Below are 57,671 nucleotides of genomic sequence, written 5' to 3' on the forward strand. Positions count from 1 at the left end.
ACGTCGACATTGATCAGCGCAGGCGCACAGGGCTGCACCAGTACTGCCCTATGCATCGCCTCGCCGCCTGAACTTTCAGTCGCGAAGCCGCAGCGTACGCGCCGCACGCTCCGCGCCCACCTGCATGGGGCTGCATAGGGCACCGGTGAGTGGGTCCCGAGAGCAGGCCCCGATGAACCCCGATCTTCGACATCAACCCGAACGCGAAAACGCTGGGCGGGCGTCTGTGCCCATGTGCACGAGACGCGCCGACCCCCGGAAATGTCTTCCCTCGAGGGGTGGTTCGGCTTCCGCACCGGATTCGCCGCCACCTACCGGTCGGACAATCGCCGAGCGTCGACCAGGTCATCGATGATCTGGAAGTCGCCGACGTTCTCGGTAAAGAGAGGCACTCCTTCCACCTGCGCGGTGGCCGCGATGGCGAGATCGATCTGGCGCCGTCTTGGGTTGCCACCCCGGCGGGCCACCGCGGCGGCTAGTTGGCCCCAGACCCGGGCAACCTCGACGCCTACAGGCAGCGGATCAAACGTTGCCTCGACCACCGCAAGTCGGGCGGTGCGGCGCGCCCGCTCGTCATCGTCGTCGCAAACGAGAACGCCGAAATGCAGTTCGGTGATCGAGACGACGCTGATAGCGGCCTCGACGTCGCCGGGTGGGGGGAGCTCACCTATGAGCACCGACGTATCTAGCAGCGCCCTCACGAAGCGAACGGGTCCACGACGCCTGCTGGCAGTCGCTCGAGGTCGGCATCGAACCCCCGCGGCGCCTTTCCCCGCCAGATCCCGGCGAGTGCGGCGCCGCTGACCCAGCGGCGGCGATGTGCCGGGCCGAGCTCGGCAACGGGACGACCAGCAACCGTCACGGTGAGGGTCTCTCCAGCCTCAACCCGACGGAGCACCTCGCCGACCTGGTTGCGCAGCTCCTTTTGTGCGATATCGCTCATGCGGACTATGGTAGCAGTTCTGCTACCATAGTCCGCTCGGGGGCGGCGGCCAGCGCCGAGAGTGTCATCGATGGGCTGTGAACTGGACTTTGACACCCGGCTGACTGCCGAGCTGGCCTCGATCAAGGGCGTACGCGGGGTGCCGGTGATCGACTGGGACCCGCGTGCGCCGCTCGGCCCTAAACTGGTTTCCTGTGGGGGCCGGGAATGCCATCCCGCCAAGGTCGTGAGCGAGCCCCTCGGTCACGCCACGCCGGGATTCACGATGGCCACCTACCGGCATGTGCTCCCGTGGCATGCAGGCCGACGTAGCACGGGTCTTTGCCGGACTCATCGCTTCGACCGGCTTCAACCCGGTAGAAGGGTCGGTAGAAGCCCTCGCTGCGCAGGGAAGTTGGGGCCAGACATAGCCGTTGAACTGGACTTATTAGTGGCGGGGGGAGGATTTGAACCTCCGACCTTCGGGTTATGAGCCCGACGAGCTACCAGACTGCTCCACCCCGCGTCGTGGTTCTCAGACTAGCACCCTGCCCGGGGGGCGCCGCCAGGGTCAGGGCAGCAGGCCGCCGCGCAGCGCCACGCCCTTGGGCAGGGTGGTGGAGGTCGAGGAGGCCGTCGTCGTGGACGTCGAGGACGAGCTCGAGGAGGAGCTCGAGCTCGAGCTCGACGAGGACGACGAGGACGAGCTGGCGCCCGAGGCCTGCTGGAGCTGCTGGAGCAGGTTCTGCAGCGTGGCGATGTCGGTCCCGTAGGCGGAGAAGTTCCCGGCCTTCAGGTCGCTCTGCGCCTGGGTGAACTCCTGGTTGGCCTGGCTGATCAGACTCTGCACGCGCTGGTTCACGGTGGGGGCCGGCCCCGTCGGCGTGGACCCCTGGTTCTGACCGGGAAGCGACACCTGGAACAGGTCCTGCAGCGCGGCCGACAGCGACGTGTCGAAGGCCACCTGGCTCTGTCCCTGGGGACCGCTGTAGACCACGATGAAGTAGTCGAGCTTGGGGAACGGGTTGCGCGACGACTCGACGTAGAACGGCCGGAAATAGAGGATGGAGTCGCCCACCGGCACGATCTGGAGCGTCCCCAGCTGCACGCTCGAGCCGTTCTGGTTCAGCAGGCTGATCTGCGACGAGATCTTCTGGAAGGCCGATATGTCGGCATCGACGAGGGCGGGCCCGTCGATGGGCGGCGTCTGGAACACCGACAGCTTGCCGTACTGCCCGGGATCGGACCCCGCCACCATGAAGGCGGACATCGTCTGGATCTGATCACCCTTGGATACCGGGACGAACGCGTCGACGAGGTTGAACGACTGAGAGCTCTGCCCCGGGACCTGGAACAGCTCGTACAGCGGGGACATGCGCGTCACCTGGCCGGTGGACACGGTCTGGCCCTGGGCGTTGGTGGTGAAGGTCGTCGGCAGCGCCTCGTTCGGCGACCCCGCGCCCGCGCTCTGCGACACGTTCCACGCGTTCGTGGCGTTGTAGAAGGCGAGCGGCTGGGTGATGTGGTACCGGCCGTAGGTGGCGGCCTGCACCGTCAGCAGGTCCTCGGGGTACCGGAGATGCGCCCGCAGGGCCGCGGGCATCTGCGACACCGGCTGGAACATGCCGGGGAACACCTTCTCCCACGTCTGGAGGATGGGGTCCTTGGTCTTGGTCAACCCGGTGGCGTCGTAGAAGTCCATCTTCCCGCTGTAGGCGTTCACGACGATCTTCACCGAGTTGCGGACGTAGTTGAGGTTCTGGTTCAGGCCGCTGTTGCTCGGCAGGGATTGCGTGTCGACGTTCTGCGAGTACGGGTAGTTGTCGCTGGTGGTGTAGGCGTCGAGGACCCAGTAGATCTGCCCGCCCGACAGCACCGGGTACGGGTCGGAGTCGAAGCTCAGGAACGGCGCGGCCTTCTGTGCCATCTGCGTGATGTCGCGCACGAACATGAGCCGAGAGTGGGTGGTGACCAGGTTGGAGACCAGGAGGTTGAAGTCCCCGAAGCGCACCGCGAAGGCCGCCTTCACCAGGAAGTTCTTCAGCTCCACTCCCCCGCTCCCGCTGTAGGTGGTCGGCACCGGGCTGTTGGAGGCGGCCTGGTAGTCGATCTCCGGCTGGCGGCTGTCACCGAGGACGTAGCTGGCGTCGCCGCCGTTGGGGTTGTTCAACCCGAAGTACACCCGGGGCTGCTCGATGGTGGGCGCGCCGGGCGCGGAGACGGGTGGGACCTGGGAGATGGAGAAGGCCGGCTGGTCGCCGTTCACGGCGTTGGAGGGCGCCAGGATCATGGCGTACCCGTGGGTGTACTGCAGATGGGTGTTCACCCACCCTTGCGAGGGCAGGTCGCTGTCGTTGATCTGCCGCACGCCCACGACCATCGGCACCAGCTTCCCGCCGATCGAGTAGCGGTCGACCCCCAACGTGTTGAAGGAGTAGTACGACTTGGTCGCCTGCAGCTTGGTGTAGGTGGGCCCCGTCAGGGTGGAGTCCCACAGCTGCACGTTGCCGAGAGTGGCCTGGTTGGCGACCACCTGGGCGGAGGTGAGGGTCTGCGTGGCGCTGAACGAGGACCGGCGCACGTTCTTGATGTCGAGCGCGGCCCGCGTGGCCACGATGTTGCGGGCGATGTAGGGGCGCTCGAGGGAGTTCTGCGCGGGGTTCACCTTCACGGTCTGGACGATCGCCGGGTAGATGGCGCCCACGACGACGGCGACGAACGCCCACAGCCCGACGCCGAGGACGGGCAGCGCCCAGCCGCGGCGGCGGATGTTGATGAGGAGGATCACCGCGGCGAGCAGGGAGATCCACATGAGCAGCGTGAGCGCCGGCATCCGGGCGTGCACGTCGGTGTACCCCGCACCCTGCACGTACCCGTTCTGCGACAGGTCGAGGTTGTAGCGGGCCAGCACGTACCCGCCGGCCTTGACCAGGGCCATGCAGGCCAGCAGGACCGAGACGTGCACCTTGACCTGGGGGGCGACGCTGGGGGCGCCGGCCTGCACCCGGATCCCGCCGTTCAGGTAGTGCGCGATCACGGTGATGACGGCCACCACCACCAGCGCGACGAAGGCCCAGCTCACCAGGAACGACAGGAACGGGAGCTTGAAGACGAAGAAGCCGACGTTCTTGTGGAACTGCGGGTCGGTGGCGTCGAAGGAGCCGCCGTTCATGAACAGCAGGTAGTTGCGCCACTGGCCGAGGACCCCCGAGGCCGCCAGGAGGGCGACGGCGAGCGAGACGAGGCTGCGCACCAGGCGGGCCCGCGGCGCCACCCGCTGCTGGTAGCGCCGGACGAGCTCGTCCTCCGGTCCCAGCGCGAGCTCGCTCGGCGCCAGACGGTCCACCACCGCCAGGTTCACCCACAGCACGACGAAGAAGATCGCCGCGAAGCCGAAGAACAGGCCCGCCTTCACTTCGAGCAGGCGCCGCCACACCCCACCGAGGTGCACCGACCCGAACCACAGGTAGTCCGTGTAGAAGATCGCGATGGTGCGCAGGGACGCCACCACGACGACGACCACGATGACGGCCACGATGAGCCACAGCCGCCCCCGCCGCACGGCACGGCGCGGCCGGCGCGGCAGATCCTGCGGGGTGCGCACGGGGCGGCAGCCTAGGCGTTCACGGGAGCGAGCAGGCACCGACACCCGGCGTGGGCCGGGGGATGGGGATGTCCGGTCGGGTAGTCCTCGCCGGCGGGCACCGGTCCCGCCAGCGCGTTGTCGTCGCAGTCCGGGCACTCGGTGACGTCGTCGTCGACGACCCACCGCAGCGCGTTGCCCGCGGGCACCGCGGCCAACGCGGCCCGCGCGAACGCCAGCACTGCCTGATCGCCTGCCAGGCGCTCGACGCGCGCACCCTTCCACTCCCGGAACGCGGCCCCCACCAGCTCGACCAGGGCGGCCTCGTCGCCAGCCTCCACGGCCGGACCGGCGCCGTCGAGGCGGCGACGCAGCGGGGCCACGATGGCGGTCGCCAGACCCGTGGCGACGTCGTCGACACCGGGTGCCTCGTCCGGCTTGCCCCCGGCGGACGTGGCGCCGGCCCGGGCGGCCTCGACGAGCTGGTCGACCGACGCCTTCACGTAGCGCTGGGCGTGCTCGTCCTCGGAGGGAAGCACCGAGGGGGCCCAGCCGCCCTTGGCCCGGAGGCGGTCGAGGATGTCGTTCTGGTCGTCCTGCAGGGCGCGCTTGAGCCGGCGCGCCAGGGTGGCCACCAGGGGGACGAGCACTTCGTCACGCTGGGCGATGACCGGGTCGGGTGGTTCGACCCCGTCCGCCGGTGGCGCCCCTTCGGCCCGCTCCTCCCCGGCGCCGCCCTGGTCCCCGGCGCCGCTCGGCCTTTCCTGCGGGGCCACCTCGGTGACGGCCGCGTGGCCCGCCGTGTCGGCCCTGCCCGCCGTGTCGGCCCGGGCCGCCGGTGCTGCCTTGGCCGTCGGTGCCAACCTGGCCGCCGGTGCTGCCGTGGCCGTCGGTGCCTGCGGCGCTTTGGCCGCGGGCGTCACGGACGGGGCGTGCGCCGCCGGCGGGGTCTGCCGGGCCGGCGCGGTCGGCGGCATGGGCGATGGCTCCGCCACCGACGCTGCGGCCGACGAGCCCGGCCGACCGGGAGCTGCGGCGGCGGGCTCCGACAGCGTCGATCCCACGGCGCCCAGAGGATCGGTGCCCAGCGCGCCCGGCGCGGCCTCCCCGGCGTGCTTGGTGTCGGCCTCGGCGCGCAGGCGGGCGAAGAGCTCTTCGATCGACTGCCGGCGCCCGTGCTCCGGCTCGTCGTCGGCGGGCCCGGACCCGCCCTCGGGCGCGACCGCCGTGTCGCCGCCGACACCGGTCGGGACCGGCTCGGCGAGCTCCTCCTGCGCGGCCTGGCGCCCGGCCGCCTCGGCCGCCAGGCGCGCCTCGTCCTCGGCGCGGAAGAGCTCGTCGGTGATCTGGTCGACGGCACTGCGCACGTCCCCGATCGTCTCCGCCAGTCGCTCACGGCCGGCCCGGAGCTGCTCGATCTGGCTGTGCAGGACGCGGCGCCGGCGCGTCAGGTCGGCGAGCACGCGCGCCCGCAGCTCCTGTGCCTCGTGCACCATGGCGCGGCACTCGGCGCGTGCCTGGTTGACGAGCGTCTCCGCCTCGAGCTTGGCCGCCTCGACCCGGGCGGTCGCCTCGTCCTGGGCACGGCGACGCAGCTCGGCGGCAGCTGCGTCGGCCTCGGCGGTCCGGTCGTGGGCGCTCTGCGCGGTCCGCCGCTCCAGCTGCTCGGCCTCTTCCTGCGCCTCGGCGCGCAGGCGCGTGGCGTCGTTCTCCGCCCTCGCCATCAGCTCGGCGGCGGCGTCGTGGGCCGAGCGCAGGACCCGCGCCGTCTCCAGCCCGAGCGCGGCGGTCAGCGTGGCCTCGTCGAGCACCGGATTGGCAGCCCTGTGGTCGGCCTCGGCCACGGCCCGCCGGAGCTCCTGCTCGCGGTCGGCCGACGCCGCCAGCTCCCGCGCCACGTGCTCGAGGAAGCTGCGCACCTCGGCGGGGTCGAACCCGCGTCGCGTCGTGCCAAAGGTGTGACGGGCGACCTCGTCGGGGTGGATCCGGGCGGTCGAGGAGATCGTGAGCCGGTCCTCTGCCATGGGCCAGAGCCTACGACGCGCCGTGCGCGCGCGGTGGCTGGCGTGACACGGGCGGGTGCCGGCCCGCCATCAGGTCCACGGCGACTGCTGCCAGTCGGTGGGCACGCTGTTGCCACCGGGACCCGGCGTCGGGCCGTGCGAGGCGGCCCCCAGCCTGCCGCCGAGGTGCTCGAGGTCCGAAAGGGCCTCGCTCAGGGACCCGACGGCGAAGACCTTCAGCTGGGAGCCGGCCACGGACCGGGCGAGCTTCAGCTCGGTGTCGCCCGGTGTCTTCGGGACGAGGAAGACGGTGGCGCCGGCGCTCTCGACGGCGGACGTCTTCTGCTTCACGCCGCCGACGTCCCCCACGGTGCCGTCGGGGCGGATCGTGCCCGTGGCGGCGACGTTCAGGCCGCCGGTGACGTTCCCGCCGCTGAGCGTGTTGACGATGCCCAGCGTGAATGCCAGCCCGGCCGACGGGCCGCCGATGTTGTCGGTGGAGATGCTCACCTTGAACGGGAAGTCGTACGCCGGCTGCGTGCCCATGGGCGACAGCAGCGACGCCTGGGGGTCCGTGGGGTCGCCGATGCCGATGAACGGCACCGTCTTGCCGGCGTCGACCCTCGACGCCAGCTTCACCGGGACGGCGCGACCCGGCGTGGGGTGGGCGATCGACCCCACGCGCACCGTGACCACGTCGCCGGGGCGGTGCGCACGGACCGCGTCGACGAGTGCCTGAGGGTTGGTCGTCGGCGTGCCGTCGATCGACGTCACCACGTCACCCACCTGCAGCGCCCGTGCCGCCGGGCTCCCCGGTGCGATCACGTAGATGGTGACGCCGACATCGTGTTCGGGGACCGAGTACCCGAGCTGGCGCAGGGCCACGGCCTCCGCAGTGAGCTGGGACTCGGCCATGTCGACGGTGCCCTGCGCGTTGAACTCGCTCAGGGGGAGGTTGCTCGTGAGGGCCCCCGTGGGCACCACGTCGTTCTTCGGGTCCGGGAACAGCTGCGTGTAGAAGTAGTTGATGTAGTGGAGGGTGTTCACGCCGACGTCGGTGAGGAAGAGCCGCCCGTGGTGCGGGTGCCCGAGGCCGGCGGGAACCGTGATCAGGGTGTCGACGGGCAGCGCGTCACCGGGGACGAGCTCGGTGTAGGGAGCCGTGACGAGCGACGCCACGATGACGAGGGCCGCCACGACGCCCACGACGACGCCCAGGGCGACCGGCCAGCGTCGGCGGCGGGTGCGGGGCGGCTCCAGGGCCGGCGGTAGCGTGAATTGGGAGGTTGACATGGCTGGAGGCGGTGCGGGGGATCACCAGCCTGCCATGCTTCGGCCCGGGGACCGGGGCGCCCCCGTCCGCGACGCCGTGATGGCGGGGCACCGCGGCGACCTCGCCACCGCCACTGAGCTCGCCCGCCATGCGGACCCGGCCGTGCGCGCCGCCGCGCTCGGTGCCTTGTGCCGCCTGGGGGCGCTCGATGCCCCGGCGTTGGCCGCGGCTGTCGCCGACGCCGACCCGGCGGTGCGCCGTCGCGCCTGCCTCCTCGCCGGCCGCCTCCTCGCCGCCGCTGCCGACGACGACACCGGCGAGGACGACACCGGCGACGACGACCACGAGAGGGCCGCGGCGACGGACCTCGTGGTGCTGCTCACCCGGACGCTGGGCACCGACGACGACCCTTCGGTGGTGGAGGTCGCCGCCTGGGCGCTCGGGGAGGCCGGTCCCCGGTGCGGGCCCGACGCCGTGCGCGCCCTCGAGCAGGTGGCGAGGACGAGCCCGGACGCGCTGTGCCGGGAGGCGGCCGTGGCCGCGCTGGGCGCCGTCGGCGACGCCGGCGCGCTCGACACGGTGCTCGGCGCGCTCGACGACAAGCCGGCGGTGCGCCGTCGGGCCGCGGTGGCCCTGGCCGCGTTCGACGACCCGCGCGTCGACGACGCCCTGCGCCGGTGCCTGGACGACCGGGACTGGCAGGTGCGCCAGGCGGCCGAGGACCTGCTGGGGCGGCCCTGACGCCACGCGCCGCGTGGGCGCGGGGGCGCCGTGGTGCGTTCAGGCGTCGGCGACGAACAGCTGGCGTAGGGTGTCGAACGACTCCAGGCAGTGCCCGGCGCCGAGCGCCACGCACTCCAGCGGGGTGTCGACGAGGTGGACGGGGACGGCCGTTTCGTTGGCCAGGCGGCGCGCCAGGCCACGCAGCAGCGCCCCGCCCCCGACGAGGTGGATGCCCTGGAAGATGATGTCCTGCGCCAATTCCGGCGGCGCCGCGCCGAGGCACTCCACCGCGGCGGCGATGATCTGGCGGATCTGGTCCTCCACGGCGCCGCGCAGTTCGGCCGGGGTCAGCACCACCGTCTTGGGCATGCCGGTCATCAGCTCGCGCCCGCGCACCTCGGCCTTCACCTCGTCGCTGTAGGGCGCCGCCGACCCGATCGCCAGCTTGATCTCCTCGGCGGTGCGCTCGCCGATGGCCACCCCGTGCTCGCGCCGCACGTAGGTCTGGATGGCGGCGTCGATGTCGAACCCGCCGCAGCGGATCGCCTCGGACGCCACCACGCCCCCGAGCGAGATGACGGCCGTCTCCGACGTCCCGCCGCCGACGTCGACCACCATGTTGCCGATCGGCTCGTGGATGGAGAGCCCCGCGCCGATCGCAGCGGCCATGGGCTGCTCGATGAGGTACGCGGCGGACGCGCCGGCCCGGTGGGTCGCCTCCTTCACCGCCCGGCGCTCCACCGACGTGATGGCCGACGGCACGCAGATCAGCACGCGCGGCTTGTTGATGCGGCTGACACCGCAGCGCTGGAGCAGGAGCCGGATCATGCGCTCGGTGATGTCGAAGTCGGTGATGGCACCCTGGCGCAGCGGGCGGACGGCCACGATGTAGCCCGGGGTCCGGCCGATCATCTGCCAGGCGTCCTGGCCCATGGCCAGGACCTCGTGGGTGCGCGTGTTGAGGGCGATCACGGTCGGCTCGTTCAGCACGATGCCCTTGCCCCGCGCGTAGACGAGCGTGTTGGCCGTGCCGAGGTCGATGGCGAGGTCCCTAGCCACGTCGCCCCGCTCGCACGCAGGCCATCGTACGGCCAACCGCCCCGGGCCGTGGCGGGTGGCGTCCCCGCCGCGGCGCGACGTCCCTTCGTGGGGGCCCGCAAGTATCCTCGGGCACGATGAACAGCGGGGGCTCGTTCACCGAGGGGGGCATCCCCGACGACCCTGACGGCCAGGACGACGAGGCCGCGGGCCTGCAGCGCGGCTGGATGCCGCCGGACGACCGCCTGTGGCGGCACCCGTCGGAGATCGCCCGCTTCGGGCCGCCGCGTCCGGTCTCCTCGCTCGTCGACCCCGCCGGCGGGGGCTGGCACCGCCGAAAGGTGCGGCGGGCCTCGCTGACCGCAGGCGTCGTCGGTGTCGCCGCCGTGGCCACGACGGTGGCCGTGGCGCTCTCTCTCGTCGACGCCCAGAGCTCCACGACCGCGCTGAAGGTGCAGGCGGGGGGCGGCGCCAGCGCGATCACAGTGGCCACGACATCTCTCACCACGTCCGTCATCGGCCACGACGTCATGCGGCTCGTGGCCTCGGTGCGCCCGTCCCTGGTGGGACTCGAGCCGCTGGCGGGCGGCGCCGCGGCGCGCATGACCGGTGTCGTCCTCCCGGGGGGGGCGCTGGTCGTGACGTCGGCGGTGGCGGTGGCCGGCGTGTCGCAGGTCGACGTCGTGACGTCCGACGGCCGGCGCCATCCCGGCAAGGTGGTGGGCTCCGATGCGCATTCGGGTGTGGCCGTGATCAGCACCGGTGGCGGCCTCGTCCCGGCGACGTTCGCCGACGAGGCGGTGCAGCCCGACGACCTCGCCGTCGTGGCCTGCCTGTGCTCCGGAGCCGTGGCGTCGAGCACGTCGCCCCCGGACGCGCCCGCGGCTGCCGGTGTGGGCATGGTCAAGGAGGTGGGCACCGACGTCACGCCGCAAGGCGGGTCGGACCTCGTGAACGCCATCGAGGCGGAGATGCCGCTCGGCCCGACGTCGTGGGGCGGCGTTCTCCTCGACGGTCACGGACGCGTGATCGGCATCCTGGACGGGCAGACCAATACGGCCGGTGACACGCTCGGCGTCTTCGTGCCCGCACCGTTGGCCGAGGGCGTGGCGACCGAGCTGGCGCAGGCGCACACCGTGGACCACGGGTGGCTCGGGGTCGTGTGCGGGGACGGGGGCTCCGCCGGGGCCACGGTGACGAAGATCCTGCCGGGGAGCCCGGCGGCGGCGGCCGGCCTCCACAGTGGCGACGTCGTGGTCGGGGTCGACACCCACGCCGTGAGCACCGTCGCCGACCTGCAGGAGCGCCTCTACACCGTGCCGCCGGGCACGACCGTGCAATTGGACGTGGAGCGCGGCACGGCGAGCGCCGAGGTGTCGGTCAAGCTGGCGGACGCTCCGGCGAGCTGACGCGCCGCCCGCCGCCGGAGCGGCGAGGTCGTCCGCCTACGATCCAGGGAGTGGCATTCCCGGGCTCCGGCGCGAGCGGCAACTTCTTCGAGCAGATCCTGGCCGACCTGCTCCAGCTGATGGGCGGCGCCGCCTCGGGCGGCGCCCGCGTCGACCTGGCCCGGACCCTGGCCCAGGGCGTGGCGACCGGCGGGGAGCCCGAGGGGAACGTCGACCCGGTCGACCGCATCCAATTCGAACAGCTGGCCCACGTGGCCGAGCTGCACGTGGCCGAGCTGACGGGCCTGCCGCTCACGCCCACGGGGGCGCCCGTCGAGGTCGCCGTCGTCGGCCCCGGGGCCTGGGCCTGGCAGACGGTGGAGGACTGGCGGTTCCTGCTCGACGCCATGACCGGCACTGCCGGCGACGACTCGGGGGGCGACGACTCCCCGGGCGGTGACCCCGGGAGCGGCGATGCGTCCGGCGGGGGCGCCGCTGCCGTGCCGGGGGAGGAGCGCGGGACGCCGCCGGGCCCGCCGGCATCGGCACCCGACGTGCCGGGGCTCGGCCTCGCCGACCTCGGGCGCCCCCTCGACGAACCCGAGGTACGACCCGCCGACCTCGTCGCCCGGTGGATGGCGACCATGGGGCCGATGCTCGCCGCCATGCAGCTCGGCTCGGCGGTCGGGCACCTGGCGCGCTCCACCATGGGCCCCTACGAGCTGCCCATCCCCCGCCCCGGGTCGCGCCTGCTGGTGGTGCCGGCCAACGCCACGCGCTTCGCCGAGGACTGGAGCCTCGCCCCCGACGAGGTGCGCCTGTGGGTCTGCCTGCGGGAGATGACCGTCCAGGCCGTGCTGTCGAGGCCGCACGTGGCGGCGCGGGTGCGCGAGCTCCTCGTGCGCGTCGTGCAGGGCATGGCGGCGGAGGCCGCTGGCCTCGTCGACCGCCTGCAGGACATCGACCCCTCCCAGCCCGACGCGCTGCAGGGCCTCATCGGCGACCCCACTTCCTTGATGAACCTCGAGCCCTCCCCCGCACGCCAACGGGCGTCCGACGATCTCATGGCCGTGGTGGCCGCCCTGCTCGGGTACGTGGAGCACGTCCTCGACCTGGCCGCCGCCCGGCTCCTCGGTGGGCGGGGCGCCATCGCCGAGGCCTGGCGGCGCCGGCAGGTGGACCGCGAGACGTCGGAGCGCGCCGCCGAGATGATGTTCGGCCTCGACCTCGGGCCCGCGCAGATCGACCGGGGAGCGGACTTCGTGCGGGGCGTGCGCGACCGCGCCGGTGACGACGGCCTGGCCCGGTTGTGGTCGGGGGCCCGGACCCTGCCGACGCCCTCCGAGGTGGACGCCCCCGGGCTGTGGCTCGAACGGATCAGCCTCGACGACGCCTGACCCTGTCGGCTGACGCCTGGCGCCTGACCTGACGGCCGCCTGACCTGGCGGGCTCTGGCGGGCTGGCGAGGTCAGGCGGGCGCAGCGGGAGCCGGAGCGGGCTCTTCCTCGGGCACGCCGAGGTCCCACTCGAGCTCCAGGTACTCCCGCTCGGCGTCGCGCACCACACGCTCGCGGTTGCGCCTGAATTGCGGGTCGTGCGGAGGGAGGAGCGTGAGGCGCGCCAGGGTGCGGTCCCGGAACGGCGAGATCACGGAATCCTCGCCGTAGGTGGACTGCACCTCCCAGTGGGGGGCGACAGGGCCCAGGTAGACGACGCGGACATGGCCTCGTGGGGGCTGGGGCTCCTCCTGCTCCTCGAATTCCTCGGCCACATCGCCTCCTTGGTGGGCGCCACACCGGTGATCGGGGGGAAAGACGGCGACCCCGGCGGCGGGCCCAGCCTAACGGGTGGCGGCCGCGCCCCTCTCCCGCCGTCCGACCCGGCTGCCGGCGCTCCCACCAGGGACTTGGGAGAAACCGAGGGAAAGTGTGCGGACTCACAGGTTTTCCCAAGGCGCGTTTGGGAACGTCTCGGGGGAACAGCTGGGACCGGCGGCGGGCTGCCGGGCGGGCCCGGCGTGAGGGATCCGGGCGCCACCCCCCGTAATCCATACGGGACGGCGTGACGGAAACACCTCGCTGGTAGTCTGAACCCCGGTATCGGAGGCGCAATGGACAGCGAATGGATGGGCCAGGGAAGGTGCAGGGAGATGGACCCTGCGTTGTTCTTCCCGAGCGACGGCATCGGTGTGCAGGCTGCCCAGCGCATCTGCTCCGAGTGCCCCGTGAAGGGCCCGTGCCTGGAGTACGCCCTCGACAATCGGGTGGACCACGGCGTCTGGGGCGGCACGTCCGAACGGGAGCGCCGCCGCATCCTCCGGCGTCGCCGCCTCTCGAGGCTCCAGGCCACCCACACCTGAGCCCCGCCATGCGGGTCGGGCCCCCGGGGTGACGCCGGCCGTGCTCGAGTGCGTGGTGAACGTCAGCGAGGGCCGGGACGCCGCGACCGTGGCCGCCGTGGGTGCGGCCGGCGGGGACTGCCTGCTCGACGTGCACAGCGATCCCGACCACAACCGGTCGGTCCTGACACTGGCCGGCCCCGCGGTCGAGGAGGCGGTGCGCGCCGTGGCCCGGGCGGCGCTCCTGCGGATCGACCTGCGGCACCACGACGGGGTCCACCCCCGACTCGGTGCGCTCGACGTGGTCCCCTTCGTCACCTTGGGACCCGACGGTGCCCCCCTGCCCCCGGGATCGGACCTCGCCCCCGCGTTGGCGGCCCGGAACCGGTTCGCGGCGTGGGCGGGTGAGGAGTTGGGCCTTCCGTGTTTCCTCTACGGCCCGGAGCGCACCCTGCCGGAGGTGCGGCGCACCGCCTTCCGCGGGTTGTCCCCCGACACCGGCCCGACGCGGCCGCACCCGAGCGCGGGGGCCTGCGCCGTCGGCGCGCGCCACGCCCTCGTGGCGTACAACCTGTGGCTCGCCACCCCCGACGTGTCGACGGCACGCGCCATCGCCGCCGCGCTACGGGGACCGGCGGTGCGGGCGCTCGGGCTGGCGCTGCCCGGGGCGGCACAGGTGTCGTGCAACCTCGTCGACCCGCTGCGGTTCGGCCCGGCCGACGCCTTCGACGCCGTGGAGCGACTGGCCCGGCAGGCCGGCACGCGCGTGGCACGCGCCGAGCTCGTCGGGTTGGCTCCGGCCGCCGTGGTGAACGGTGTGCCCGTGACGCGCCGGCGCACCCTGGACCTCGATCCCGAACGGACCGTCGAGGCTCGCCTGGCGCAGGTCAGCGCCCCCTGAGGGACGCGACCCGGAGGGCGCGCCCGGTGCGGGCGCGCCCTCTGGACGTCACGACGCCGAAGCGGTCGCCGCCGCGCGGCGGCTCATGGCACGGGCCCGGCGCAGACGCCGGCGCTCGCGCTCCGACAGGCCGCCCCAGATGCCGAACTTCTCGCCGTTGGCGAGCGCGTACTCGAGACAGTCCTCGCGCACCACGCAGCCCCGGCACACTTCCTTGGCCTCACGCGTGGACGCGCCACGCTCCGGGAAGAACAGGTCGGGGTCGACCCCCATGCAGTTGGCCCTCGACTGCCAGTCGCGGTCCTGGCGGCCGTACAACAGTGAAACGGCGTCCACCGGTACGCCTCCCCTCACCACCTAGTGGCATATATGTAGTTACAAGTGTGTCATCATGGTCGATCACCTCTGGGGGTGCAAGGGGCAATATCCGGCGGATGCAGGTGGTATTGCACGCAGCGTGACAGCGACGCCGTCACGCACCGGCACGCGGTGACGCGCACCGTGGCATGTCCGACGCGCTATGCCTCATTGTGAGTTCGCACACGCAGGCGCGTCGAACACTCGTTCCCCGAAAGGACGTCGAGCGGCGCGAACGTGCGCTACGCGCCGCGGCGCGTGGTCGAGTGTGTCGTGCGGCGGTGCTCGAGGAAGTCCACGAGCACGTAGTCGCCGAGCGTCTCGGGCGTGGTGAAGAACGCCCTCCCGCGGTTGAGCTTGGTCATCTGCTCGACGAACCCCTGCAGCGACCGGTTGGCGTCGAGCATGAAGGTGTTGATGGTGATGCCGGCACGCGTGCAGCGCACGACCTCCGCCAGGGTGACGCGCACCGTCTCGGCCGTGGGCGGGTAGTTGAAGTCCACGGTGAAGCCGCCGACGCCGTCGGGGATGATGTGGGCGGTGGGCTCGCCGTCGGTGATCATGATGATCTGCTTGGTCCCGGTCCGGTGCGCCAGCATGCGGCGGGCGAGCATGAGCCCGTGCTGCATGTTGGTGCCGTAGACGAAGTCCCACGACACCTCGGGGAGCTCCTGGGGCTTGATCTCGCGGGCCACCTCGGAGAAGCCGACGAGCCCGAGGAAGTCGCGGGGAAAGCGCGTGGAGATCAAGGTGTGCAGTGCGATGGCGACCTTCTTGGCGGCCAGGAAGTTGTCGCGCATCGGCATCGACAGCGACAGGTCGACCATGAGCACGGTGGATGCCCGCGTCATCTGCTCGGTCCGTGAGATCTCGAAGTCGCCGGGCTCGAGGCGCACCGGGGTGCCCGCGCCGGCGCGGCTCACGGCGTTGTGGACCGTGCGCTGGATGTCGAGGGTGAAGGGGTCGCCGAACTCGTAGGGCTTGGTCTGGCCCTCGGGCTCGTGGCCGGTGCCCACGAAGGTGTTGCGATGGCCGCCGAGGCGGTCCTTGGCGAGCTTCGAGAACAGGTCCGTGAGCGCCTGCTGGCCGATCTTGCGGATCCCGAGCGCGGTGAGCTCGTAGCGCCCCTCGCGCTGCTCGATGAGGCCGGCCGCCTCGAGCTCGCGCGCCAGGCGCGCCAGGCTGTCGAGGGACCGGGCGGCGTCCTCGCCGAGGTACTTCGTGACCTGGTCGAGGTCCACCTCCGCCAGGGCGCCGGGCGAGGTGGCCGAGCGCAGGAACTGCTCGAGCTGGTCCATCTCCCCCAGGCGCCGGGCGGCCGCGGCGGCGTCGGCGAGGCCCATGGGATCGGAGCCGCTGAAGCGGTAGCGCCGGCCCCACCCCGCGCCCGGCACGGCGCGCTGCAGGTTCTCCGACAGGCGGTCGACCTGCCAACGCAGGTCGAGGTCCTCGAACAGCGAGTCGGCCAGCGCCTGGAGCTGGGCGCGCTGCTCGGGCGACATGGAGTCGAGCGCCGCCTGGACCGCGGCCATCTGGGCGGCGAACTGCTCGAGGAGCTCGTCGAGGTTCTGGGGATTGCCCGGGAAGAAGTCGCCGAACCGGTCCATGAACGACTCGAACGACGGGTCGATCTCCTGGCCCTGCTCGCGCTGCTCGATCATGCGGTTCAGGGAGTCGAGCATCTGCCGGACGCGCTCGAGCTGCTCCGGGTCGGGATTCGCCATGGCGTCGGACATCTGGTCGAACCAGCTCTTCGTGATCTCCTCGCGCAGCTTGTCGAGGAGCTGCTCGAAGTGCTCGCGGGCCTCGGAGGAGACGAAGTCGTACTGCTGCAGGCCGCGCACCTTCCCGGCCAGGTCGGTGGGCAGCAGGTCGAGCTCGACACTGCGCTCGGCGACGACGTCGTCGGTGACCTGGCGGCGACGCTCGTCGCCCGACTCGCGGGCCTCGGACGCCAACGAGGTCAACCCGGCGCGCTCCTCGGCCACCACCTGGTCGAGCGCCTGGGCGATCTCGTGGAAGGCCCCGCCGAGGTCCCCGCGCTCGAGCTCCTCCTGGCGCTGCTGGCGCAGGCGCTCCATGAGCTCGCGCAGCCCCTGCACCTGCTCGCCGTCGGGGCGGCGGAACCCCGAGGTGAGCAGCCGGCGCAGGGCGGCGTCGGGGTCCCCGTGGTACAGCAGGTCGTCGGCGAGCTCGGCGAACAGCGAGTCGATGTCGTCTTCGAAGCCGCGCTGGGAGCCGTCCCAGCGTCGGTACTCCCAGTGGCGGGTCACGGCGCGGGCTCGGCCACGGCGCCGGCCGGGGCGCTCGTCATCCCCGGCCCCGGTAGGTCGCCTTGGTGCCGGCCGCCTCCTTGTTGAGCCGCTTGGTGAGGTGCAGGCCCTCCAGGATGAACTCGGCGGCGGACGCCACGGCGCCGGGTGTCTCGCTGCCGGCGAGGGCCAGGCAGGGCCCTTCGAGCGCGGGGACCTGCGCCAGCAGCTCGCCGTAGGCCGAGGCCGGGAGGTCGTCGCCGGCGTGCACCACCATGGCCTCGTCGAACGCGCTGACCACGGGGCCCAGCTGCTCGGTGGGGCAGCGGCGGCGGAAGACCGTGAGCACGGCGGCGGAGACGAGGCCTTGCAGGATGCGCTCCTCGCGCCCCTCCTCGAGGGCTTCGATCTCGATCTTGCCCTGGGTCGAGCTGATGAGCGCGCCGAGGTCGCTGATGCGGGGCACGGCGTCCGCCTCACCCAGGCGCAGGGCCCGCCGCACGGCGTTGGCCGCCAGGGTCTCGTAGTTCGAGATGCTGAGGCGCACCGACACCCCGGAGCGCTGGTTCACGTGCGGGCTCTGCCGGGCGAGCTGCGACAGCTCGGCGACGATCTCCGCCATGAAGTCGGGCACCTCCACCCGGGGGCCGTCGGCGGTGTGCACCGGCGGGCGCGCCTCCTGGTGGACGATGGCGAGCTCGGTGTCGGTGTCGGGCGGGTAATGGGTCCGGATCTGCGCCCCGAAGCGGTCCTTCAGGGGGGTGATGATCCGGCCGCGGTTGGTGTAGTCCTCGGGGTTGGCCGTGGCCACCAGGACGACGTCGAGCGGGAGCCGGACGGTGAACCCCCGGATCTGCACGTCGCGCTCCTCCAGCACGTTGAGCAGCCCCACCTGGATGCGCTCGGCCAGGTCGGGGAGCTCGTTGACGGCGAAGATGCCCCGGTTCGAGCGCGGCACGAGGCCGTAGTGCAGGGTGAGCTCGTCGGAGAGGTAGCGGCCCTCGGCCACCTTGATCGGGTCGACCTCCCCGATGAGGTCGGCGATGGAGGTGTCCGGCGTGGCGAGCTTCTCGGAGAACCGCAGCTCCCGGTGGACCCACGCCACGGGCGTGGCGTCGCCCTCGGCGGCCACGAGGTCACGGGCGTGGCGGGACACGGGCCGCGTGGGGTCGTCGCGGATCTCGGAGCCGGCCACCACGGGCAGCCACTCGTCGAGCAGCGCCGTGAGCGACCGGACGATGCGGGTCTTCGCCTGGCCCCGCTCGCCGAGGAGGATGACGTCGTGGCCGGCGAGGAGCGCGTTCTCCAGCTGGGGCAGCACCGTGTCCTCGAACCCGAGCACCCCCTCGACGAGGGGCTGCCCGGCGGCGATGCGGGCGGCGGCGTTGCGGCGGATCTCCTCGTGGACCGGGACCGACTCCCACCCCGAGGACCGCAGCTCGCCGAGCGTGGAGGGGAGGGTCGCGGGGGGGTCGGGGGGGATGGTGGCGCTCATGCGGCGAGCCTATGCCCGTGTGCGGCTGCGCTCGGCCGCGGGCTCCGGCCCGCCGGGCCGCCCGGCGGGCCACCCGAGACCCGGGCTTCTGGTGCGAAGCCACCCCGAGGTGGAAGGATGATGCACCGTCAGACCCCTGGCAGCGTCGCTCGGCCCCCCGGCCCGCGAGGACGGCCGGGGCCGGTGCGAAGTGGGAGGGTGGCCGCCGCGCGCCGATCGATGGGCAGGCGATCGATGAGAAGGAAGGCGGCGAGGGCGTGAGCAGCACACTGCAGGACCTGAAGCCCGTACCGGTCGAGCTCGGCGGCGTGCGGGGCGGGCCCGATGTCCGCACCCTGCGACGCGACCGCTGGTGGCGCAATCCCGCGGTCACCGTCGCCTTCCTCACCGTGATCGTGGTCTACGCCACGTGGGCCGTGTTCCAGAACGCCCACTACTACGTGGGCGCCGGGTCGCACCGGGACCTCATCTCGCCGCTCTACTCGCCGTGCATCGTCGGCAGCTGCGTGCCCGGCGCCGGCGGGAGCTTCACCCTCACGTGGTGGCGCATCTCGCCGGGCCTGCTGGCCCTGCTCATCCCGGGCGGGTTCCGGATGACCTGCTACTACTACCGCAAGGCCTACTACCGGGGCTTCTGGCAGTCCCCGCCGGCGTGCGGCGTCGCCGACGGCCACGCCCGGTACACCGGCGAGCGGCGCTTCCCGCTCGTGCTGCAGAACCTGCACCGCTACTTCTTCGTGCTGGCCCTGGTGTTCAACGTGATCCTGACGATCGACGCCGTCATGTCCTTCCGGCTGCCCGGCGACGGTGGCATCGGCATGAGCGTGGGCACCCTGGTGCTGTGCACCAACGCCGTCCTGCTGTGGCTGTACTCGGCGTCGTGCCATGCGTGTCGCCACCTGTGCGGCGGCCACGTGGACCAGTTCTCCAAGCACCCCGTGCGGTACCGGCTCTGGAAGCTCGTCACCCCCCTGAACGGGCGGCACATGCAGATCGCCTGGGCGAGCCTGGCGGTCGTGGCGCTGGCGGACCTCTACGTGCGCCTGGTGGCGAGCGGCGCGTTCCACGACCCCAAGATCTTCTGAGCGCCGGCGCGAAGGACACCCGAATGCCCGATCACGAGAACCACGACTACGACGTCGTCGTCGTCGGCGCCGGCGGTGCGGGCCTCCGGGCCGCCATCGAGGCGCGCGAGCTCGGCCAGCGCACGGCCCTGGTGTGCAAGTCGCTGCTCGGCAAGGCCCACACGGTCATGGCCGAAGGCGGCGCGGCGGCGGCCATGGGCAACGTCTGGCCCGAGGACAACTGGAAGGTCCACTTCCGCGACACCATGCGCGGCGGCAAGATGCTCAACAACTGGCGCATGGCGCAGCTCCACGCCCAGGAGGCGCCGGACCGGATCTACGAGCTCGAGCGCTGGGGGGCGCTGTTCGACCGCACCGGAGACGGTCGCATCCTGCAGCGGGACTTCGGTGGCCACCGCTACGCGCGCCTCGCCCACGTCGGGGACCGCACCGGCCTGGAGCTGATCAGAACACTGCAGCAGCGCGCCGTGACGCTCGGCATCGACGTGTTCATGGAGTGCAAGATCCTGCGCCTCCTGAAGGACGGCGACGGCACGGTGAGTGCGGCCGTCGGGTACTGGCGACCCACCGGCGAGATCGTCTCGTTCACCGCCAAGGCGTTCGTGCTGGCCACCGGGAGCATCGGCAAGTCGTGGCTCTACACCTCGAATTCCTGGGAGTCCACCGGCGACGGGCACGCCATGGCGGCGTGGGCGGGCGCCGACATGATCGACATGGAGTTCGTGCAGTTCCACCCCACCGGCATGGTCTGGCCGCTGTCAGTGCGGGGCATCCTCGTCACCGAGGGCGTGCGCGGCGACGGCGGCGTGCTGCGCAACACCGACGGCCGGCGCTTCATGTTCGACTACATCCCCGACATGTTCGCCGCCGAGACGGCCGACACCGAGGACGAGGCCGACCGCTGGTACGACGACCACACCAACAACCGCCGCCCGCCGGAGCTGCTGCCGCGTGACGAGGTCGCCCGGTCGATCAACTCCGAGGTGAAGGCGGGCCGGGGCGGCCCCCACGGCGGCGTGTTCCTGGACATCGCCACCCGCCGCAGCGCCGAGGACATCCGCCGGCGCCTCCCCTCGATGTATCACCAGTTCAAGGAGCTCGCCGGCGTCGACATCACCGCCCAGCCCATGGAAGTGGGCCCGACGTGCCACTACATGATGGGGGGCGTGCGCGTCGACGCCGACACCGAGCACTCCACGGTCCCAGGGCTCTTCGCCGCCGGCGAGGTGGCGGGCGGCATGCACGGCGCCAACCGCCTCGGGGGCAACTCGCTGTCGGACCTCCTCGTGTTCGGCCGGCGGGCGGGCATGGCCGCCGCCGAGTTCGCCCAGGGCCGCACGGGCTCGCCGACGGTGGACGCCGCCGAGGCGTCGGCGGTGGTCGCCGAGGCCGAGGCCCCCCTCGGGCGCGAAGGCGGGGAGAGCCCGTACGACGTCCACCAGTCGCTGCAAAAGACCATGCAGGACCTGGTGGGCATCATCCGGACCGAGCCCGAGCTCCGCCAGGCGCTCGACGCTCTCGACGTGCTGGAGGAGCGGGCCGGGAAGCTGTCGGTGTCGGGCGGCCGCGCCTACAACCCGGGGTGGAACCTCGCCACCGACCTGCCCTCCATGCTGACGGTGTCACGGCTCGTCACCTCGGGCGCGCTCGAGCGGCGCGAGAGCCGCGGCGGCCACACCCGCGAGGACTTCCCGGCCCCGGACGGCGAGCTCGGGCGGGTCAACCTGGTGCAGCGCATCGACGCCGACGCCCGGTACACGCTCACGCCCGAGCCGCTCGCCGACATGCCCGCCGAGCTGAAGCAGCTGTTCGAGGAGGAGCCCCACTGATGGCCGAGGTGACCATGCAGGTCTGGCGCGGCGACGACGGCGGCGGGCAGTTCGCCGAGTACGTCATGCCCGCCGTGGAGGGCGAGGTCGTCCTGGACGTGATCCACCGCATCCAGGCGGGCCCGGCGCCCGACCTCGCCTGCCGGTGGAACTGCAAGGCGGGCAAGTGCGGGTCGTGCTCGGCCGAGATCAACGGCCTGCCCAAGCTGATGTGCATGACCCGTATGGACCAGCTGCCCGAGGACGAGCCCGTGGTGGTGGCGCCCATGCGCACGTTCCCGGTCATCCGGGACCTCGTGACCGACGTGTCGTTCAACTACACGATGGCCCGGCAGGTGCCGCCGCTCAAGCCCCGGGCCCCGGAGCCCGACGGCACGTACCGGATGATGCAGATCGACATCGAGCGCGGGCAGGAGTTCCGCAAGTGCATCGAGTGCTTCATGTGCCAGGACGTGTGCCACGTCATCCGGGACCACGAGGACAACAAGGCCACCTACGCCGGGCCGCGGCTGTTCATCCGGTACATGGAGCTGGAGTCCCATCCCCTCGACACCGACGACCGGCGCGAGCTGCTGCGCCAGCGCATGGGCCTCGGCCTCTGCAACATCACCAAGTGCTGCACCGAGGTGTGCCCCGAGCACATCAAGATCACCGACAACGCCATCATCCCGCTGAAGGAGCGGGTCGTGGACGCGTCCTACGACCCGGTCGCCTGGCTCGGCCGCAAGATCCTCCGCCGCACGAAGCGCTCGGCGCTCGAGGCGGCGCTCGACGCACCCGCACAGCGCGAGCCGACACGCCTGGAGACCACGGCGCGCACCGGCAGCCTGGCGGCGTCGTCGACCCCCGCCCCCGTCCCCCCCCCGGTCGCCGACGGCAGCTCGGAGCGTGCCGTCGCCGGGGGAGACACCGGCACTGCCGTCTCCGACGGCGGCACCGGCCCCGGCACCTGAGCGCACCGGCGAGAGCTCGGCGTCCCCGGTGGTCCGGTTCCTCAGCCCGGAGTGGGTCGTCGCCTTCAACGAGGCCGTGGCCGGCGTCGAGGTGGCGCCCCCGGGTGACGACGCCGGCCTGGCGACGCGTGACGGTTCGTTCAGCATGGGCCAGGTCGTCACGGGGGGGCCCGGCGGTGAAGCCCGCACCACCCTCCGGGTGGGGGGCGGGCGGGTCGCCATGGAGGAGGGCGAGGCCGGCGACGCCGACGTCACCGTCCGGGTGGCGTGGGTCGACGCCGTGGCGCTGGCGGCCGGCGACCTCGTCCCGGGCGAGGCCATCGCCGCAGGTCGGGTGCGTGTCCGCGGGGACCTCTCGGTCCTGGCCGAGGCCCGGTCCGTGCTCCTCGCGCTCCAGCTGCACCTCGACGAATTGCGGAAGCGCACTGAGTACTGATTTCGCAATCGGAGTACAGTCGAACTCGAGGACGGCCCCGCGAGGGAGCCGGTGAGGGGAGGTTCCATGACCGTGCCCGGTGTGCTGGACGACCAGGCCCTCCGTCGCTACCGCGAGCTGCTCGACGCCGAGGACGCCGCATTCGACGAGCTGGAGCATGCCTACGAGGAGGGCGACCGCACCCACTTCGAGGCCGACCTGTCCGCCTGGCGCGAGTCCCTGGCACGGAAGCTGGCCTTCTTGCAGCGCCTGGGCATCGACGTCCCCCAGCCGTCGATCGCCCAGCCCGTCACGGTCTGATCCACCCCGGCGGCCTGCTGCCGCCCGGGGAGGGTGCTCAGCCCAGCAGGTCGCGCACCGCAGCGCGCTCGGACTCGAGTTCCTCGGTGGTCAGTGCGATCCGCCCCTGGGCGAAGTCGCTGTGCCCGAGCCCTTCCACCACGCCCCACGTCGAGCCGTCGGAGCGGATGGGGAACCCGAAGACGAGGCCCTCGGGGGTGGCGTACTGGCCGTTCGACACGACCGCCAGGGACACGCACTCCCCCGCCGGGGTGGGGTTCACGATGCTGCGCACGGAGTCGACCACGGCGTTGGCGGCCGACGCCGCCGACGAGGCCCCGCGGGCCTCGATGATCTTCGCCCCGCGCTGCTGGACCGTTGTGATGAACTCGCCCTGGAGCCACGCCGCGTCGTCGATGACGTCGGTGGCCGGCGTGCCGTCGATGCGGGCGTTCTCGAAGTCGGGGAACTGCGTCGAGGAGTGGTTGCCCCAGATCGCCATGCCCGTGACCGATGTCACCGGCACCCCCGCCTTGCGCGCCAGCAGGCTCTGCGCCCGGTTCTGGTCGAGGCGCGTCATGGCGAACCAGCGGTCGTCGGGCACCTCGGGCGCGTGCGCGCGGGCGATGAGGCAGTTGGTGTTGCACGGGTTCCCCACCACGAGGACGCGCACGTCGGAGGCGGCGTGGGCGGCGATGGCCTCGCCCTGGGGGCCGAAGATGCCGCCGTTGATGGTCAGGAGGTCGTTGCGCTCCATGCCCGCCTTGCGGGGGATCGACCCCACGAGCAGGGCCCACGACGTGCCGTCGAAGGCGGTCTTGGCGTCGGACGTGGGCTCGATGCCGGCGAGGAGGGGGAAGGCGCAGTCGTCGAGCTCCATGACCACGCCCTGGAGCGCGCCCAGGGCGGGCTCGATCTCGAGGAGGCGCAGCACCACGGGCTGGTCGGGGCCGAACATCTGGCCCGACGCGATGCGGAAGAGGAGCGAGTAGCCGATCTGCCCGGCGGCGCCGGTGACGGTGACGTGGACGGGAGTTCTCGACGGGGTCATGGGCCGAGGCTACCGGCGCCCGGCCGTGCCCGGCCAGGCCCGGAGAGGTCGCCGGCGCGGGCGCGTGGCGACGCCACGGCCGCTCGGACCGGGGTCAGAGGCGGTCGACGACGGCGGCCGCGAATTCCGAGCACTTGACCTCGGTGGCGCCCTGCATCAGGCGGGCGAAGTCGTACGTCACGATCTTGTCGGCGATGGTCGCCTCGAGGGCCCGCACGATGTCGGTGGCGGTGTCGGTCCAACCGAGGTGCTCGAACATGAGCACCCCCGAAAGGATCACCGATCCCGGGTTGACCTTGTCGAGCCCGGCGTACTTGGGCGCCGTGCCGTGCGTCGCCTCGAAGATCCCGTGCCCGGTCACGTAGTTGATGTTGCCCCCCGGCGCGATGCCGATGCCGCCGACCTGGGCGGCCAGCGCGTCCGACAGGTAGTCGCCGTTCAGGTTGGTCGTGGCGATCACGTCGAAGTCCTCGGGCCGGGTGAGCACCTGTTGGAGGGTGATGTCGGCGATGGCGTCCTTGACGAGGAGCTTGCCGCCCGGGTCCCCGCCGCAGTCGTCCCATCCCACGGCGACGTCGGAGAACTCGTCCCGGACGAGGTCGTAGCCCCAGTTCCGGAAGGCCCCCTCGGTGAACTTCTGGATGTTGCCCTTGTGCACGAGCGTCACCGACCGGCGGCCCGTGCGCAGGGCGTACTCGATGGCGGCGCGCACCAGGCGCTTGGAGCCCATCTCCGAGATCGGCTTGATCCCGATGCCCGAGTTGGGCCGGATCTCCCAGCCCAGCTCGTCGGCCAGGAAGGCGGCCAGGCGGTCGGCCTCGGGCGTGCCGGCCTGGACCTCGAGCCCGGCGTAGACGTCCTCGGTGTTCTCCCGGAAGATCACCATGTCGACCTTCTCGGGGTGGCGCACCGGGGACGGCACGCCGGTGAACCAGCGCACCGGGCGCAGGCACACGTAGAGGTCGAGGATCTGGCGCAGCGCCACGTTGAGGGACCGGATCCCCCCGCCGATGGGCGTCGTGAGAGGCCCCTTGATCCCGATGAGGTGGTCGCGGAACGCCGTCACCGTGTCGTCGGGGAGCCAGTCGCCGGTCTCCTTGAAGGCCTTCTCCCCCGCCAGGACCTCCTTCCAGGCGACGGACCGCCCGTGCTTGGCGGCGGCGGCGTCGAAGACCAGGCGCGACGCTGGCCAGATGTCGACGCCGGTGCCGTCGCCCTCGATGAAGGGGATGATGGGATCGTCGGGGACCTGAAGGGCGCCGTCGGGGCCCATGGTGATGCGCTGTGCCATTCCTGCGAGCCTACCGGGGGTGGTGTGCACCCCACGAAGGCGTGGACGTCTAGGCGTTCGCCGACAGCCCCAGCGCGGCGTAGATCTCGCGGGTCGCGCTCGACCGGTTGAGCGTGTAGAAGTGCAGGCCCGGCGCGCCCGCCGCCAGCAGCTTCTCGCACAGCTCGGTGGCCAGGCCCACGCCCGTGCGGCGCACCTCGGCGTCGCCGCCGCGGGCGTCCGCCTCCTCGAGGCGGGCCACGGCCCACGCCGGGACCGCCGCGCCCATCTGGGCCATGCGGGGCACCGAGCGCAGCGCCGTCACGGGCATGATGCCGGGCAGGACGGGCTTGTCCACGCCGCGCGCCGCGAGGTCGTCGACCAGGCCGACGTACTCCTCGGCTTCGAAGAAGAACTGCGTGACCGCGAAGTCGGCCAGCTGCAGCTTGGCGGCCAGCATGTCGCGGTCGCCGGCCATGTCCGGCGACGCCGGATGGCCGGCGGGGTGGGCGGCGACGCCGATCGAGAACCCGCCGATGGCCCGGGCGAGCTCGACGAGCTCGATGGCGTGGAGGAGCTCGCCGGGGCCCGCCGAGGGGTCGGTCGGGGGGTCGCCCCCGAGGGCCATCAGGTTCTCCACGCCCGCCTTGCGGAAGGAGACGAGGATCTCGGCCAGCTCGAGCCGGGTGTGGGCCACGCACACGAGGTGGGCCATCGGGGTCAGGGTGGTGGTCCGCAGCATGCCCGCCACCAGGTCGTGCGTGCGCTGGCGCGACTCGCGGCCCCCGCGGTAGGTCACCGACACGAACGACGGGGCCAGGGGCTCGAGCTCGCGCAGGGTGCGCACCAGGGTGGCCTGTTCCTCGTCGTTCTTCGGCGGGAAGAATTCGAAGGAGTAGGTGCGACCGGCGGCGAGCAGGTCCGAGATCAGGGCCATGACCAGGGAATCCTACCGGAGCACCTCGTGATCGACCCCGGACGAGGGGAATTCCCCGTCCTCGGGACCATCGCCCCTGCCGGGGAGGGGTGGGACCCGGCAGGATGACCAGGAGGGAGCCGAATGAAGGAGGACCGGGTGGGCGAGGGCAGCGACGAGCGCGGGCGGCGGGTGGTCGTGGGCGTGGACCGGTCCTCGGCCGCCCGGGCCGCTCTGGCCGTGGCGGTGGAGGAGGCCCGGTTGCGCCATGCCACCGTGCACTGCGTCCACGCCTGGCAGTTCCCCGCCGAGGCCGCCCTGAGCACGACCTCGGGAACGCCCGTGCCCGCCGCCGAGATGAAGCAATGGGCGGAGGAGGTGCTCGACGACGCGCTGACGGCGGTCGGCGTGGGTGACGACGTCCCGGTGGTCCGCGACGTGCGCATCGGGCCGGCGGCCGCTGTCCTCGGCGAGGCCAGCAAGGGCGCCGAGCTCCTCGTGGTGGGCACCCGGGGCCACAACCGGCTCACGGGACTGTTCCTGGGCTCGGTGAGCCAGTACCTGGTGGTCCACGCCCCCTGCCCGGTGCTCGTCGTCCACGGCCCGCGGTCGGCGACGGACGAAGCCGCGGCGACCGGCCCGGCCGGCGCACCGGGCGCACCGGGCGCACCGGGCGGCGCCGTCACGCCGGGGCCGCGGGGAGTGCTCGAGCCGATCCCCGAGGAGGAGTGCCTGGCCCTGCTGGCCGGCCAGGAGGTCGGTCGGCTCGTCGTCGTGCGCCAGGGCGTGCCGCTGGTGTTCCCCGTCAACTACACCCTCGACGGCCGGACGTTGGCGGCCCGGACCGACCCCGGCACCAAGCTCGACTGGGCCACGCTGGGTCACGTGGCCGTGGAGGTCGACGTCATCGACCCGGCCAGCCATGCGGGGTGGAGCGTGGTCGTCCGGGGCATCGGGCGCGACATCACCGACGGGGTCGACGAGTGGTCCGGGCGGGTGCGGGCCCGGGACCTCGAGCCGTGGGCCGACGGGGAGAAGGAGCACTGGATTGCGGTGGCCTCGCCCGAGATCTCCGGCCGCCGGATCCGCCCGGAGGCGTCGGCGCCCGGCGCGCCGCGCGGCGGCTAGCGCCGAACGGGCGGCGGCTAGCGCCGAACGGGCGGCGGCTGGCGCCGAACGGGCGACGGCCCGCGGCAGGCCAGGCCCATCATGGCCGGGCGGCGCGCTCGGCGGCGCGCACGGCGTTGCGCAGGAGCATGGCCCGGGTCATGGGCCCCACGCCGCCGATGCGGGGGGTGATCCACCCCGCCACCTCGGCGACGGACTCGTCGACGTCGGAGAGCAGGCGGCGCCCCTCCCACGAGGTGCCCGCCCCCACCACGGCCGCACCGGGCTTGACCATGTCGGGCGTGACCAGTCCGGCCGACCCCGCCGCCGCCACCACGACGTCGCCGCGCCGCACGTGCGGGGCGATGTCGGGCACGCCGGTGTGCACCACCGTGACCGCGGCGTTGCACCCCGGGCGTTTCAGGGCGAGGAGCAGCGCCAGCGGGCGGCCGATGGTGATGCCGCGCCCGATGACCACCACGTGGCGCCCCTCCACCGGCACGTCGTAGGCGTGGAGGAGCTCGAGGATGCCCGCCGGCGTGCACGGCAGCGGTCCCGGCGCGCCCATGACGAGCCGGCCGAGGTTCACCGGGTGCAGGCCGTCGACGTCCTTGGCGTCGTCCACGGCCAGCAGGGCGGCCTCCTCGTCGAGCCCGGCCGGCAGCGGCAGCTGCACGAGGTAGGCGTGGACGGCGGGATCGGCGTTGAAGCCGGCGATCACCGCCTCGAGCTCGGCCTGGCCGGCGTCGGCGGGGAGCTGCGCGTGCACGGAGGCGATGCCCACCTCCTTGCAGTCGGCGTGCTTGAGCGCCACGTAGCGGGCGCTGGCGGGGTCGTCGCCGACGAGGATGGTGCCGAGTCCCGGCCGCACGCCCCCGGCTCGGAGCGCCGCCACGCGCTCGGTGATCTCGGCCCGGATGCGTGCCGCCAGAGCCTCCCCGTCGAGGACCGTGGCCGTCACGGCGGCGCCCTCAGTGCCGGAAGTGGCGCTCACCGGTGAGCACCATGGCGATGCCGTGCTCGTCGGCCGCGGCCACCACCTCGCCGTCGCGGACGGACCCGCCCGGCTGCACCACGGCGGCCACGCCCGCGGCCGCCAGGACGTCGAGGCCGTCGCGGAACGGGAAGAAGGCGTCGCTGGCCGCCGCCCCGCCCCGGGCCCGGCCGGCGGCCTTGCCCACGGCGATCTGGGCCGCCTCGACACGGCTCTGCTGCCCGGCCCCCACCCCGAGCGCCTGCCCGTGGGCGGCTACCACGATGGCGTTCGACGACGTCCGGGCGCACACCCGCCACGCCAGCTCGATGTCGCGCCACTGGTCGTCGGTCGGAGCCGCCTTGGTGGGCACCTGCCAGTCGGAGCGGCCCGCCAGGAGGCGGTCGGCGTCCTGGACGAGGAAGCCCCCGCCGAGGCTGCGCAGCTCGAGGCCGCCGGCGGTGTGCGGGGGCGCCTCGAGCAGCCGGGTGGCCTTGCGCCGGGCCACCAGCGCCTCGACGGCACCCGGGTCGAACGCCGGGGCCACGATCACGTCGGCCTGGGGGCCCTCGGCCACGACGTGCGCCACCTCGGCCGTGCACGGGCCCCCCAGGGCCACCACGCCGCCGAAGGCTGACACCGGGTCGCACGCCAGGGCGAGCCGGTAGGCCTCGGCCAGCGTGGGGGCGACGGCCGCCCCGCAGGGGTTGGCGTGCTTGATGATCGCCACCGCCGCCGGTGCGCCCGCCCCCAGCTCGCCCACGAGGCGCCAGGCCGCGTCGGCGTCGAAGAGGTTCAGGTACGACAGCGCCGTGCCGCCGTGCTGGACGACCCCGTCCCACCACGTCGGGCGGCCCTGCACCCGGTAGCGGGCGCCGCGCTGGTGGGGGTTCTCGCCGTAGCGCAGCTCCCCGGCCCGTTCGAGCGCCAGGTGCAGCGTGGGCGGCAGCAGCTCGGCCTCGCCGCCGGGACCGCCGGCGTCGAACCACTCGACGATGGCGGCGTCGTAGGCGGCCGTGTGGGCGAAGCCGGCACGGGCCAGCCGCCTGCGGGTGTCGGCCGACAGCGAGCCGGCGGCCCGCAGCTCCTCGAGCACGACCGGGTAGTCGGCCGGGTCGACGACGACGCCCACGTGGGCGTGGTTCTTGGCCGCGGCCCGGACCATGGTGGGCCCGCCCACGTCGATCAGCCCGATCGACGGGTCGGAGGAGAACGGGTAGAGGTTGCACACGACCAGGTCGATGGGGTCGATCTGCTGCGCGGCCAGGTCGGCGAGGTGGGCGGGGTCGGACCGGTCGGCGAGGATGCCCCCGTGCACCTTGGGGTGCAGGGTCTTGACCCGGCCGCCGAGCATCTCGGGGGCACCGGTGTAGGCCGCCACCTCGACGTGGGCGATCCCGGCGTCGCCCAGGGCGGCGGCCGTCTTCCCGCTGGCGACGAGCTCCCACCCGAGGTCGGCGAGGCCCTGGGCCAGCTCGACGAGGCCGGTCTTGTCGTACACCGACAGCAGCGCCCTCACCGGCGGCCGTCCCTGTCCACGAGGTCCACGCTCCGACATTAGAGGCCGCGGCGGCAGCCGGTTGCCGCTCACGATCCCCGGGCCGGCACCGCGCGCCGAGCCCGGCGGGAGGTGGAAGGCAGATGCGGCTGCGGCTGCGGCTGCGGCTGCGGCTGCGGCTGCGCTACGGGAGCGCGGACCGCTGGGCGCGCGTCAGGGACGCGATGTAGTCCTTGACGACGCGCGGGTAGAGCTGTCGCTCGGATTGCTTGATCCGCTCGTGCAGGGTCTCGACCGTGTCTCCCGGCAGGACGGGCACCTCCTGCTGGGCCAGGGTCCGCCCGGCGTCGACCTCGACGGTGGCGAGGTGCACCGTGCACCCGGTGACGACGGCCCCGGCGGCGAGCGCCTCTTCCACCGCGTGCCACCCGGGGAATGCCGGCAGCAGGGCGGGGTGGGTGTTGAGGATCCGGTCCGGGAACGCCTCGTGGACAGGCGCGTCGAGCACCGTGCCGAAGCCGGCCATGGCCACGAGGTCGATACCGTGGGCCTCGAGGACCTCGGTGACCCGCCGCGTGAAGGCGAGGCGGTCGAAGGCCGCGCCGTACCCGCCGAACGACCGGCGGTCCACCACCTCGGCGTCGATGCCGGCGGCGGTGGCGATCTCCACGGCGCGACAGGGCCGGTCCGCCAGGACCAGCACCACCGGGACGCGGTCGGCGAGCATCGCCTCGAGGATGCTCCCGGTCCCGGACACGAGCACCGCGACGCGCACGGCGGTCACGCTACCAGCGGCGCCTGCGACCACCCACGGCGATCAACCGACGATCAGCCGACGATCAGCCGACGATCAGCCGAGGCTCTTGACGATCTCCACCATGCGCTCGCCGGCCTCGGTCGGGTTGAGCGCCACCGTGGCGCCGGCCTCCTCGAGCGCCGCCATCTTGGCCTGCGCGGTTCCCTGCGAGCCCGAGATGATGGCTCCGGCGTGGCCCATCTTGCGTCCCGGCGGCGCGGTGACCCCGGCGACGTAGCAGACGACGGGCTTGGACATCGACTCCTTGATGAAGGCCGCCGCCTCCTCCTCCGCCGAGCCGCCGATCTCCCCGATCATCATCACGGCACGGGTGTCGGGGTCGGCCTCGAAGGCCGACAGGCAGTCGATGAAGCTGGTGCCGGGCACGGGATCGCCGCCGATGCCGACACACGTGGTCTGCCCCACCTTCTGCTGGGACAGCTCGTGCAAGGCCTGGTAGGTGAGCGTCCCCGACCGGCTCACGATTCCGACCGGTCCGCCGGGCAGGGCGATGTCCCCGGAGGTGATGCCGATGTTGCACTTCCCCGGCGAGATCACGCCCGGGCAGTTCGGGCCGAGCAGCCTCGTGCCGGGGAAGTCTCGCCTCAGCGTGTTGAAGAACAGGGCCTCGTCCTGGGCGGGGATGCCCTCGGTGATGCACACGATGAAGCCGATGCCCGCGGCGGCGGCGTCGAGGATGGCCGCGGGGGCGCCCTTCGGCGGCACGACGACGAACGACGCGTCGGCGCCCGTGGCCGCCACGGCCTCGGCGACGGTGTCGAAGACGGGGATGCCGTCCACGTCGGTCCCGCCCTTGCCCGGGGTGACCCCGGCGACGACCCTGGTCCCGTAGTCGCGGTTGCGCAGGCCGTGGAACCGGCCCTGACTGCCGGTCAGGCCCTGCACCACCACCTTGGTGTTCTCGTCGACGAAGATGCTCACCGGTCTCCTCCTGCCAACGCGACGGCCCGGCGCGCCGCGCCGAGCATGGTTTCGTCCACGACCAGGCGGTCCGACACGTGCCCGGCGAGGATCTCGTGGCCCAGCTCGGCATTGGTGCCGTCGAGGCGCAGCACGATGGGCGAGCGCAGGTCGACGCGGCCGAGCGCCTCCACGATGCCGTTGGCCACCTCGTCGCACCGGGTGATGCCGCCGAAGATGTTCACGAAGATCGACCGGACGGCATCGTCGGTGTTGATCACCTCGAGGGCCGCCGCCATGACATCGGCGTTGGCGCCACCGCCGATGTCGAGGAAGTTGGCGGCGCTGCCGCCCACCTGGTTCACGACGTCCAGCGTGCTCATCGCCAGCCCGGCGCCGTTGGCGATGATGCCCACGGACCCCGACAGGCCGATGTAGTTGAGGCCCTTCTCCTTGGCGAGCAGCTCGCGCTCGTCGAACGTCTCGGTCCCGGCGAACTCGTCCCACTCGGGATGCCGGAAGGCGGCGTTGTCGTCGAGGGTGACCTTGGCGTCGAGGGCGTGGACCCGGCCGTCGGTGGTGAGGATCAGCGGGTTGATCTCGGCCAGGTCGCAGTCGCCGTCGACGTAGCACCGGTAGAGGTTGCCGAGCAGCTCGGCGGCCTGGGCCCGGGCCTCGGGGTGCAGGCCCGCCTCCTCCACGAGCCGCGCCGCCGCCGCCGCCGGCAGCCCGTCGACGGGGTCCACGTGCAGCCGGGCAATGGCGCCGGGGTCGGTGGCGGCCACCTCCTCGATGTCCACGCCGCCCTTGGCCGACACCATGCACAGGTGGAGCTTGGCGGCGCGGTCGAGCGTGAAGCTGGCGTAGTACTCGTGGGAGATGTCCGACGCGTGCTCGACCCACAGCCGGTGCACGACGTGGCCGCGGATGTCGAGGCCGAGAATGGCCGCCGCGTGGGTGCGCACCTCGTCGGCGTCGGCGGCCAGCTTGATCCCGCCGGCTTTGCCACGCCCGCCCACCTTCACCTGTGCCTTCACCACGACGGGGTAGCCGGCGAGCTCGGCCTGCGCCACCGCCTCGTCCACGGTGTCGGCCACGCCACCGGGCGACGTGGGGATGCCGTAGCGGGCGAAGTACTGCTTGCCCTGGTACTCGTAGAGATCCACCGAAGCTCCTTCTCTCCTCCGACCTCAGGTCGGCCCTGTCCCCGACAACCGGTCGGTTTCTGCGCCGGCTCCACACCGGCGTCTCCTCACGGCACCGCGCTCCCGCGGCCGCCGTGGCGTGGGCGGCACCGATCCGACCGAGGCGGGCCCGTGCCTCCGACGGCGCCCGCCTGGCGCCGCCCACACCCGTGTCGCAGGTGGGACGGCGGGGCCCGGTGCGAGGCCTCAGCCCCCGGCGGTGGCCTCCTCCCGCCGGTCGAGGGTGTCGCCCAGCCAGTGCACCATGGTGTCGAGCGACGCCCCCGGCGTGAACACCTCGGCCACACCCATCTCCTTGAGCGTCGGGATGTCGCCGTCGGGGATGATCCCCCCCACGATGACGAGCACGTCGTCGAGGCCGTTGGCCCGCAGGCCCTCGAGCACCCGGGGCACCAGGGTCAGGTGCGCGCCCGACAGCAGCGACAGGCCGACGGCGTCGGCGTCCTCCTGGATCACGGCCTGGACCACCTGCTCGGGGGTCTGGTGCAGCCCGGTGTAGATCACCTCGAACCCGGCGTCACGCAGGGCGCGGGCGATGACCTTGGCACCTCGGTCGTGGCCGTCGAGGCCCGGCTTGGCCACGACGACCCGGTAAGGACGCTTCATCGGCCACCGAGTGTAGGCACCTTCCCCTGACGGGGCGCCAGACGGCGTCGCCCATGCCGTTCCGGCAGGCACGGACGGCGGGGGTGCGTGGTAGCGTCGAGTCTCTGACAACGGTCGGTGGCGACCCGCTCGCCCTCGGTCCGGCGTCCCCGGGAACCATGGTCCGCGCCGTCACCACCCAGGAGGAAGCGCAGCCCGAGCCGTCCGGCCCCGGGGCGTCGCCCTCCGTGCGATGGTCGGCCGTCGTGCGCGAGGCCCGCCCCCGCCAATGGGTCAAGAACGTCCTCGTCTTCGCCGCTCCCGGCGCCGCCGGCGTCCTCACCCACGGGTCCCCCGCCCTGCACGCCCTGGCCGCCTTCGGCGTGTTCTGCCTGGCCGCCTCGGGCACCTACTTCCTGAACGACACCATCGACGCCCAGGCCGATCGGCACCACCCGGTCAAGCGCCTCCGGCCGGTGGCCGCCGGCGAGGTGGCCGTCCCGGTGGCCGTGGCCGTCGGCGTGGTCCTCCTGGGGGCGGCGATCGGCCTCGCATGGTGGCTGGCCGGGAGCCACCTCGCCCTCGTGGTGGCCGTCTACGCGGCCGTGTCCACCGCGTACTCGCTGCGCCTGAAGCACGAGCCCGTGGTGGACCTGGCGTGCGTGTCTTCCGGCTTCGTGCTCCGGGCCATCGCCGGGGGCATCGCCACCGGCGTCCCCCTGTCGAACTGGTTCGTCATCGTGTCCTCGTTCGGGTCGCTGCTGGTCGTGGCGGGCAAGCGCAGCGCCGAGCACACCGACCTCGGCGACCTGCGCGGCGCGCACCGCCCCGCCCTCAACGCCTACCCCGCCGCCTTCCTGCGGTCGGTGCGCCTCCTGTCGGCGTCGGTGACCGTCGCCGCCTACTGCCTCTGGGCCTTCGAGCGCTCCGCGCAAGCCGGTCGCGGCCATCACCCGATCTGGTTCGAGCTGTCGATCGTCCCCTTCGTCCTGGCCATCTTGCACGTGGAGCTGCGCTTCGAACGGGGCCTCGGGGGGGCGCCCGAGGAGCTCGCCCTCCACGACCGGATGCTCCAGGTGCTCGCCGTGGCGTGGGTGGCCCTGTTCGCCGTCGGCATCTACACGTGAGCGAACGCCTCCCGGCACCGACCGGCGTCCCGACCACCCGGCGCCAGCTCACCGGCTGGGGCCGCACCGCGCCCAGCTCGTGCGACGTGGCCCGGGTGCGGTCGGGCGAGGACGTGGACCGCATCCTGGCAACGGCCGCCGGCAGCGGCCGCGCCGTCGTGGCGCGCGGCCTGGCCCGCTCCTACGGCGACGCCGCCCAGTGCGCCGGGGGCGTGGTGGTGGACACCACCGCGCTCGACGGCGTGCTCGCCGCCGACCTCGACGCCGGCTGGGTCCGGGTGGGCGCGGGAGCGAGCCTCGACGGCCTCATGCGCTCCCTCGTGCCCCGGGGCTGGTTCGTGCCGGTCACCCCGGGGACACGGTTCGTGACCGTCGGCGGCGCCATCGCGGCCGACATCCACGGCAAGAACCACCATCGCGACGGCTCGTTCTGCTCGCACGTGACGCGCCTGTCGCTCGCCACGCCCACCGGCCGCGTCGAGGTCTCCCCCGACTCCGATCCCGACCTCTTCTGGGCGACGGCCGGCGGCATGGGCCTCACCGGTGTGGTCGTGGAGGCGACGCTCCGGCTCATCGCGGTCGAGACGTCGCGCATGCTCGTCGATACCGAGCGGGCGCACGACCTCGACGACTGCATGGACCGCATGGCGGCCCGCGACGACGAGTACCGCTACTCGGTGGCCTGGATCGACTGCCTGGCACGCGGGCGGTCGCTCGGGCGGGCCGTGCTCACCCGCGCCGACCACGCCCGGCGCGACGACCTGTCGGCGCGATGCCGACAAGACCCCCTGCACTTCGACCCGGCGGTGCGCGCCCAGGTGCCCCTGACCCCGCCGTCGGGCCTCCTCAACCCGTTGACCGTGGCCGCGTTCAACGAGATGTGGTTCCGCAAGGCCCCGCGCCGGCGCATCGGCCACGTCGAGACGCTCGCCGGCTACTTCCACCCCCTCGACGGTGTGGGCGACTGGAACCGCCTGTACGGGCCCCGGGGCTTCCTGCAGTACCAGTTCGTCGTCCCCTTCGGTGCCGAGGACGCCCTGCGCGACGTCCTCGGCCGGCTGAGCGAGCGGCGGGTGGCCTCGTTCCTGGCCGTCCTGAAGAAGTTCGGCCCGGCCGACCCGGGCCCGCTGTCGTTCCCCGCCGAGGGGTGGACCCTGGCCCTCGACCTCCCGGTCGGGCCGGCGGGCCTCGGCGCGCTGCTCGACGGCCTCGACGACACCGTGGCCGCCGCGGGCGGCCGCGTCTACCTGGCGAAGGACTCCCGCCTGCGCCCCGACCTGCTCGAGGCGATGTACCCGCGCCTGGCGGCGTGGCGCGCCGTGCGCGACCGCGTCGACCCCACGGGTGTGCTCGTGTCGGACCTCGCCCGGCGCCTCGGGGTGGTCCGGCCGCCGTCGGCGGCACCGGCGCGTACCGCCACCGGCCGGGCGCGCGCCCCGCGGCGGCCGAAACAGAACGCTGTGCGGTGAGCACGGGTGGCGCGGTGGGCACGGGTGGCGCGGTGGGCACGGGTGACGCGGTGAGCACGCCAGGTGCGATGGGCGTGACGGACGTGACGGACGCGGCCGGTGCGATCGCGGCGGCGACCACCACGGACGCCGGCCCGGACGGGCCCGGGGAGGAGCGACGGTGAACGACGCCATGGGGATGCCCCAGACCGCGGTGGTGGTGGGCGGCACGTCGGACATCGCCCGCGCCGTGCTCCGGGCGCTGGTGGCCCGGCGCCTGCGCCGCATCGTGCTCGCCGGCCGCGACGAGGTGGCGCTGGCGGCGGCGGCCAAGGAGCTGCAGGCCCTCGGGGCGGACGAGGTCGATACCACCGTGCTCGACGTCACCGACGTGCCCGCGGCGGCGGCGCTCGCCCGTGACAGCGCGGCCCGGCTGGGCCAGGTCGACCTGGTGCTGGTGGCCGCGGGCGTGCTCGGGGACCAGGCGGTCGACGAGGTGGACCCCGAGGCCGCGGCGCGCGTCCTCACCGTCAACTGCACCGGCCCGGCGGCGGCCATGACCGCGTTCGCCGGGGTGCTGCGCCACCAGGGGCACGGCCGCATGGTGGTGCTGTCGTCGGTGGCGGGCGTGCGCGTGCGCCGCGCCAACTACGTGTACGGGGCGTCCAAGGCGGGGCTCGACGCCTTCGCCCAGGGCATGGCGGAGGCGCTGCGGGGGACCGGCGCCTCGCTCATGATCGTGCGCCCCGGGTGGGTGGCGACGCGCATGACCGCCGGGCGCGACCCGGCGCCGTTCGCCACCACCCCTGACGCCGTCGCGGCCGACGTCGTGTCCGGCATGGAGCGCTCCGCCGCGGTGGTGTGGTCGCCCGCACCCCTGCGCCTGGTCTTCGGCGCCCTGCGCCTGGCGCCCGGCGCGCTGTGGCGGCGGATGCCGGGCTGACCGGGCCCGCCGTCAGGGCCGGCGGCGGGCACTGATGTTGAGCCGCAGATAGTCGATGACGGGCTCGGGCATGGCCGCTGCCACGGCGGCGAGGAAGCGGGACCGCTCCTCCGCCGCCATGTCCGCCACGTGGGCCCGGAGGCACACCGTCTCCAGGTAGGCCTCGAGCTCCTCGCCGCGCTCGAGGGTCGTGGGCTCGGGATGCGTCCACACCTCGATGTCCACGAAGCCGGCCCGCCCGAGCCGCCGGCGCGTCTGCTCCGGAGTGGCGTAGACCCACGTGCCGGCCCGCTCCACGCCCGTCGACCGGACCGCGGCCATCAGGCGCTCGATGTTGCCGGCCGCCCCGCACTGGGCCACGAGCGGGGCGCCCGGGCACATCACGGCCGCCAGGTTGGCGAACAGCCGGTCGTGGTCGAGCACCCAGTGGAACGTGGCGGTCGACAACACGGCGTCGACCGGCGCCCGACCGCCGAGCGAGGCGGGTGTCAGGGCCAGAAGGTCGGCTTCCACGAAGGTGACGCGGCCTGCGTGGCGATGGAGGCGCCGGCGGGCCTCTACCAGCATGGAGGGCGAGGCGTCGAGGGCGACGACGTGGCCCGTGCCGAGCCGCTCGAGGAGCATCTCGGTGACGCGCCCGCTGCCGCACCCGGCGTCGAGGACCGTCTCGTCGCCGCGCAGGTCCAGGCGGCCGAGGACCTCGGCGCCCCAGCGTGTCATGGGGTCCGAGATCCGGTCGTAGGTGGCGCCGTCCCAGTCGCGCGGGTTCTGCGTCACGAGCGCGCCGACATGGTGATGAAGTCGCGGTCCCACGCCCCGAAGTACCGGCTCGGCCCGCCGCTCATCTGCGGCAGGAGCGTGGCCCCGTTGCCCGGCGCCGCCAGCGTGTCCGGCGGCACCGGGTCGTAGGTCGCCAAGTTGACCCACGACGTGTTGATGTCGAGCTCCATGGCACGCACCGCTCCCGCCCGGGCCAGCACGGCGGCCAGGGTGGTGATGTTGAGGCCGGGGCCGCCCGCGTAGACGAGGGCGCCGTCGGCCGTGACCCCCACGCCCGAGCGCCACACGTAGACGGCGTTGCCCAGCGTGAAGCCCCACTTGGTGGTGTCGTTGGCGTTGAGGCCGGGCACGGGATGCCCGCCGTCGACCAGCAGGTCCAGGTTCTGGCGCACGGCGGTCACCCCGGTGGTCGAGGAGATGTCGCGCCCCCACTGGCCCACGGTGGCCGTCCCGTTGTCGTCGATCACGAACGACGCCGCCCCGGTGACCAGTGGCGCCACGGTCCTGCCCTCGGCGTAATAGCCGCCCTGGGCGTCTTTGAGCCGGAACCCCGAGTTGAACGCGGCCACCAGGTTCGACGCCGCGCCGGGCGGGACGGGGGCGGTGGTGTGCCACGGCCCGTCGCCGGGGACGTAGGACCCGGAGTACAGCGTGGCGCGCAGCAGCGTGGTGTCCATCCACGCCACCCCCACGACCAGGCTGGTGTGCACGGGGTCGGGGCGCATGAACGCCTCGTACACCGCGGGCAGGCCGTGGACGAGGCGCCCGGCCGGGTGCCACTGGCCCTCCCCCGCCACCGGAGGGTCGGTGAAGGGCTGGATCGGTGCCGGCACGGGCAGATGAGGCACGCTTCGCGCGCCCGGGCTCGACCCCGGGCCGGCCCGGGAGGGGGCGGGGATCGCCCCCTTGGGCGGCGCCCCACCCTTCGGCGGCTGGTGGTGCGAGTACCAGACGTCCTCGACCCAGCGCACCATCCCGTCGCCCCCGTGGTCACGCACCCACTCCACGAACCGGGTCCCGACGGTGGGACCGATGGCGGGGTCCGCCAGGGCCGAGCCGAGCGACCACCACACCGGGGTCAGCGCCACCACGACGACGGCAACCGTCGAGAGCACCGGATGGCGGCCGAGCCACGTGCGCCGGGCGGCGCGCCGGTCGTGCCGGGCGCGCCGGCGGGCGGCCACCCGGGCCCGGTGCCGTCGCCACCGCCCCGGCCCGGCGGATCGAGCGACGCCCCGGCCCGGCGGCGCCGGCGCTGTCGGGCCCGGGCCGCTCACGCGCTCCGTTCTACCCGGGACCGCATCCCGGGCGCGCCGCACGACGCGCTCGACACGACGGTCGCCGCCTCCGCCGCCGCCGCCCGGGTCGGGTTCCGGGGCGTGCTCACCGTGCCGGCCCGGACCCGTTACGCCACTCGGCCATCTTCGGGAGCCGGCTCGTGCGGCCGCCGGAGCCCGTGCGGCCGCCGGAGCCCGTGCGGCCGGTCGTGCCCGCCCGGACGGTCGCGCGCCGGGGCGGGGCGGGGGTGGTGCGCCGCGGTGGTGGCGACCCGGAGCCGGGGTCGTCGCCGTCGGCCCACGGGTCGGGGTGGTGCCAGTCCTGGGCCCAGTCGTCGGCGCCGGCAGGGGCCGAGTGCGCGCCCCCGGGGTCGTCGTCGGCCGGCTCGTCGACCCCCTCCCAGTCCTCGGCCCGGCCGAGCCCGAGCCCGGCGCGCCGGCGCGACCAGGTCGGCGCCCGCAGGGGGTCGGGGCGCGTCGTCCACGACGACCCCACGTCGCGCACCAGCTCCGGGGGGAGCTCGGACAGGAAGCGGCTCGGGATGGCGTGGCTCGTCGACCCCCACAGGGTGCGGCTCCACGCGTGGGTCAGGTACAGCTGCCGGCGCGCCCGGGTGATGCCCACGTAGCAGAGGCGGCGCTCCTCCTCGAGTTGCATGGGGTCGTCGAGGGCGCGCAGATGGGGGAACACGCCGTCTTCGAGGCCCACCAGGAACACCGCCGGGAACTCGAGCCCCTTGGCCGTGTGCAGCGTCATGAGCGACACCCGGCGGTCGCCGGCGTCGAGCTCGTCGGCGTCGGACACGAGGGCCACCGACTCCAGGAACTCGTCGAGGCCGTCGTACTCGGTGGCGGCGCCGGCGAGCTCGGCGATGTTCTCCAGCCGGCCGTGGGCCTCGAGCGTGTCCTGCGCCTCGAGGGCGCCCCGGTAGCCGGTGCGCGCCGCCACGGTCTCGATCAGCGTCCCCGGCCCGGCGCCGCTGTCGAGCATCCGGCGCAGCTCGTCGAGCAGGGCGCCGAGCTCGGCGGCGCCCTTGACCGCCTTACCCGTGACGCCGGCCTCGGGGGCGTGCTCGAGGGCCTCGGCGAAGGACAGCCCGTGGTCGCGCGCCCAGCGCGCCAGGCGGTCGACCGAGGCGTCGCCCACCCCGCGGCGCGGGACGTTCACGATGCGCCGGGCCGACACCTCGTCCGAGGGGTTGGCCAGCAGCCGGAGGTAGGCGAGGATGTCCTTCACCTCGCGCCGGTCGTAGAAGCGCGTGCCGCCGACGACCTTGTAGGAGATGGCCGCCCGGACGAGCTCCTCCTCCAGGGCGCGGCTCTGCGCGTTCGTGCGGTAGAAGACGGCCACGTCGCCGTAGTCGAGCGCCTCGAACTCGTGGAGCCGGCCGATCTCGGTCGCCACCCAGGCGGCCTCGTCGTACTCGTCCTCGGCGCGGTAGCGGATGATCGGCTCCCCGGCGCCGCCCTCGGTCCACAGCTCCTTGGGCACGCGGGTGACGTTGTTGGCGATCACGGCGTTGGCGGCGTCGAGGATGGTCTTGGTCGACCGGTAGTTCTGCTCGAGCGGGATCACCGCGGCGTCGGGGAAGGCCTCCTCGAACTCCACGATGTTGCGGATGTCGGCGCCGCGCCAGCCGAAGATGGACTGGTCGCTGTCGCCCACCACGCACACGCTGTGGTGCTCGGCGGCGAGCAGGAGCACGATCTCGTTCTGGGCGCGGTTGGTGTCCTGGAACTCGTCGACCAGCACGTGCGTGAACCGCCTGCGGTAGCCGTCGAGGACGTCGGGCGCGACCCGGAAGAGCTTGACCGTGAGCAGCAGCAGGTCGTCGAAGTCCATGGCCGACGCGGCGCGCAGCCGCTGCTCGTACTCCTGGTACACCTCCGCGATGCGCCGCTCGAACACCGAGCGGGCCCCGTCGACAGTGGTGGCGGCGTCGGCCAGCTCGGCCTTGGCCGCCGAGATGGCGGCCTGCACGGACCGGGCCGGGAGTTTCTTGGCGTCGATGTTCAGGTCGCGCAGGATGTGCTCGACCAGGCGGCGCGAGTCGGCGTCGTCGTAGATCGTGAAGGACTTCCGGTAGCCGAGGCGGTCGGCATGCGCCCGCAGGATGCGCACGCAGGCGGCGTGGAACGTCGACACCCACATGCGCGCGCCCACGGGGCCGATCAGGCCGACAAGCCGCTCGCGCATCTCGTCGGCGGCCTTGTTGGTGAACGTGATGGCGAGGATCTCCCACGGCGTGGCGTCGCCCGTGGCGATGAGGTGGGCCACCCGGTGCGTGAGGACGCGGGTCTTCCCCGAGCCCGCCCCGGCCACCACCAGCAGCGGGGTGCCGCGGTGCGCCACGGCCCGGCGCTGGGGGTCGTTGAGGCCCTGGAGGAGCGCATCGGGGGTGGGCAGGGTGTCGGTCCAGCGCGGCCGGCGTGCCGGGTTGGCGGGCTCCTCCTCGCCGCCGGGGACGGGCGCACCGAGGCCCTCGAACTCGTCCACGCCGTCGAAGGAGCCGAGTCCGCCGAGGTGCGGCAGGGGGGTGCCGGCCACCTTCACTCCCATTCGATGGTGCCGGGGGGCTTCGACGTGATGTCGAGGGCCACCCGGTTGACGCCGGCCACCTCGTTGATGATGCGCGACGACAGGCGCTCGAGCAGCTCGTACGGCAGCCGCGCCCAGTCGGCGGTCATGGCGTCGTCGGAGGTGACGGCGCGGATCACGATCGGGTAGGCGTAGGTGCGCCCGTCGCCCATGACGCCGACCGTGCGCACCGCGGGGAGCACGGCGAAGCTCTGCCACAGCTGGCGGTACAGCCCGGCGCGGCGCACCTCCTCGATGACGATGGCGTCGGCGCCGCGCAGGATCTCGGCGCGCTCGGGCGTCACCTCGCCGATGATGCGCACGGCCAGGCCCGGCCCGGGGAACGGCTGGCGCCACACGATCTCCTCGGGCAGGCCCAGCTCCTCGCCGACGGCGCGTACCTCGTCCTTGAACAGCTGCCGCAGGGGCTCGACGAGGTCGAACGCCATGTCCTCGGGCAGGCCACCCACGTTGTGGTGCGACTTGATGGTGGCGGCGTCCTTCGTCCCCGACTCGATGATGTCGGGGTAGAGGGTCCCCTGCACGAGGAAACGGGCGTCCAACACGTCGGAGGCCACCTCCTCGAAGACCCGGATGAACGTCTCGCCGATGGCCTTGCGCTTGGCCTCGGGGTCGGTGACGCCCTTCAGGACGCCGAAGAAGCGGTCGGCCGCCTTGACGTGGACGAGGTCCATGTGGAATTGCCGGCGGAAGGTCTCCTCGACCTGCTCGGACTCGCCCGTCCGCATGAGCCCGGTGTCGACGAAGACGCACGTCAGCTGGTCGCCGATGGCCCGGTGCACGAGGGCGGCGGCCACCGCCGAGTCCACGCCGCCCGACAGCGCGCACAGCACGTGGGCGTCGCCGACCTGGGCGCGCACCGCCTGGAGCGACGACTCGATGATGTTGGTGTGCGTCCACAGCGGGCGGGCACCGCACACGTCGAACAGGAACCGCTCGAGCAGCTCCTGGCCCCGATCGGTGTGCACCACCTCGGGGTGGAACTGCACGCCGTAGATGCGCCGCTCGGGGTCGCCCAGAGCGGCCACGGGCGCCTCGGGCGTCGAGGCCACGGCGATGAAGCCCGCCGGGGCCTCGGTGATGGAGTCGGCATGGCTCATCCACACGTCGGCGGGGCCGGGCGGCCAGTCGGCGAACAGCGGGGACGTCCCGGTGCGGGTGAGCGGCGTGCGGCCGTACTCCCCGCGCCCGGTGTGCGAGACGACGCCACCGAGCTGCTGGGTGAGCAGCTGGGCGCCGTAGCAGATGCCGAGCACGGGCACGCCGGCCTCATAGATGGCGGGGTCGACCAGCGGCGCCCACTCGGCGTAGACGGACTTGGGCCCGCCCGACAGGATGATCCCCTTGGGCCGGCGCGCCAGCAGCTCGGCGGCGGGCGTGTCGAAGTGGACGATCTCCGAGTAGACGCGCGCCTCGCGGACCCGGCGGGCGATCAGCTGCGCGTACTGCGCGCCGAAGTCGACGACGAGGACGGTGTCGGGGACGTCGGTCACGGCGCGTGGGGAGGGCTCGGGTGCGGGACGGGGGCGGCGGGGAGGGGGCGGGCGCTCAGTGCCCCATCCCCACTCCTTGCGACCGCTGCAGCGCCTTGCCCTCGGTCTGCAGCGCGGGGGCCACCATGACCTCGGCCTTCTGGAACTCCTTGACCGTCTCGTAGCCGCAGGTGGCCATGGCGGTGCGCAGCGCGCCGAAGAGGTTCATGCGGCCGTCGTTCTCGTGGGCGGGTCCGAGGAGGATCTCCGACAGCGTCCCCCGCACGGTCGTCCGCACGCGCGTGCCCCGGGGCAGCGTGGGGTGGAACGTCGCCATGCCCCAGTGGAAACCCCGGCACGGCGCCTCCTGCGCCGACGACAGCGGCGAGCCGAGCATGACGGCGTCGGCGCCGCAGGCGATGGCCTTGGCGATGTCGCCGCCGCGGCTCATGCCGCCGTCGGCGATGACGTGGACGTAGACGCCGGTCTCGTCGAGGTGCCGCATCCGGGCCCCGGCCACGTCCGCGATGGCGGTGGCCTGGGGCACGCCCAGCCCGAGCACGCCCCGGGTGGTGCAGGCGTTGCCCGGGCCCACGCCGACCAGCACGCCCACGGCGCCGGTGCGCATGAGGTGCAGCGCGGCCTGGTACGAGGCGCACCCACCGACGATGACGGGCAGGTCGAAGGCGCGGATGAACTTCTTCAGGTTGAGCGGCTCGACCGTCTTGGAGACGTGCTCGGCGGAGACCACGGTCCCCTGGATGACGAGCATGTCGAGCTCCCCGGCCAGGATGGCCGGGGCGAGCCCCGTCGTGCGCTGGGGGGTCACCGAGGCGCACGACACCACGCCCGCCGACTTGATCTCGCGGATGCGCTCGGTGACGAGCTCGGGCTTGATCGGCTCGAGGTACATCTGCTGCATCCGGGCGGTGGCCTTGTCGTCGTCGAGCTCGGCGATCTCCTCGAAGATCGCCTCGGGGTCCTCGTAGCGGGTCCACAGGCCTTCGAGGTTGAGCACGGCCAAGCCCCCCAGGCGCCCGATCTCGATGGCGGTCCGGGGGCTCACCACGCCGTCCATGGCGGCTGCCATGAGCGGGAGGTCGAAGCGGAAGGCGTCGATGTCCCACGCGATGTCGACGTCCTCGGGGTCCCTCGTCCGGCGGCTGGGCACGATGGCGATGTCGTCGAAGCCGTACGCCAGGCGCCCTGACTTGTAGATGCCGATCTCGATCTCAGCCACCTGCCGCCTCCTGCACGTCGGTCGTCGCACCAGCGCCGTCGCCCGCGGCGTCCTCCCACGATACCGTCCGGCGCCGTGGCCCCCGTGCTCGGCGCCGCCCCCGCGTGGCGGGCGTCCCGGTGCCGCGCGCGGCACCATGAACGACCAGGTGGACGGGCTCGCGCTCGCTCACGGCCCGAGGACGAGCCGGAGCAGCTCCACGAGCACGCGGGCGGTGGCGCCCCACACGGTGTCGTGCGGGAGCTCGAAGAACCACACCGGGAACGAGCCGTCGGGGTCGAGCGCCGCCACGGGCCACGGGCGGCCGGGGACGACCCAGCGCTCCTCCCGGAAGACGCCGTCGGCGGCCAGCTCGGCCAGCGACACGTCGAAGACGTGCTCCACCTCGTGGGGGTTGGCGACGAGCCGGGGCGGCGAGGGCAGGACGCCGACCACCGGCGTGATCGTGGACCCGGAGGAGAACGTGGCGAGCGATGTGAGGCGCCCTACCAGCTCCACGCCCTCGGGGTCGAGGCCGACCTCCTCGGCGGCCTCGCGCAGCGCCCCGGCCTCGGGGGCCTCGCCCGGGTCGAGCCGGCCGCCGGGGAAGCTCACCTCACCGGTGTGGGTGCGCAGGTGCGCCGCCCGCCGGGTGAGCACGACCCGGGTCTCGCCGTCGTCCTCGAACAGCGGCACCAGCACCGCCGCCGGGGCGCCCGGGTCCGGGAAGCCGTCGAAGGCCACCCGCTCGGCCCCCACCAGGCCGCGGTGGTGCGCCTCGACGGCGGCCCGCACGCGCGCCAGGCCGAGCCCCCGGCGCCGGGTGGGGTCGAGCCCGGACCACGGGGCGGGAGCACCCGCGGTGGCCTGCACGGGGCGGGGGATCACCTGGCGCACCTGGCGCGGCCCGGGCGCCTCACCCGGGCCGGCGGGCCCCGTGGCGTCGGCGGGCCCGGCTGCGTCGGCGGGCCCGGCGGCGGGAGCGGGTCCGGAGGCGGGCCCGGTGGCATCGACCGGGTCGGCGGGTTCGGCGGGGCCGTCCATCGGCTGCACGCTACCGGCGCCACCCCGGACGACGAACGGCCGGGCCCACAGGGCCCGGCCGCGTCGATCGATACCGTGCCGCTGTCGGGCGGCGCCGGAATCGTTACATCATCCCCATGCCACCCATGCCACCCATGCCACCCATGGCACCGGCGGCGGCCGCGGCGGCGGCCGGGTCGGCCTTCTCGGGCTTGTCGGCCACGAGCGCCTCGGTGGTGAGCAGCAGGGCGGCCACGGACGCGGCGTTCTGCAACGCCGAGCGTGTGACCTTGGCCGGGTCGATGACCCCCGCCTTCAGGAGGTCCTCGAAGTTCCCGGTCGACGCGTTCAGGCCGACATAGCCCGTCTCGCTCTCGACCTGGCGCACGGTGACCGCGCCTTCGAGCCCGGCGTTGATGGCGATCCACCGCAGCGGCTCGCTGAGGGCGTGGGCCACGATGCGCGCACCGGTCGCCTCGTCGCCGTCGAGGCTCTTGGCGAGCTTGTCCACCGCGGCGCGGCTGCGGACCAGGGCGACACCGCCCCCGGCCACGATGCCCTCCTCGATGGCGGCACGCGTGGCGGACAGGGCGTCCTCGATCCGGTGCTTCTTCTCCTTGAGCTCGACCTCGGTGGCTGCGCCCACGCGCACCACGGCGACGCCCCCGGCCAGCTTGGCCAGGCGCTCCTGGAGCTTCTCGCGGTCCCAGTCCGAGTCGGTCTCCTCGATCTCGCGCTTGATCTGCGCGATCCGGCCCTTGACGTCGTCCTCGGCCCCGGCACCGTCGACGATGGTGGTGTCGTCCGTGGTGACGATGACCCGGCGGGCCTTACCCAGCAGGTCGATCGTGGTGTGCTCGAGCTTGAGGCCGATCTCCTCGGAGATGACCTGGCCGCCGCTCAGGATGGCGAGGTCCTGGAGCATGGCCTTGCGGCGCTCGCCGAACCCGGGCGCCTTGACCGCCACGGAGGTGAAGGTGCCGCGGATCTTGTTCACCACCAGGGTCGCCAGGGCCTCACCTTCGACGTCCTCGGCGATCACGAGGAGGGGCTTGCCCGTCTGCATGACCTTCTCGAGGACGGGCACGAGGTCGTGCACGGCGCTGATCTTCTGGTTGGCGATCAGGATCACCGGCTCGTCGAGGACGGCCTCCTGACGCTCGGGGTCGGTCACGAAGTACGGCGACAGGTAGCCCTTGTCGAACTGCATGCCCTCGGTGAACTCGAGCTCGAGGCCGAAGGTGTTCGACTCCTCCACCGTGACGGTGCCGTCCTTGCCCACCTTGTCGATGGCCTCGGCGAGGACCTCGCCGATCGACACGTCCGCCGCCGAGATCGCCGCCACCTGCGCGATCTCGGTGCGCGAGTCGATCTCCTTGGCCTGCTTCTGGATGGCGCCGACCGCAGCGACCACGCCCTTCTCGATGCCGCGCTTCAGCGCCATGGGGCTCGCCCCGGCGGCGACGTTGCGCAGCCCCTCGTGGATGAGGGCCTGGGCGAGCACGGTGGCGGTGGTGGTGCCGTCACCGGCGACGTCGTTGGTCTTGGTGGCAACCTCCTTCACCAGCTGGGCGCCCATGTTCTCGAACGGGTCCTCCAGCTCGACCTCGCGGGCGATGGTCACGCCGTCGTTGGTGATGGTGGGCGCGCCGAACTTCTTGTCGATGACCACGTTGCGGCCCTTCGGGCCGAGCGTGACCTTGACCGTGTCGGCGAGCTTGTTCACGCCGGCCTCGAGCCCGCGGCGCGCGGCCTCGTCGAACTTCAGGATCTTGGACATCGTCGGGGCCGACTACTTCTTGCTGATCTTGGCGAGGACGTCACGGCTCGACAGGATCAGCAGGTCCTCACCGTCGAAGGAGATCTCCGTGCCGCCGTACTTGGAGTAGACGACGGTGTCGCCCGCGGCGACGTCGACGGGCACGAGCTCGCCGGTGTTCTCGGCACGACGGCCGGGGCCCACGGCGAGCACTTCACCCTGCTGGGGCTTCTCCTTGGCGGTGTCGGGGATGACGAGCCCGGAGGCGGTTTTCTCTTCCGACTCGCCGGGGCGGACCACGATCCGGTCCTCGAGGGGGTGGAGCTTCATGGCAGGGGAGCCTCCTGTAGGCACTTAGCACTCGAACCTTGCGAGTGCTAACGATAGCGGGCGCAGGGACACCCGGCAACTGGCCCCCGGGCCGCCGGGAGCCGCCGCCGCGGTCAGGCCAGGAGGGGGAGTCGCAGATCGGGGTCGGCGCCGGCGTCGAGCGGCGTCGGGCCCAGGTGCTCGAGCTGCCACCAGCCCGCGGCGGCGATCATGGCAGCGTTGTCGGTGCACATCGCCCGGCTGGGCAGGTGGGCGGGGACGCCCAGTTCCTCGCACGCCGCCGACAGCCCCGCGCGCAGCGGGCCGTTGGCGGCCACCCCCCCGGCCAGGCACAGCCCCTTCGCCCTCACGGCGACGGCGGCGCGCACCGCCTTGGCCACCAGGACGTCCACCACCGCCTGCTGGAACGACGCCGCCACGTCCTCGTCGGCGGCGTCGGGCCGGGCGCGCACGGCCCGGACCACCGCCGTCTTGAGCCCGCTGAAGGAGAGGTCGAGGCCCTCGTCGAGCATGGACCGGGGGAAGGCGAAGGCGGCCGGGTCGCCCGCCGCCGCCGCCCGCTCGATGGCCGGCCCGCCGGGGTACCCGAGCCCGAGGAACCGGGCCACCTTGTCGAAGGCCTCGCCGGCGGCGTCGTCGAGGGTCTGGCCGAGCAGCCGGTAGCGCCCCGGGCCCTCCATGGACACCAGCAGGGTGTGACCGCCCGACACCAGGAGCACGGCGACGGGCCACTCGATGCGGGGATGGTCGAGCAGGGCGGCGAAGAGGTGCCCCTCCAGGTGGTTCACGCCGGCGAAGGGGAGCCCCCAGGCGAGCGCCAGCGCCTTGGCCTCGCTCACCCCGACGAGCAGCGAGCCGATCAGGCCCGGGCCCACGGTGGCGGCCACGGCGTCCAACCCGGCGCCGCCGGCCGCGCCGGCCCGGCCCAGCGCCTCGGCCACCACGGGCGTGAGCAGCTCGAGGTGGGCCCGGCCGGCGAGCTCGGGGACGACCCCGCCGAAGGCGGCGTGCAGGTCGACCTGGCTGGACACCACCGACGAGCGCACGTCCGCTCCCCCGGCGACGACGGCGGCCGCCGTCTCGTCGCACGACGTCTCGATGCCGAGCACGAGCGCGTCGGAGACGACGCCGCGGGGTGCGCGCCGGGGGGGAACCGGCGCGCCGGGCGCCCGCGGCGCGGGCACGGCCGCCCCGGCGCCGGTCACCGGCCCGTCCGCAACTGCGCCTCGATGCCCTGCAGCCGGGCGCGGTAGTCGGCCGTGTCGACGTCGCGCGCCCACATCACGATGGCGTCCTCGCCGGTCTCGGCGTAGTAGTTGCGCCGCACCCCGACCGGCGCGAAACCGAAGCGCTGGTACAGCGCCTGGGCCGGATCGTTGGACGCCCGCACCTCGAGGGTCAGGTGGTGCACACCATGGGCGGGCGCGGCGGTGGCCTGGTCGAGCAGGAGGACCGTCCCCACTCCCCGATGGTGCCAGGCGGGGTCCACGGTGAGCGTCGTGATGTGGCCGTCCTCCCCCACCACCATCAGGCCGCAGTACCCCACCACGAGTGGGCCGATGGTCGCCACCGTGTACCGCCGCGACGAGCGCTGGGCGATCTCGGACAGGAACAGCGTGGCCGACCACGGCCGCGGGTAGCACTCCTCCTCGATGCGGACCACGGAGCGCAGGTGCCGGCGCCGCAGCGGCGCCACGCGCACGGCGTCGGCCACCCGCTCGGGCGCGGCCCCCCCGGGGCCGTCGTCGTCGGCGCCGGTGGGGGCCCCACCGTCCCAGCTGTCCACGTCAGGCCCCCCGCTCCGCACGCCGGGCGCGCCGCTCCCAGTTGATGCGCGTGTCGGCGTCGCGCAGGTAGCGCGGCAGCACCTCGGCGGGGTCGCTGGTGGCACCGGCCGCCGCCCGGGCTACGCCGAGGACCGCCACGGCGTGGGGCCCGGGGTGGTCGAGCGACTCCCCCGCCACGGTCGCCCCCGGCACCGCGCCCAGCGTCGCCGCGTACCGGCGGGCGCCGTTGCCGGCGAGCACGAAGGGCTCGCCCAGGCCGGCGAGCTCCGCGGCGAGGGCGTCCGGGGTGCGACGCTCGTCCTCGCCGACGCGCGTGGCGGCGGCGCCGGACGCGCGAAAGCGCGCCGTGAACACCTCGGCCCGCCGGGCGTCGACCACGGGCACGACGAGCGCGCCGTCGGGGACCGCCGCAGCCGCGGCGTGGGCGAGGGCCTCGAGGCTGCCGATGCCGACGAGGGGGATGCCCAGCGCGAAGGACAGCGCCTTGGCCGTGCCCACCCCGACGCGCAGGCCGGTGAAGAGCCCGGGCCCGACGTCGACGGCGACGGCACCGACGTCGGCCAACGGCACGCCGGCGCGGCGGCACACGAATTCGACGGCGGGGGCGATGGACTCGGCGTGGCGCCGGCCGCGCGACACCGTCGCGCTGGCGAGGACGCCGGACTCGTCGGCCAGCGCCACGCCGGCGAGCTCGGTGGCCGACTCCACGGCGAGCACGATCACGGGGCCGCCCAGCGCGCCAGCGCGGTGGCGAGCTCGGGGCGGCGCCCCGCCCACGACCCCGGGACGCCGATCGTGACGGACCGCTCGTCCTCGTCGTCGGGCCCGGCGGAGAGGAGGACGGTGAGCGCGTCGTCACCCAGGACCGGCTCGGCCACGTCCCCCCACTCCACCACGGCGACCGCGCCGTCTTCCACGAGCTCCCCGATGGCGAGGTCGGCGATCTCGGCCAGCCGGTCGAGCCGGTACAGGTCGGCGTGGAGCAGGGTGCGCACCGGGCCACCGGGGCGGCACGGATGGGAGCGCACGAGCGTGAATGTCGGGCTCGTCACCTGCCCGTCCACCCCGAGGCCACGGGCGACGCCCTGGGTCAGCGTCGTCTTCCCCGTGCCCAGGTCCCCGGCCAGGAGCACCACGTCGCCGGGGTGCAGCGCACCGGCCAGTGCGGCGCCGAGGGCCTGCGTCTCGCCCGCCGACCCGGTCCGGAACCGCAACGGCACCGGCGCGGCCCCCGGCGGCGCGGGCTGGGCCCCCGGCGGCGCGGGCTGGGCCCCCGCCGGCGCGGGCTGGGCCCCGTCGGCCGCCGGCACGGCACGACCGGCCGTGGCGGTCACGGCCGGTCGCCGGAGAGGAGGCGCTTGGCCCGGACGAGGTCGGCGCGCATCTCGGCCACCACCTCGGCCCCGCCCCGGAGGGCGGCGGCCGGGTGGTACGTCGGGACCACGTGCCCGGTGCGGAACGGGTAGGCGCGCCCGCGCACACGGCGGATGCCCTCCGCCGTGTCGAGCAGGAGCCGGGTGGCGAAGTTGCCCAGCGTCACCACGACCGACGGCGAGACGAGCCCGAGCTGGGCGTCGAGGTACGGCCGGCACGAGGCGATCTCGTCGGGGAGCGGGTCGCGGTTGCCCGGCGGGCGGCACTTCACGACGTTGGCGATGTAGAACTGGCGCCGCTCCAGCCCCATCTCCTGGTACACGAGCTTGTCGAGCAGCTTGCCGGAGCGTCCCACGAACGGCTCGCCGGCGATGTCCTCGTCGCGGCCCGGGCCCTCGCCGATGAACATGAGCTCGGCGTCGGGGTCACCGACGCCGAAGACGACCTGTGTCCGGCCGGAGGCGAGCGCGCACCGGGTGCAGGCGAGAGCCTCGGTCCGGAGCTCCTCGAGGGTGCCCACCGCGGCATGGTACCCCTGGCGAACGCCCCTCCCGCCGGGGCCGCCGGGGCCGCCGGGGTCGCCGACAGGTACATGTCAGACGGCGTCAGACGGCGTCGGCGATCTTGGTGGCGAACTCGTCGAGCAGCCGGGAGAACTCCCGCCGCCGCTCGAGCATGGGCATGTGCCCGCAGCGGGGCAGCTCCACGAGCTCGGCGCGCGGCATGGCCCCGGCGGTGCGCAGGGCGTGGCGTGGCGGGGTGAGGCGGTCGTGGGTCCCCACCACCACCAGGGTGGGGAGGTCGACCGTCGACAGCCACCCCGACAGGTCGAACACCGCCAGCGACGGGAGCAGCCCCGCCAGGGTACTGGCCGGCGTGGCCATGTGGATGCTCTCCACGAACCGGACCTGGGCGGCCGGCGCGTCGGCACCGAACCCCAGGCGCGTGAGCCACCAGCGCAGGTCCTCCGACGCCACCGTGCGCACGCCCCACCGGTCGGCGAGCTGGAGCGCCCGCGCCGACGCCGGCCCGGCCAGGCGGGCCATGCCGTCGAACCCGGGCAGCCGCGTGAAGGGGCCGCCGGTGGTGGACACGAGCGCCAGCCCGCGCACCCGGTGGCGCCGTTCCTCGGCGGGCGTGTCGTGGGCCAGCTGCAGGGCGACCATGCCTCCCATGGAGTGGCCGACGACGAGGGCGCGCTCGACGTCGAGCGCCTGCAGCACGGCCCGGACGTCGGCGGCCAGCCGCCGCACCCCCGGCGATCCCTGCTCGGCGGCCGCCATGCGGGCGCCGGCGCGCACCGCGCCGTCGCCGTCACCGTCGGGGGCGGACGACGAGAACCCGGCCGTGCCGGGGACCGACCGGCCGTGGCCCCGCAGGTCCACGGCGATGACGCGATGGCGCGGGGCGAGGTCGCGCAGCTGGTGCGCCCACACGGCCCCGCTGAGCATGTACCCGTGCAACAGGACGATGGCCGGCCCCCGGCCGCGCTCCATGACGTGGACGCTGCCGCCGTCGTCGACCTCGACGAACCGATGGGCCACGTCGTCGGGAAGCGTCAGGCCCTCGGCGGCGATGTCGTCGCTGCCGGCGTGGGTCCGGGCGACCAGCCGGTGCTGGACCGCCCATCCCGCCGCCAGGGCCGCGCCCGTGCCCGCCGCCAGGCCGCGCACCAGGCGACGGCGGCCGGTGGACCGCCCGTCGCCGCTCACGACGCCTGCTCGGTGTCGACCACGACGCGCGGGACGCGCGGGCCGATGCCGCAGAAGACCTCGTGCGCGATGGTGTCGAGCACCCCGGCCCAGTCCGACGCCGTGAGCGAGGCATCTCCCTGGTGGCCGATCAGCACGACGTCGTCGCCCACCGAGACCTCCCCGTTCGGCCCGCAGTCCACCATGATCTGGTCCATCGTGACCATCCCCGCCAGGGGGCGGCGGCGCCCTCCGACGAGCACGGTACCCCCCCGGGTGAAGGTGCGCCGCGGCACGCCGTCGGCATAGCCGAGCGGGACGGTGGCCACGGTGGTGGGGGCCGGGAGCGGGGACAGGCGGCCGTACGAGGGGCGCTCGCCGGCGTCGAGCTCGCGCACCAGCGTGACCCGGGCGCGCAGTGACAGCACCGGGCGCAGTCCGGCCGCCCCGGTGCTCGCCATGACGTCGTCCCACACCGGGGCCGGCCCGGGGAACGGCGACACCCCGTAGAGGGCGATCCCGCACCGGACCATGTCCAAGCGGGCCTCGGGGTACGCCAGGGCGCCGGCGGAGTTGGCGGCGTGCAGGGCCGGCGGCGCGTGTCCGGCGGCGGCCAACTCGTCACGCGCCGCGCCCAGCGCCCGGACCTGGGCCTCGGTGAAGGCCCGGTCCCCGGGCTCGGCGCCGTCGGCGACCGGGAAGTGCGTCCACAGCGCGGCGAAGCGCAACGCCGGGTGGCCGGCCACGGCGTCCACGAGCCCGGCCAGGGCGCGCCGCTCGGCGCCCACGCGGTGCATGCCGGTGTCGAGCTTCACGTGGACGTCGGTGACCACGCCGGCACGCGCCGAGGCCTGCCCCGCGGCCCGCACGCCGTCCGCCGTGTACAGCGCGGGGGTGAGGCCCCGGGCCACCACCTCGGCCATGGCGGCGGGGGGCGGTTCCGACAGCACCAGCACCGGGGCGCCCACGCCGGCGTCGCGCAGGGCGGTGCCCTCCTCCACCGTCGCCACCGCCAGCCACGTGGCACCGCCATCGAGCGCGGCGCGCGCCACCGGCGCCGCACCGTGCCCGTAGGCGTCGGCCTTCACCACCGCGCACAGCGCCGCCGGTGCCACCGCGCCGCGCAGGACGGCGGCGTTGTGGCGGACCGCCGCGAGGTCGATCTCGGCCCACACCGGGCGCGAGGCCGCCGCCGCGGGGACCCCGCCCGCGTCACCCACGGGGCGCTCCGGTGCCCGTCACCCGCGGCGGACCGCCGACAGCCACGTCGCCACCAGATCGGCCAGATCGCCGGCGACGAGCCCCTCACGCGGGCCGAGCGCGGCGGCCCGCCCGTGCACGTGCGCCGCCAGGACGGCGGCCAGGGGGGGCTCGACGCCGCGCGCCACGAACGCCCCGATCGCCCCGGACAGCACGTCGCCGGTCCCGGCCGTGGCCAGGCGGGGGGACCCGGCCGTGGCCAGCAGGACGTCGCCCCCGGGGGCGGCCACGACGGTCACCGGGCCCTTCAGGAGCACCACCGCCCCACAGCGCGCCGCCAACCCGGCGGCGGCGGCGATGCGGTCGGCCCCCGGGGCCGCGCCGGCCAGCCGGGCGAACTCCCCGTCGTGCGGTGTCATGACCACGGGGCCCGTGCCGGCCCGTACCGCCGCGGCCAGGTCGTCCCCGGCGCCGAGGGCGAAGAGGCCGTCGGCGTCGACCACCACGGGCGTCGCCGCGCCGGCCACGACGGCGCGCACGTCGTCGGCGGTGGCGGGGGCCCGGCCGAGCCCCGGGCCGACCACGACGGCCCGGCACCGCTCGGCCATGGCCAGCGCCTCGGGTGCCCAACCCTGGGCGGGCAGCCGGGTGCCCACGGCCTCGCTGACCGACAACTCGGCGGGGTCGCCGCCGGGGACGCCGAGCCTGACCATCCCGGCACCGGCCCGGTAGGCGGCCCGGGCGCACAGGCCCGCGGCGCCGGTCATCCCCGGTGACCCGGCGACCACCGCCACCGCCGACTGCCACTTGTGGGCGCGGCGCGGCCGCGGTGCGAGCAGCCGGGGCACGTCGTCGTCCTCCACCACCCAGATGCGGGCCCGGCTCACGTCGAGGCCGATGTCGGCCACCTCGACCCGCCCCGCCAGCAGCAGACCGTCGCCCTGGAGCAGCCCGGTCTTGAGCGCGGCGAAGGTGACCGTCACGTCGGCGCGCAGCGGCTCGCCGCACGCCTCGCCGGTGTCGCCGTCCACACCCGAGGGGATGTCCACGGCCAGCACGGGCACGCCGGCCGGCACCGACGGGGCCCGGTAGGTGCCCCGGAAGCCGGTCCCGTAGGCGGCGTCGATCACGAGGTCCACGGTCCCCGCCGGCCCGATGCGCTCGGGCGCGTCGACAGCCTCCACGACCGTCACCCGGGCGCCGCGGCGGCGCAGGCGCGCCGCCGCCACGCGGCCGTCGGCGCCGTTGTTGCCCTTGCCGGCCACGACCACCACGCGCCGGCCGTAGGTCCCGCCCAGCATGTGCACGGCCCAGGTGGCGACGGCGGTGCCGGCCCGGTCCACCAGCGTGTCCTCCGACACGCGGTCGAGGGCGTCGGCGTCGACCGCCCGCATGTCGTCCACCCGCAGCACGGGCTTCACGAGCCGGGCCCCCCGCCGCCGACGGCCACCACGCTCGCCACCGCCAGCGCGTCGGTGTGGGTCAGCGACACGTGCCACCCGTCCACGCCCCGGCCGGCCGCCAGTGAGGCGGCCCGTCCCCACAGCTGCACCCGGGGCTCGCCCTCGGGGCCGCGCACCACCTCGACCTCGCGGAAGGCGGCGGCCCCGATGCCCACGCCGAGCGCCTTCAAGACGGCCTCCTTGGCGGCGAAGCGCGCCGCCAAGCGCGCCCCGGGGTCGCGCGCACGGCGGGCGTAGGCCTGCTCCGACTCGGTGAACAGGCGCGTGACGAGCGCGGGCCTGCGCTCGAGCACGCGCCGGAACCGGCCCACGTCGACGGCGTCGACACCGATCCCGCGGACGCCCTGCACCTCGGGGCCGCCGGCCGGGGCCGTCACTCCACCGTGACGGTCTTGGCCAGGTTGCGGGGCCGGTCGACGTCGTGGCCGCGCAACCGCGCGATGTCGTACGCGAACAGCTGGAGCGGCACGACGTCGAGGATGGGTGCGAACAGCGGGTGCGTCCTCGGCACCCACAGCACCTCGTCGGCCTGGGCGGCGGTGTCCTCGTCCCCCTCGTTGGCCACCAGGACCACGGTGGCGCCGCGGGCGCGCACCTCGGCCACGTTCCCCATCATCTTCTCCCACAGCTCCGTGCGCGTGGCCACCCCCACCACCACGGTGCCCGGCTCGATCAGCGCGATCGGGCCGTGCTTGAGCTCGCCTGCGGGGTAGCCCTCGGCTCGGACGTAGGAGATCTCCTTCAACTTGAGCGCGCCCTCGAGGGCGACGGGGTACCCGACGTGGCGGCCGAGGAAGAAGAAGTCGCGCGTCTCGGTGAACAGCTGCGCCACGGCCGCCACCTGGTCCACCCGCTCGGGCGACAGCACGCGCTCGATGAGGTCGGGCAGCCGGGCGAGGTCGGCGAACAAGGTGCGCACGTCCGCGGGGGCGAGGGTCTCGCGCAGCTGCGCCAGGTAGAGGGCCAGCAGCTCGAGCGCGGCCACCTGCGTGAGGTGCGTCTTGGTGGCCGCCACCCCGACCTCGGGCCCGGCGCGTGTGTACATCACCCCGTCGGCCTCGCGCGCCATCGACGAGTCGACGACGTTCGAGATCACCATGACCTTGGCCTCGCCCTGACGCGCCTCGCGCATGGCCTGGAGCGTGTCGATCGTCTCGCCCGACTGGCTCACCCCCACCACGAGCGTGCGCTCGTCGAGCACGGGGTCGCGGTACCGGAACTCCGAGGCGATGTCGATCTCGGTGGGGAGGCGGGTCCAGTGCTCGATGGCGTACTTGGCCACCATGCCGGCGTGGTAGCTCGACCCGCAGGCCACGACGAAGACCTTGTCGATCTGGCGCAGTTCGTCGTCGGTGATGCGCAGCTCGTCGAGCCCGAGGGTCCCCTCAGGCGTGAGCCGCCCGAGCAGCGTGTCGGCGACGGCCCGGGGCTGCTCGTGGATCTCCTTGCCCATGAAGTCGGGGTAGCCGCCCTTCTCGGCGGCCTCGAGGTCCCAGTCCACGTGGAGCTCCTTGGGCTCCACCTCCTTGCCGGCCAGCGTGGTCACGCGCATCGAGCCCGGGCGCAGCTCCACGATCTGGTCGTCGTCGAGCACCCAGAAGCGGCTGGTCCGACCGAGCAGCGCGGGAACGTCGGAGGCGAGCAGTCCCACGGCGGTGTCGCCGTCGCCCATGCCGATGATGAGCGGCGACACGCGCCGGCCGGCGACGATCGTGCCGGGCTCGCCCGCGCACACCGCCGCCAGGGCGAAGGCGCCGCGCACCTGGCGCAGTGTGGACCGGACGGCCTCGGCCAGCGAGGCGCCACCGGACCGCTCGTCCTCGATCAGGTGGGCGAGGACCTCGGTGTCGGTGTCCGACACCAGGGTGTGGCCGTCGCCGCGCAGCCGGGCCGCCAGCTCCCGCCAGTTCTCGATGATGCCGTTGTGGACCACCGCCACCGCGCCTGTGCAGTCGAGCAAGGGGTGGGCGTTGGCCTCCGTGGGGTGCCCGTGCGTGGCCCAGCGGGTGTGGCCGATGCCGGCCGACACGTTGCCCGGGCCGTCCTCCACCACCTTGCGCAGGTCCTCGAGCGAGCGCGTGCCCGTGGCCGCCCGGGCCCGCCACAGGTTGCCCTCCGACTGCAGGGCGACCCCGGCCGAGTCGTACCCCCGGTACTCGAGCCGGGCGAGGCCCTCCAGGAGGACCTCCAGGACGTCGCCACCGCCGGTGGCACCGATGATGCCGCACATGGGCCCAAGGCTAGGGCGCTCAGCGCGCCGAGCGGGAACGACCCCCGGGCGGCGGGCACCACCGGGCGGCGGGCACCACCGCGGCGTCGCCGGGCGCCGGCGGCTAGAGCGCCGTTTCCACCACGGCGCACAGGCGGGCGGTGGCGGCCCGGGCCACGGACTCGTCCTCGGCCTCCACCATCACCCGCACCAGCGGCTCGGTGCCGCTCGCCCGCAGCACCACCCGGCCCCGGTCGCCGAGCCCCGCCTCCACCGCGGCGAGCTCGGCCTGCACGGCCGGGGCGGCCACCGCCTCGGACGGTCGCGCCACCGCCACGTTGACGAGCACCTGGGGCAGGCGGGTCATCGAGGCGCGCGCCAGCTCGGCGAGCGGGGTGCCCAGGCGGCGGACCAGGTCGGCGAGCAGGATGCCGGTCAGCACGCCGTCACCCGTGGTCGCCAGCCGCCGGAACACGATGTGGCCCGACTGCTCGCCGCCGAGGGTCAGCCCGTCACCGTCGAGGGCCTCGAGGACGTAGCGGTCCCCCACGGCCGTCTCGCGCACCGTGATGCCGCGCTCGGCCATCGCCAGGCGGAAGCCGAGATTGGTCATCACCGTCACCACCACGGTGTTGCCGGCGAGTTTGCCCCGGCCGGCCAGGTCGGTGGCGAACAGCGCGAGCAGCTCGTCACCCGTGGCCGGCACGCCGGTGTGGTCGACGGCGATCAGCCGGTCGGCGTCGCCGTCGAGGGCGAGGCCGAGGTCCGCGCCGCTCGCCACCACTTCGGCGGC

The 57,671-nt window shown here is 73.8% G+C and carries 52 protein-coding genes and 1 tRNA gene (1 of these 53 running past the window's edge); 14 read left to right on the forward strand and 39 right to left on the reverse strand.

Features of this window, described 5'->3' with window-relative positions; all coding sequences use genetic code 11:
- Positions 1–311: 311 nt before the first annotated feature.
- From VMV22_10000 to VMV22_10025, 6 genes are all read right to left on the reverse strand, one after another.
- Positions 312–701 carry a PIN domain-containing protein gene (locus VMV22_10000; GenBank protein HUY22661.1) on the reverse strand — a complete coding sequence of 130 codons (390 nt, stop codon included), beginning with the start codon at positions 699–701 and terminating at the stop codon, positions 312–314.
- Positions 698–943, reverse strand: coding sequence for a type II toxin-antitoxin system prevent-host-death family antitoxin (locus VMV22_10005; GenBank protein HUY22662.1), 246 nt, complete (start codon positions 941–943; stop codon positions 698–700). The genes VMV22_10000 and VMV22_10005 overlap by 4 nt, the downstream gene beginning before the upstream one ends.
- Before the next feature lie 431 nt (positions 944–1,374).
- A tRNA-Met gene (locus tag VMV22_10010) sits at positions 1,375–1,448 on the reverse strand.
- 45 nt (positions 1,449–1,493) lie between these two features.
- The gene (locus tag VMV22_10015; GenBank protein ID HUY22663.1) at positions 1,494–4,526 is read right to left on the reverse strand and encodes a UPF0182 family protein; all 3,033 of its coding nucleotides are present in this window, start codon (positions 4,524–4,526) and stop codon (positions 1,494–1,496) included.
- Positions 4,527–4,537: 11 nt separating this feature from the next.
- Positions 4,538–6,529, reverse strand: coding sequence for a DivIVA domain-containing protein (locus VMV22_10020; GenBank protein ID HUY22664.1), 1,992 nt, complete (start codon positions 6,527–6,529; stop codon positions 4,538–4,540).
- 69 nt (positions 6,530–6,598) lie between these two features.
- Complete coding sequence (locus VMV22_10025; GenBank protein HUY22665.1) at positions 6,599–7,801, reverse strand: PDZ domain-containing protein; 1,203 nt, start codon at positions 7,799–7,801, stop codon at positions 6,599–6,601.
- 34 nt (positions 7,802–7,835) lie between these two features.
- On the opposite strand from VMV22_10025, the gene VMV22_10030 reads away from it, so the two are divergent.
- A complete protein-coding gene (locus VMV22_10030; GenBank protein ID HUY22666.1) occupies positions 7,836–8,522 on the forward strand; it encodes a HEAT repeat domain-containing protein in 687 nt (228 codons plus the stop codon).
- A 39-nt stretch (positions 8,523–8,561) separates the two neighbouring features.
- On the opposite strand, the gene VMV22_10035 is transcribed toward VMV22_10030, so the two are convergent.
- A complete protein-coding gene (locus VMV22_10035) occupies positions 8,562–9,563 on the reverse strand; it encodes a rod shape-determining protein (protein ID HUY22667.1) in 1,002 nt (333 codons plus the stop codon).
- A gap of 116 nt (positions 9,564–9,679) precedes the next feature.
- Between VMV22_10035 and VMV22_10040 the strand changes: the two genes are divergently transcribed.
- Both VMV22_10040 and VMV22_10045 read left to right on the forward strand, forming a co-directional pair.
- Entirely contained in the window at positions 9,680–10,951 is a 1,272-nt protein-coding gene (locus VMV22_10040; protein ID HUY22668.1) for a PDZ domain-containing protein, read from the forward strand.
- Positions 10,952–11,001: 50 nt separating this feature from the next.
- Complete coding sequence (locus VMV22_10045) at positions 11,002–12,327, forward strand: zinc-dependent metalloprotease (GenBank protein ID HUY22669.1); 1,326 nt, start codon at positions 11,002–11,004, stop codon at positions 12,325–12,327.
- 71 nt (positions 12,328–12,398) lie between these two features.
- On the opposite strand, the gene VMV22_10050 is transcribed toward VMV22_10045, so the two are convergent.
- Positions 12,399–12,701, reverse strand: coding sequence for a hypothetical protein (locus VMV22_10050; GenBank protein HUY22670.1), 303 nt, complete (start codon positions 12,699–12,701; stop codon positions 12,399–12,401).
- 354 nt (positions 12,702–13,055) lie between these two features.
- Between VMV22_10050 and VMV22_10055 the strand changes: the two genes are divergently transcribed.
- The gene (locus VMV22_10055) at positions 13,056–13,289 is read left to right on the forward strand and encodes a WhiB family transcriptional regulator (protein ID HUY22671.1); all 234 of its coding nucleotides are present in this window, start codon (positions 13,056–13,058) and stop codon (positions 13,287–13,289) included.
- 28 nt (positions 13,290–13,317) lie between these two features.
- The gene (locus tag VMV22_10060) at positions 13,318–14,169 is read left to right on the forward strand and encodes a hypothetical protein (GenBank protein HUY22672.1); all 852 of its coding nucleotides are present in this window, start codon (positions 13,318–13,320) and stop codon (positions 14,167–14,169) included.
- A 48-nt stretch (positions 14,170–14,217) separates the two neighbouring features.
- Here VMV22_10060 and VMV22_10065 read toward each other — a convergent pair whose 3' ends face one another.
- The 3 genes from VMV22_10065 to VMV22_10075 all read right to left on the reverse strand — a co-directional run bounded on the left by VMV22_10065 (position 14,218) and on the right by VMV22_10075 (position 18,273).
- The gene (locus VMV22_10065) at positions 14,218–14,505 is read right to left on the reverse strand and encodes a WhiB family transcriptional regulator (GenBank protein HUY22673.1); all 288 of its coding nucleotides are present in this window, start codon (positions 14,503–14,505) and stop codon (positions 14,218–14,220) included.
- Between the two features lie 263 nt (positions 14,506–14,768).
- The gene (locus tag VMV22_10070) at positions 14,769–16,799 is read right to left on the reverse strand and encodes a VWA domain-containing protein (GenBank protein ID HUY22674.1); all 2,031 of its coding nucleotides are present in this window, start codon (positions 16,797–16,799) and stop codon (positions 14,769–14,771) included.
- A gap of 37 nt (positions 16,800–16,836) precedes the next feature.
- On the reverse strand, positions 16,837–18,273 hold the full coding sequence (locus VMV22_10075) for a sigma 54-interacting transcriptional regulator (GenBank protein ID HUY22675.1): 1,437 nt from the start codon (positions 18,271–18,273) through the stop codon (positions 16,837–16,839).
- A 257-nt stretch (positions 18,274–18,530) separates the two neighbouring features.
- Between VMV22_10075 and VMV22_10080 the strand changes: the two genes are divergently transcribed.
- The 5 genes from VMV22_10080 to VMV22_10100 all read left to right on the forward strand — a co-directional run bounded on the left by VMV22_10080 (position 18,531) and on the right by VMV22_10100 (position 22,876).
- Positions 18,531–19,358 (forward strand): hypothetical protein, encoded by an 828-nt coding sequence (locus VMV22_10080; protein ID HUY22676.1) that lies wholly within the window; start codon positions 18,531–18,533, stop codon positions 19,356–19,358.
- 23 nt (positions 19,359–19,381) lie between these two features.
- Positions 19,382–21,187, forward strand: a complete 1,806-nt coding sequence (locus tag VMV22_10085; protein ID HUY22677.1) for a fumarate reductase/succinate dehydrogenase flavoprotein subunit — start codon at positions 19,382–19,384, stop codon at positions 21,185–21,187.
- The gene (locus VMV22_10090) at positions 21,187–22,140 is read left to right on the forward strand and encodes a succinate dehydrogenase/fumarate reductase iron-sulfur subunit (protein ID HUY22678.1); all 954 of its coding nucleotides are present in this window, start codon (positions 21,187–21,189) and stop codon (positions 22,138–22,140) included. Before VMV22_10085 ends, VMV22_10090 begins: the two co-directional genes overlap by 1 nt.
- 28 nt (positions 22,141–22,168) lie before the next feature.
- Positions 22,169–22,576 carry an SCP2 sterol-binding domain-containing protein gene (locus VMV22_10095; GenBank protein ID HUY22679.1) on the forward strand — a complete coding sequence of 136 codons (408 nt, stop codon included), beginning with the start codon at positions 22,169–22,171 and terminating at the stop codon, positions 22,574–22,576.
- Positions 22,577–22,642: 66 nt separating this feature from the next.
- The gene (locus tag VMV22_10100; protein ID HUY22680.1) at positions 22,643–22,876 is read left to right on the forward strand and encodes a hypothetical protein; all 234 of its coding nucleotides are present in this window, start codon (positions 22,643–22,645) and stop codon (positions 22,874–22,876) included.
- Positions 22,877–22,913: 37 nt separating this feature from the next.
- On the opposite strand, the gene VMV22_10105 is transcribed toward VMV22_10100, so the two are convergent.
- The 3 genes from VMV22_10105 to VMV22_10115 all read right to left on the reverse strand — a co-directional run bounded on the left by VMV22_10105 (position 22,914) and on the right by VMV22_10115 (position 26,113).
- A complete protein-coding gene (locus VMV22_10105; protein ID HUY22681.1) occupies positions 22,914–23,906 on the reverse strand; it encodes a malate dehydrogenase in 993 nt (330 codons plus the stop codon).
- Between the two features lie 94 nt (positions 23,907–24,000).
- Complete coding sequence (gene icd, locus VMV22_10110; protein ID HUY22682.1) at positions 24,001–25,197, reverse strand: NADP-dependent isocitrate dehydrogenase; 1,197 nt, start codon at positions 25,195–25,197, stop codon at positions 24,001–24,003.
- 49 nt (positions 25,198–25,246) lie between these two features.
- Positions 25,247–26,113: a methylenetetrahydrofolate reductase gene (locus VMV22_10115; GenBank protein HUY22683.1), complete on the reverse strand. Its 867-nt coding sequence runs from the start codon at positions 26,111–26,113 to the stop codon at positions 25,247–25,249.
- 123 nt (positions 26,114–26,236) lie between these two features.
- On the opposite strand from VMV22_10115, the gene VMV22_10120 reads away from it, so the two are divergent.
- The gene (locus VMV22_10120) at positions 26,237–27,220 is read left to right on the forward strand and encodes a universal stress protein (protein ID HUY22684.1); all 984 of its coding nucleotides are present in this window, start codon (positions 26,237–26,239) and stop codon (positions 27,218–27,220) included.
- Between the two features lie 79 nt (positions 27,221–27,299).
- On the opposite strand, the gene VMV22_10125 is transcribed toward VMV22_10120, so the two are convergent.
- The 6 genes from VMV22_10125 to VMV22_10150 form a co-directional block, all read right to left on the reverse strand.
- Positions 27,300–28,193: a tetrahydrofolate dehydrogenase/cyclohydrolase catalytic domain-containing protein gene (locus VMV22_10125; protein ID HUY22685.1), complete on the reverse strand. Its 894-nt coding sequence runs from the start codon at positions 28,191–28,193 to the stop codon at positions 27,300–27,302.
- Positions 28,171–29,691 carry a bifunctional phosphoribosylaminoimidazolecarboxamide formyltransferase/IMP cyclohydrolase gene (gene purH, locus VMV22_10130; GenBank protein HUY22686.1) on the reverse strand — a complete coding sequence of 507 codons (1,521 nt, stop codon included), beginning with the start codon at positions 29,689–29,691 and terminating at the stop codon, positions 28,171–28,173. The genes VMV22_10125 and purH overlap by 23 nt, the downstream gene beginning before the upstream one ends.
- A gap of 163 nt (positions 29,692–29,854) precedes the next feature.
- Positions 29,855–30,445, reverse strand: a complete 591-nt coding sequence (gene purN / locus VMV22_10135) for a phosphoribosylglycinamide formyltransferase (GenBank protein ID HUY22687.1) — start codon at positions 30,443–30,445, stop codon at positions 29,855–29,857.
- A 75-nt stretch (positions 30,446–30,520) separates the two neighbouring features.
- Positions 30,521–31,408 (reverse strand): succinate--CoA ligase subunit alpha, encoded by an 888-nt coding sequence (sucD, locus tag VMV22_10140; GenBank protein ID HUY22688.1) that lies wholly within the window; start codon positions 31,406–31,408, stop codon positions 30,521–30,523.
- Entirely contained in the window at positions 31,405–32,553 is a 1,149-nt protein-coding gene (sucC, locus tag VMV22_10145) for an ADP-forming succinate--CoA ligase subunit beta (GenBank protein HUY22689.1), read from the reverse strand. Before sucC ends, sucD begins: the two co-directional genes overlap by 4 nt.
- 225 nt (positions 32,554–32,778) lie before the next feature.
- Positions 32,779–33,198, reverse strand: coding sequence for a cobalamin B12-binding domain-containing protein (locus VMV22_10150; protein HUY22690.1), 420 nt, complete (start codon positions 33,196–33,198; stop codon positions 32,779–32,781).
- A 158-nt stretch (positions 33,199–33,356) separates the two neighbouring features.
- Here VMV22_10150 and VMV22_10155 point away from each other — a divergent pair, with 158 nt between their 5' ends.
- The 3 genes from VMV22_10155 (at position 33,357) to VMV22_10165 (ending at position 36,695) form a co-directional block, all read left to right on the forward strand.
- Positions 33,357–34,304 (forward strand): decaprenyl-phosphate phosphoribosyltransferase, encoded by a 948-nt coding sequence (locus tag VMV22_10155; GenBank protein ID HUY22691.1) that lies wholly within the window; start codon positions 33,357–33,359, stop codon positions 34,302–34,304.
- Positions 34,301–35,773: an FAD-binding oxidoreductase gene (locus tag VMV22_10160; protein HUY22692.1), complete on the forward strand. Its 1,473-nt coding sequence runs from the start codon at positions 34,301–34,303 to the stop codon at positions 35,771–35,773. Before VMV22_10155 ends, VMV22_10160 begins: the two co-directional genes overlap by 4 nt.
- Before the next feature lie 160 nt (positions 35,774–35,933).
- Entirely contained in the window at positions 35,934–36,695 is a 762-nt protein-coding gene (locus tag VMV22_10165; protein HUY22693.1) for an SDR family NAD(P)-dependent oxidoreductase, read from the forward strand.
- A 12-nt stretch (positions 36,696–36,707) separates the two neighbouring features.
- On the opposite strand, the gene VMV22_10170 is transcribed toward VMV22_10165, so the two are convergent.
- From VMV22_10170 to glmM, 19 genes are all read right to left on the reverse strand, one after another.
- Positions 36,708–37,472 carry a methyltransferase domain-containing protein gene (locus VMV22_10170; protein ID HUY22694.1) on the reverse strand — a complete coding sequence of 255 codons (765 nt, stop codon included), beginning with the start codon at positions 37,470–37,472 and terminating at the stop codon, positions 36,708–36,710.
- Positions 37,469–38,752, reverse strand: coding sequence for a phosphodiester glycosidase family protein (locus VMV22_10175; protein HUY22695.1), 1,284 nt, complete (start codon positions 38,750–38,752; stop codon positions 37,469–37,471). Before VMV22_10175 ends, VMV22_10170 begins: the two co-directional genes overlap by 4 nt.
- A gap of 106 nt (positions 38,753–38,858) precedes the next feature.
- A complete protein-coding gene (locus VMV22_10180) occupies positions 38,859–41,312 on the reverse strand; it encodes a UvrD-helicase domain-containing protein (protein ID HUY22696.1) in 2,454 nt (817 codons plus the stop codon).
- Entirely contained in the window at positions 41,303–42,844 is a 1,542-nt protein-coding gene (gene guaA, locus VMV22_10185; protein ID HUY22697.1) for a glutamine-hydrolyzing GMP synthase, read from the reverse strand. Before guaA ends, VMV22_10180 begins: the two co-directional genes overlap by 10 nt.
- Positions 42,845–42,899: 55 nt before the next feature.
- A complete protein-coding gene (locus tag VMV22_10190; protein HUY22698.1) occupies positions 42,900–44,063 on the reverse strand; it encodes a GuaB3 family IMP dehydrogenase-related protein in 1,164 nt (387 codons plus the stop codon).
- Between the two features lie 168 nt (positions 44,064–44,231).
- Positions 44,232–45,086, reverse strand: a complete 855-nt coding sequence (locus VMV22_10195) for a CoA pyrophosphatase (protein HUY22699.1) — start codon at positions 45,084–45,086, stop codon at positions 44,232–44,234.
- A 103-nt stretch (positions 45,087–45,189) separates the two neighbouring features.
- Positions 45,190–46,845, reverse strand: a complete 1,656-nt coding sequence (gene groL / locus VMV22_10200) for a chaperonin GroEL (protein HUY22700.1) — start codon at positions 46,843–46,845, stop codon at positions 45,190–45,192.
- 12 nt (positions 46,846–46,857) lie between these two features.
- Complete coding sequence (gene groES, locus VMV22_10205) at positions 46,858–47,154, reverse strand: co-chaperone GroES (GenBank protein ID HUY22701.1); 297 nt, start codon at positions 47,152–47,154, stop codon at positions 46,858–46,860.
- A 113-nt stretch (positions 47,155–47,267) separates the two neighbouring features.
- Entirely contained in the window at positions 47,268–48,359 is a 1,092-nt protein-coding gene (tsaD, locus tag VMV22_10210; protein ID HUY22702.1) for a tRNA (adenosine(37)-N6)-threonylcarbamoyltransferase complex transferase subunit TsaD, read from the reverse strand.
- The gene (rimI, locus tag VMV22_10215; GenBank protein HUY22703.1) at positions 48,356–48,940 is read right to left on the reverse strand and encodes a ribosomal protein S18-alanine N-acetyltransferase; all 585 of its coding nucleotides are present in this window, start codon (positions 48,938–48,940) and stop codon (positions 48,356–48,358) included. Before rimI ends, tsaD begins: the two co-directional genes overlap by 4 nt.
- A 1-nt stretch (position 48,941) precedes the next feature.
- Positions 48,942–49,664 carry a tRNA (adenosine(37)-N6)-threonylcarbamoyltransferase complex dimerization subunit type 1 TsaB gene (gene tsaB, locus VMV22_10220; protein HUY22704.1) on the reverse strand — a complete coding sequence of 241 codons (723 nt, stop codon included), beginning with the start codon at positions 49,662–49,664 and terminating at the stop codon, positions 48,942–48,944.
- Complete coding sequence (tsaE, locus tag VMV22_10225; protein HUY22705.1) at positions 49,661–50,275, reverse strand: tRNA (adenosine(37)-N6)-threonylcarbamoyltransferase complex ATPase subunit type 1 TsaE; 615 nt, start codon at positions 50,273–50,275, stop codon at positions 49,661–49,663. The genes tsaB and tsaE overlap by 4 nt, the downstream gene beginning before the upstream one ends.
- On the reverse strand, positions 50,272–50,835 hold the full coding sequence (locus VMV22_10230) for a uracil-DNA glycosylase (GenBank protein ID HUY22706.1): 564 nt from the start codon (positions 50,833–50,835) through the stop codon (positions 50,272–50,274). Before VMV22_10230 ends, tsaE begins: the two co-directional genes overlap by 4 nt.
- 85 nt (positions 50,836–50,920) lie before the next feature.
- Positions 50,921–52,027 carry an alpha/beta hydrolase gene (locus VMV22_10235; protein ID HUY22707.1) on the reverse strand — a complete coding sequence of 369 codons (1,107 nt, stop codon included), beginning with the start codon at positions 52,025–52,027 and terminating at the stop codon, positions 50,921–50,923.
- A complete protein-coding gene (alr, locus tag VMV22_10240; protein HUY22708.1) occupies positions 52,024–53,226 on the reverse strand; it encodes an alanine racemase in 1,203 nt (400 codons plus the stop codon). Before alr ends, VMV22_10235 begins: the two co-directional genes overlap by 4 nt.
- Before the next feature lie 18 nt (positions 53,227–53,244).
- The gene (locus VMV22_10245) at positions 53,245–54,627 is read right to left on the reverse strand and encodes an NAD(P)H-hydrate dehydratase (GenBank protein HUY22709.1); all 1,383 of its coding nucleotides are present in this window, start codon (positions 54,625–54,627) and stop codon (positions 53,245–53,247) included.
- Positions 54,624–55,046: a holo-ACP synthase gene (locus VMV22_10250; protein HUY22710.1), complete on the reverse strand. Its 423-nt coding sequence runs from the start codon at positions 55,044–55,046 to the stop codon at positions 54,624–54,626. Before VMV22_10250 ends, VMV22_10245 begins: the two co-directional genes overlap by 4 nt.
- Positions 55,043–56,899 carry a glutamine--fructose-6-phosphate transaminase (isomerizing) gene (gene glmS, locus VMV22_10255; protein HUY22711.1) on the reverse strand — a complete coding sequence of 619 codons (1,857 nt, stop codon included), beginning with the start codon at positions 56,897–56,899 and terminating at the stop codon, positions 55,043–55,045. The genes VMV22_10250 and glmS overlap by 4 nt, the downstream gene beginning before the upstream one ends.
- A gap of 103 nt (positions 56,900–57,002) precedes the next feature.
- On the reverse strand, positions 57,003–57,671 hold the 3' end of the coding sequence (gene glmM, locus VMV22_10260; GenBank protein ID HUY22712.1) for a phosphoglucosamine mutase. The gene runs 672 nt beyond the window's last position; 669 of the gene's 1,341 nt are visible here — the last part of the coding sequence; its start codon lies off the right edge, out of view — the gene reads right to left on this strand; it ends in the stop codon at positions 57,003–57,005.

This window comes from Acidimicrobiales bacterium, from assembly GCA_035531755.1.
Lineage (GTDB): Bacteria > Actinomycetota > Acidimicrobiia > Acidimicrobiales > UBA8190 > DATKSK01.

Bases quoted from the DNA above. Each gene is read 5' to 3' on its own strand.
- VMV22_10180 (HUY22696.1), bottom strand. From the start codon at position 41,312: ATGGGAGTGAAGGTGGCCGGCACCCCCCTGCCGCACCTCGGCGGACTC.
- VMV22_10155 (HUY22691.1), top strand. From the start codon at position 33,357: ATGGTCCGCGCCGTCACCACCCAGGAGGAAGCGCAGCCCGAGCCGTCC.
- icd (HUY22682.1), bottom strand. From the start codon at position 25,197: ATGGCACAGCGCATCACCATGGGCCCCGACGGCGCCCTTCAGGTCCCC.
- VMV22_10090 (HUY22678.1), top strand. From the start codon at position 21,187: ATGGCCGAGGTGACCATGCAGGTCTGGCGCGGCGACGACGGCGGCGGG.
- groES (HUY22701.1), bottom strand. From the start codon at position 47,154: ATGAAGCTCCACCCCCTCGAGGACCGGATCGTGGTCCGCCCCGGCGAG.
- VMV22_10020 (HUY22664.1), bottom strand. From the start codon at position 6,529: ATGGCAGAGGACCGGCTCACGATCTCCTCGACCGCCCGGATCCACCCC.
- VMV22_10025 (HUY22665.1), bottom strand. From the start codon at position 7,801: ATGTCAACCTCCCAATTCACGCTACCGCCGGCCCTGGAGCCGCCCCGC.
- VMV22_10005 (HUY22662.1), bottom strand. From the start codon at position 943: ATGAGCGATATCGCACAAAAGGAGCTGCGCAACCAGGTCGGCGAGGTG.
- groL (HUY22700.1), bottom strand. From the start codon at position 46,845: ATGTCCAAGATCCTGAAGTTCGACGAGGCCGCGCGCCGCGGGCTCGAG.
- VMV22_10120 (HUY22684.1), top strand. From the start codon at position 26,237: ATGAAGGAGGACCGGGTGGGCGAGGGCAGCGACGAGCGCGGGCGGCGG.
- VMV22_10075 (HUY22675.1), bottom strand. From the start codon at position 18,273: ATGAGCGCCACCATCCCCCCCGACCCCCCCGCGACCCTCCCCTCCACG.
- VMV22_10030 (HUY22666.1), top strand. From the start codon at position 7,836: ATGCTTCGGCCCGGGGACCGGGGCGCCCCCGTCCGCGACGCCGTGATG.
- glmS (HUY22711.1), bottom strand. From the start codon at position 56,899: ATGTGCGGCATCATCGGTGCCACCGGCGGTGGCGACGTCCTGGAGGTC.
- VMV22_10195 (HUY22699.1), bottom strand. From the start codon at position 45,086: ATGGACGGCCCCGCCGAACCCGCCGACCCGGTCGATGCCACCGGGCCC.
- VMV22_10105 (HUY22681.1), bottom strand. From the start codon at position 23,906: ATGACCCCGTCGAGAACTCCCGTCCACGTCACCGTCACCGGCGCCGCC.
- VMV22_10055 (HUY22671.1), top strand. From the start codon at position 13,056: ATGGGCCAGGGAAGGTGCAGGGAGATGGACCCTGCGTTGTTCTTCCCG.
- VMV22_10085 (HUY22677.1), top strand. From the start codon at position 19,382: ATGCCCGATCACGAGAACCACGACTACGACGTCGTCGTCGTCGGCGCC.
- VMV22_10150 (HUY22690.1), bottom strand. From the start codon at position 33,198: ATGAAGCGTCCTTACCGGGTCGTCGTGGCCAAGCCGGGCCTCGACGGC.
- VMV22_10115 (HUY22683.1), bottom strand. From the start codon at position 26,113: ATGGCCCTGATCTCGGACCTGCTCGCCGCCGGTCGCACCTACTCCTTC.
- VMV22_10040 (HUY22668.1), top strand. From the start codon at position 9,680: ATGAACAGCGGGGGCTCGTTCACCGAGGGGGGCATCCCCGACGACCCT.
- VMV22_10100 (HUY22680.1), top strand. From the start codon at position 22,643: ATGACCGTGCCCGGTGTGCTGGACGACCAGGCCCTCCGTCGCTACCGC.